46 protein-coding genes and 1 riboswitch (1 of these 47 running past the window's edge) are annotated in these 57,671 nt (G+C 50.5%); of the genes, 20 read left to right on the top strand and 26 right to left on the bottom strand.

The features are described from left to right. The 6 genes from ABD852_RS05695 to hisS all read right to left on the bottom strand — a co-directional run. A protein-coding gene (locus ABD852_RS05695; RefSeq protein ID WP_345027069.1) for a UvrD-helicase domain-containing protein crosses the window boundary here: on the bottom strand, positions 1 to 1,405 show its 5' portion. 1,928 nt of this gene lie to the left of the window's left edge; the window shows 1,405 of its 3,333 coding nt (coding positions 1–1,405); it begins with the start codon at positions 1,403 to 1,405; its stop codon lies beyond the left edge, outside the window. A gap of 777 nt (positions 1,406 to 2,182) precedes the next feature. Next, entirely contained in the window at positions 2,183 to 2,713 is a 531-nt protein-coding gene (locus ABD852_RS05690; protein ID WP_345027068.1) for a hypothetical protein, read from the bottom strand. A gap of 132 nt (positions 2,714 to 2,845) precedes the next feature. Continuing rightward, positions 2,846 to 3,907 carry a histidinol-phosphate transaminase gene (gene hisC / locus ABD852_RS05685; RefSeq protein ID WP_345027067.1) on the bottom strand — a complete coding sequence of 354 codons (1,062 nt, stop codon included), beginning with the start codon at positions 3,905 to 3,907 and terminating at the stop codon, positions 2,846 to 2,848. 84 nt (positions 3,908 to 3,991) lie between these two features. Continuing rightward, entirely contained in the window at positions 3,992 to 5,254 is a 1,263-nt protein-coding gene (hisD, locus tag ABD852_RS05680; protein ID WP_345027066.1) for a histidinol dehydrogenase, read from the bottom strand. A 16-nt stretch (positions 5,255 to 5,270) separates the two neighbouring features. After that, the gene (hisG, locus tag ABD852_RS05675) at positions 5,271 to 6,131 is read right to left on the bottom strand and encodes an ATP phosphoribosyltransferase (protein WP_345027065.1); all 861 of its coding nucleotides are present in this window, start codon (positions 6,129 to 6,131) and stop codon (positions 5,271 to 5,273) included. Positions 6,132 to 6,163: 32 nt separating this feature from the next. Continuing rightward, positions 6,164 to 7,531 carry a histidine--tRNA ligase gene (gene hisS, locus ABD852_RS05670; RefSeq protein ID WP_345027064.1) on the bottom strand — a complete coding sequence of 456 codons (1,368 nt, stop codon included), beginning with the start codon at positions 7,529 to 7,531 and terminating at the stop codon, positions 6,164 to 6,166. 186 nt (positions 7,532 to 7,717) lie between these two features. On the opposite strand from hisS, the gene ABD852_RS05665 reads away from it, so the two are divergent. Next, positions 7,718 to 7,873 (top strand): hypothetical protein, encoded by a 156-nt coding sequence (locus ABD852_RS05665; protein WP_345027063.1) that lies wholly within the window; start codon positions 7,718 to 7,720, stop codon positions 7,871 to 7,873. Positions 7,874 to 7,911: 38 nt separating this feature from the next. Here the strand turns inward: ABD852_RS05665 and ABD852_RS05660 are convergent, their stop codons facing one another. Next, a complete protein-coding gene (locus ABD852_RS05660) occupies positions 7,912 to 8,295 on the bottom strand; it encodes a hypothetical protein (RefSeq protein WP_345027062.1) in 384 nt (127 codons plus the stop codon). Between the two features lie 108 nt (positions 8,296 to 8,403). Between ABD852_RS05660 and ABD852_RS05655 the strand changes: the two genes are divergently transcribed. The 3 genes from ABD852_RS05655 (at position 8,404) to ABD852_RS05645 (ending at position 10,531) form a co-directional block, all read left to right on the top strand. Beyond that, positions 8,404 to 9,177 (top strand): class I SAM-dependent methyltransferase, encoded by a 774-nt coding sequence (locus tag ABD852_RS05655; RefSeq protein WP_345027061.1) that lies wholly within the window; start codon positions 8,404 to 8,406, stop codon positions 9,175 to 9,177. Positions 9,178 to 9,421: 244 nt separating this feature from the next. Beyond that, a complete protein-coding gene (locus tag ABD852_RS05650) occupies positions 9,422 to 9,547 on the top strand; it encodes a hypothetical protein (RefSeq protein ID WP_345027060.1) in 126 nt (41 codons plus the stop codon). Between the two features lie 201 nt (positions 9,548 to 9,748). Then, a complete protein-coding gene (locus ABD852_RS05645) occupies positions 9,749 to 10,531 on the top strand; it encodes a hypothetical protein (protein WP_345027059.1) in 783 nt (260 codons plus the stop codon). 119 nt (positions 10,532 to 10,650) lie between these two features. Here the strand turns inward: ABD852_RS05645 and ABD852_RS05640 are convergent, their stop codons facing one another. The 4 genes from ABD852_RS05640 to ABD852_RS05625 form a co-directional block, all read right to left on the bottom strand. Further along, a complete protein-coding gene (locus ABD852_RS05640) occupies positions 10,651 to 12,033 on the bottom strand; it encodes a peptidylprolyl isomerase (RefSeq protein WP_345027058.1) in 1,383 nt (460 codons plus the stop codon). 65 nt (positions 12,034 to 12,098) lie between these two features. Beyond that, on the bottom strand, positions 12,099 to 14,402 hold the full coding sequence (locus ABD852_RS05635) for a peptidylprolyl isomerase (protein ID WP_345027057.1): 2,304 nt from the start codon (positions 14,400 to 14,402) through the stop codon (positions 12,099 to 12,101). Between the two features lie 143 nt (positions 14,403 to 14,545). Next, positions 14,546 to 16,060 (bottom strand): DUF1501 domain-containing protein, encoded by a 1,515-nt coding sequence (locus ABD852_RS05630; RefSeq protein WP_345027056.1) that lies wholly within the window; start codon positions 16,058 to 16,060, stop codon positions 14,546 to 14,548. Position 16,061: 1 nt separating this feature from the next. Further along, on the bottom strand, positions 16,062 to 19,298 hold the full coding sequence (locus ABD852_RS05625; RefSeq protein WP_425568770.1) for a DUF1553 domain-containing protein: 3,237 nt from the start codon (positions 19,296 to 19,298) through the stop codon (positions 16,062 to 16,064). A 298-nt stretch (positions 19,299 to 19,596) separates the two neighbouring features. Here ABD852_RS05625 and ABD852_RS05620 point away from each other — a divergent pair, with 298 nt between their 5' ends. The 13 genes from ABD852_RS05620 to ABD852_RS05560 all read left to right on the top strand — a co-directional run bounded on the left by ABD852_RS05620 (position 19,597) and on the right by ABD852_RS05560 (position 31,839). Beyond that, positions 19,597 to 20,868, top strand: coding sequence for an NAD(P)/FAD-dependent oxidoreductase (locus ABD852_RS05620; protein WP_345027054.1), 1,272 nt, complete (start codon positions 19,597 to 19,599; stop codon positions 20,866 to 20,868). After that, on the top strand, positions 20,861 to 22,150 hold the full coding sequence (gene flxY, locus ABD852_RS05615) for a flexirubin biosynthesis putative acyl-CoA ligase FlxY (protein WP_345027053.1): 1,290 nt from the start codon (positions 20,861 to 20,863) through the stop codon (positions 22,148 to 22,150). Before ABD852_RS05620 ends, flxY begins: the two co-directional genes overlap by 8 nt. Positions 22,151 to 22,344: 194 nt before the next feature. After that, positions 22,345 to 22,980: a hypothetical protein gene (locus ABD852_RS05610; protein WP_345027051.1), complete on the top strand. Its 636-nt coding sequence runs from the start codon at positions 22,345 to 22,347 to the stop codon at positions 22,978 to 22,980. Positions 22,981 to 23,193: 213 nt separating this feature from the next. Continuing rightward, a complete protein-coding gene (locus ABD852_RS05605) occupies positions 23,194 to 24,252 on the top strand; it encodes a methyltransferase (protein ID WP_345027050.1) in 1,059 nt (352 codons plus the stop codon). Further along, the gene (locus tag ABD852_RS05600) at positions 24,252 to 24,743 is read left to right on the top strand and encodes a hypothetical protein (RefSeq protein ID WP_345027049.1); all 492 of its coding nucleotides are present in this window, start codon (positions 24,252 to 24,254) and stop codon (positions 24,741 to 24,743) included. Before ABD852_RS05605 ends, ABD852_RS05600 begins: the two co-directional genes overlap by 1 nt. A gap of 53 nt (positions 24,744 to 24,796) precedes the next feature. Then, positions 24,797 to 25,699 (top strand): hypothetical protein, encoded by a 903-nt coding sequence (locus ABD852_RS05595; protein WP_345027047.1) that lies wholly within the window; start codon positions 24,797 to 24,799, stop codon positions 25,697 to 25,699. 9 nt (positions 25,700 to 25,708) lie between these two features. Next, entirely contained in the window at positions 25,709 to 26,851 is a 1,143-nt protein-coding gene (darB, locus tag ABD852_RS05590) for a dialkylresorcinol biosynthesis protein DarB (protein ID WP_345027045.1), read from the top strand. 24 nt (positions 26,852 to 26,875) lie between these two features. Then, positions 26,876 to 27,274, top strand: a complete 399-nt coding sequence (gene DarG / locus ABD852_RS05585; RefSeq protein WP_345027044.1) for a flexirubin biosynthesis protein DarG — start codon at positions 26,876 to 26,878, stop codon at positions 27,272 to 27,274. A 2-nt stretch (positions 27,275 to 27,276) separates the two neighbouring features. Next, the gene (darH, locus tag ABD852_RS05580) at positions 27,277 to 28,293 is read left to right on the top strand and encodes a BtrH-related acyltransferase DarH (RefSeq protein ID WP_345027043.1); all 1,017 of its coding nucleotides are present in this window, start codon (positions 27,277 to 27,279) and stop codon (positions 28,291 to 28,293) included. Continuing rightward, positions 28,290 to 29,033 carry an ABC transporter ATP-binding protein gene (locus ABD852_RS05575; protein WP_345027042.1) on the top strand — a complete coding sequence of 248 codons (744 nt, stop codon included), beginning with the start codon at positions 28,290 to 28,292 and terminating at the stop codon, positions 29,031 to 29,033. The genes darH and ABD852_RS05575 overlap by 4 nt, the downstream gene beginning before the upstream one ends. Positions 29,034 to 29,053: 20 nt before the next feature. Then, on the top strand, positions 29,054 to 30,331 hold the full coding sequence (locus tag ABD852_RS05570) for an ABC transporter permease (protein ID WP_345027041.1): 1,278 nt from the start codon (positions 29,054 to 29,056) through the stop codon (positions 30,329 to 30,331). A 19-nt stretch (positions 30,332 to 30,350) separates the two neighbouring features. Beyond that, on the top strand, positions 30,351 to 30,623 hold the full coding sequence (locus ABD852_RS05565) for a phosphopantetheine-binding protein (protein WP_345027040.1): 273 nt from the start codon (positions 30,351 to 30,353) through the stop codon (positions 30,621 to 30,623). Positions 30,624 to 30,636: 13 nt separating this feature from the next. Continuing rightward, the gene (locus ABD852_RS05560; protein WP_345027039.1) at positions 30,637 to 31,839 is read left to right on the top strand and encodes a beta-ketoacyl-[acyl-carrier-protein] synthase family protein; all 1,203 of its coding nucleotides are present in this window, start codon (positions 30,637 to 30,639) and stop codon (positions 31,837 to 31,839) included. Here ABD852_RS05560 and ABD852_RS05555 read toward each other — a convergent pair. Together ABD852_RS05555 and ABD852_RS05550 are read right to left on the bottom strand one after the other, a co-directional pair. Next, a complete protein-coding gene (locus ABD852_RS05555) occupies positions 31,771 to 32,718 on the bottom strand; it encodes a S66 peptidase family protein (protein WP_345027038.1) in 948 nt (315 codons plus the stop codon). The genes ABD852_RS05560 and ABD852_RS05555 overlap by 69 nt on opposite strands. A gap of 2 nt (positions 32,719 to 32,720) precedes the next feature. After that, positions 32,721 to 33,044 (bottom strand): DciA family protein, encoded by a 324-nt coding sequence (locus ABD852_RS05550; protein WP_345027037.1) that lies wholly within the window; start codon positions 33,042 to 33,044, stop codon positions 32,721 to 32,723. Positions 33,045 to 33,203: 159 nt separating this feature from the next. After that, positions 33,204 to 33,306: riboswitch (SAM riboswitch) on the top strand. Positions 33,307 to 33,565: 259 nt separating this feature from the next. Here ABD852_RS05550 and ABD852_RS05545 point away from each other — a divergent pair. Next, positions 33,566 to 34,873, top strand: a complete 1,308-nt coding sequence (locus ABD852_RS05545) for an O-acetylhomoserine aminocarboxypropyltransferase/cysteine synthase family protein (RefSeq protein ID WP_345027036.1) — start codon at positions 33,566 to 33,568, stop codon at positions 34,871 to 34,873. Between the two features lie 97 nt (positions 34,874 to 34,970). Beyond that, entirely contained in the window at positions 34,971 to 36,002 is a 1,032-nt protein-coding gene (locus tag ABD852_RS05540) for a homoserine O-acetyltransferase family protein (protein WP_345027035.1), read from the top strand. Here ABD852_RS05540 and ABD852_RS05535 read toward each other — a convergent pair. From ABD852_RS05535 to ABD852_RS05505, 7 genes are all read right to left on the bottom strand, one after another. Continuing rightward, positions 35,997 to 37,286 carry a Gfo/Idh/MocA family protein gene (locus tag ABD852_RS05535; protein WP_345027034.1) on the bottom strand — a complete coding sequence of 430 codons (1,290 nt, stop codon included), beginning with the start codon at positions 37,284 to 37,286 and terminating at the stop codon, positions 35,997 to 35,999. The genes ABD852_RS05540 and ABD852_RS05535 overlap by 6 nt on opposite strands. A 60-nt stretch (positions 37,287 to 37,346) precedes the next feature. Continuing rightward, positions 37,347 to 38,030 (bottom strand): 3-keto-disaccharide hydrolase, encoded by a 684-nt coding sequence (locus ABD852_RS05530; protein WP_345027033.1) that lies wholly within the window; start codon positions 38,028 to 38,030, stop codon positions 37,347 to 37,349. 95 nt (positions 38,031 to 38,125) lie between these two features. Next, positions 38,126 to 39,013 carry a DUF1735 domain-containing protein gene (locus ABD852_RS05525; RefSeq protein ID WP_345027032.1) on the bottom strand — a complete coding sequence of 296 codons (888 nt, stop codon included), beginning with the start codon at positions 39,011 to 39,013 and terminating at the stop codon, positions 38,126 to 38,128. Between the two features lie 59 nt (positions 39,014 to 39,072). Then, complete coding sequence (locus ABD852_RS05520) at positions 39,073 to 40,923, bottom strand: RagB/SusD family nutrient uptake outer membrane protein (protein WP_345027031.1); 1,851 nt, start codon at positions 40,921 to 40,923, stop codon at positions 39,073 to 39,075. Positions 40,924 to 40,927: 4 nt separating this feature from the next. After that, entirely contained in the window at positions 40,928 to 44,344 is a 3,417-nt protein-coding gene (locus ABD852_RS05515) for a SusC/RagA family TonB-linked outer membrane protein (protein ID WP_345027030.1), read from the bottom strand. 222 nt (positions 44,345 to 44,566) lie between these two features. Further along, entirely contained in the window at positions 44,567 to 45,670 is a 1,104-nt protein-coding gene (locus ABD852_RS05510; protein ID WP_345027029.1) for a FecR family protein, read from the bottom strand. An 87-nt stretch (positions 45,671 to 45,757) separates the two neighbouring features. Continuing rightward, a complete protein-coding gene (locus ABD852_RS05505; RefSeq protein WP_345027028.1) occupies positions 45,758 to 46,318 on the bottom strand; it encodes an RNA polymerase sigma factor in 561 nt (186 codons plus the stop codon). 322 nt (positions 46,319 to 46,640) lie between these two features. Here ABD852_RS05505 and ABD852_RS05500 point away from each other — a divergent pair, with 322 nt between their 5' ends. Beyond that, a complete protein-coding gene (locus tag ABD852_RS05500; protein WP_345027027.1) occupies positions 46,641 to 46,964 on the top strand; it encodes a hypothetical protein in 324 nt (107 codons plus the stop codon). A gap of 62 nt (positions 46,965 to 47,026) precedes the next feature. Here ABD852_RS05500 and ABD852_RS05495 read toward each other — a convergent pair whose 3' ends face one another. From ABD852_RS05495 to ABD852_RS05470, 6 genes are all read right to left on the bottom strand, one after another. Further along, the gene (locus tag ABD852_RS05495) at positions 47,027 to 48,508 is read right to left on the bottom strand and encodes a RagB/SusD family nutrient uptake outer membrane protein (protein WP_345027026.1); all 1,482 of its coding nucleotides are present in this window, start codon (positions 48,506 to 48,508) and stop codon (positions 47,027 to 47,029) included. Between the two features lie 68 nt (positions 48,509 to 48,576). Beyond that, positions 48,577 to 51,984, bottom strand: a complete 3,408-nt coding sequence (locus ABD852_RS05490) for a SusC/RagA family TonB-linked outer membrane protein (protein WP_345027025.1) — start codon at positions 51,982 to 51,984, stop codon at positions 48,577 to 48,579. 27 nt (positions 51,985 to 52,011) lie between these two features. After that, positions 52,012 to 53,016, bottom strand: coding sequence for a FecR family protein (locus ABD852_RS05485; protein ID WP_345027024.1), 1,005 nt, complete (start codon positions 53,014 to 53,016; stop codon positions 52,012 to 52,014). Continuing rightward, entirely contained in the window at positions 53,013 to 53,708 is a 696-nt protein-coding gene (locus ABD852_RS05480) for a sigma-70 family RNA polymerase sigma factor (protein ID WP_345027023.1), read from the bottom strand. Before ABD852_RS05480 ends, ABD852_RS05485 begins: the two co-directional genes overlap by 4 nt. A gap of 221 nt (positions 53,709 to 53,929) precedes the next feature. Then, a complete protein-coding gene (locus ABD852_RS05475; RefSeq protein WP_345027022.1) occupies positions 53,930 to 56,449 on the bottom strand; it encodes a cation-translocating P-type ATPase in 2,520 nt (839 codons plus the stop codon). Positions 56,450 to 56,467: 18 nt separating this feature from the next. Further along, on the bottom strand, positions 56,468 to 57,592 hold the full coding sequence (locus ABD852_RS05470) for an efflux RND transporter periplasmic adaptor subunit (protein ID WP_345027021.1): 1,125 nt from the start codon (positions 57,590 to 57,592) through the stop codon (positions 56,468 to 56,470). Positions 57,593 to 57,671 lie beyond the last annotated feature (79 nt).

Raw genomic sequence — 57,671 nt, 5'->3', positions numbered from 1 at the left:
TGCCGTCAAACAGCTGTGTAATTTGTGCTGCCTGTCCGCCGGAAAGTTTCAGAAGAAGCTCCATATCACCGCCTCTGAACCTGTATATGGCTTGCTTTACGTCACCGACGATCAGGTTGAAATGTCCGTAAGACAATGCATTTTCAATGAGGGGCAGCAGGTTAGCAAACTGGAGCCTGGAAGTATCCTGGAACTCATCGATCAGGATGTGGTGGTACTTTTCACCCAGTCTTTCAAAAATGAAAGGTACAGGATCATTCGCCACGATTTCGATGATCTTCCGGTTGAATTCGGAAATGTGCACCTGGTTGTTCTGGCGGAGCAACCTGTCGAATTCGCGTTTGATTTCGTTAAGGAGCGAGAGGCTGAAGAGCTGGCCTGCAATTGCCTTGAAAAGCGCAGCGAGACCGCCGTACTCGTCCCGGATGGTTTCTATTTGCCGGTAGGCACCGGTAAGCGCTCCGCAAATGTTCTCAATAGCCAATGCAGCGTGGGTCGAAACCTTCCCGGCGCTCCATTTCTCCTCTTCGATGGTTTTTGTAACGTACGAATTCGGCGCTTCCCAGACCTTGGTATTGCCTGCCTGGGCGCGCGCGCTAAAATAACCGTAGATGCCGCGGGCTGACTGGAAAAAGTCGGAAGGCGATAACCCTGCGCTTTCGATGGATTGAAACGCATCGTTCGCCAATCCGGTGATGAGTGATTCTTTTTCCTTGAGAAACGTGAGCAATTGCTGCCTTATTTGCTGCCAGTCCGTTAAGGTCAAATCGCTTACCCGGGACATTGACAGGTAGCTCTGTTCATTGAGCAAATCGCCTGCTGCGTTCAGCATGTGCCGGGGCAGCGCTCCCCAGGCGCCTTCCGCCCGCGCATGCTCCAGGTAGTATTTTTCGACCACTTCCGACAGCGTTTCCTCACCTGTAAGGCCTATCCTGGCGAGTACACGGTCAATAGCTTCAGTCAGGAAATCGCTATCCAGTCGTGTTTCAAATCCGAAAGGCAGCCCCAGCTCGTCGGTGAAGGAGCCTACCAGCCTCGACGTAAAACTGTCAATGGTCATCACCGAAAAATCGGCATAGCCGTGGAGGATACGGGTAAAAATCCGCGCGGCTCTCCGGCCGATTTCGTCGGTTTTTTCCTGTAGCAAGACAGTATTTCCGGCAGACTCCGGATAGAGCTCCTTTGCGATATCCAGGAGCATCGGATGCTTCGGATTATCTGCAAACAGGCGCAGCATCAGGAGGATACGTTCTTTCATTTCCTGGGCCGCTGCATTCGTAAACGTGACGGCCAGGATATGGCGGTAGTAGGAGTCGTTGGTCTCGTTTAAAGCGAGCTTGATGTACTCTTTTGTGAGCGTATAGGTTTTGCCGGAGCCTGCCGAGGAACTGTAGATTTTGAACATTTTGATGAACGGTTCTCTCGTAACTCCGTCATTTCGACCGGAGTGAAACGGAGTGGATAAATCTCCTGTCAGGATTCACTAAAAGCCACGAATTCACGAATAAAACAGTCTATTCGTGAATTCTGTACAACAAACTTACAGATGCCTGATAATGGGACGCATGGCTTCTATTGAATGGGTATCCAAAGATAAGCCTTCGACAGGCTCAGGCGCCTGCCGGATGGTGCCTGCCGGATGGTGCCTGCCGGACGGTGCCTGAGCTCGTCGAAGGCTGCCTACCGGAGGCTGCCCGCCGGATGGCGCCTGAGCCCGTCGAACCCCTTTAACACAATCTGCCGGATGTCTGATCCTCAACCAGGTCAAAACCTAAGCGTTGTTTACTTAAATCAAAGCACCAAACGTGCTTCAATGGAATTCGTGGCAACAATCAAGTCGGGGCCCGCCAGGCAGGACCGGGAGATCCCTCCGCTTCGGTCGGGATGACTATCCCTGCCGTCATTTCGACCGGAGTGAAACGTAGCGGAGAAATCTCCTTGTTGAAACGGGAGATCCCTCCGCTTCGGTCGGGATGACTATCTCTGCCGTCATTTCGACCGGAGTGAAACGCAGCGGAGAAATCTCCTTGTTAAAACGGGAGATCCCTCCGCTCCGGTCGGGATGACTATCTCTGCCGTCATTTCGACCGGAGTGAAACGTAGCGGAGAAATCTCCTTGTTGAAACGGGAGATCCCTCCGCTTCGGTCGGGATGACGGGGTGCTCCGGTCGGGATGACGGTATTATAAGTTAATCCTCAACCCTGCCGAAACATTCGGGCTCAGGAAGAAAGGCCGCTGCAAAACTTCAATGTAGGTACCGCCTTCCGCGAAAATGGAAAGCCTGCCATCCGGGAGAAAATATTCAAAACCGCCCAGGAGTGAACCACCGATGGACAGGGACTTTTCATAATTGCCAGGGGAGGGGAGATGCGCCCGGTTATCGGCGTAGTATTTTCTGCTGTTAATCTGCCCGCCGAACCCGTAATACAAATGAAGGTTTTCGGAATTGAAAAGCGGTGTATGCCAGAGGTAGTGTACCTGAACCGCCAGGCCTACATTTTTGTACTTGCCGCTGCGATAATCCCGGTTGTTCCCGATAATCCCTCCGTAGGTTCCAACAGTCAGGTCAAGCGCGTTGATGTTGTTGAAATACTTCCGGATATTGATCCCGGTAGGTTCTCCCAGTTTAAATCCAACAGCAAAATTATCATACTGGGCATGTGCCAGCGAAATAGAGAGGAAACCAATCAGCGTAAAAATTAGCTTTTTCATATAGATCATTTCATATAATGTCCAATTCCCGGATTATTACATCCGCAATATTAAAAGTAACGTTGAGAGATCCACAATATTATTTGGAAATAAATAGGGCTTTCTCTGCTTGCGGCAAGTTTTAAGCGTCGCTCAGGCGCCGGCCAGTTCGCGGAGCGATTGCAGCAGCGACTCATTTTCCGCAGCCGTGCCTACCGTGATCCTAAGGCATCCCTCGCAAAGCGTTACTTTTGAGCGGTCTCTCACAATGATTTTTTCATCAACCAGGTAATTCATTGTTGCTTTCGCGTCGTTAAACCTTACCAGCAGGAAATTCGCGTCAGACGGATATACCTTTTGTACAATCGGGAGCGCTGTCAGGGATGAGGCCAGAGCTTCCCGCTGCGCGAGAATTTCGGCGATCATTGCCGGAACAACGTCTTTGTTCCGCAACGCCTCCAGAAGCAGCAGCTGCGACGGTCCCCCGATGTTATAGGGAGGTTTGATTTTGTTCAGAACCGCGATAAGCGCAACTGAGGCAAAGCCCATACCGGTCCGGAGCGAAGCCAGTCCCCAAGCCTTTGAAAAGGTTTGAATGACCACCAGGTTCGGGTAGTTAACCAGTTCATTTGTCCAGGAGGGTTGGGCGGTGAAATCAATATAAGCTTCGTCCACCACCACCAGGCCGTCGAATTCATCCAGCAGTTTCCGGATGGCGTCCCCGTCTATCGAGTTGCCGGTCGGGTTATTGGGAGAACACACCCAGATAATTTTGGTGTGCGCATCCGTTTGCGCGAGGATGGCTTCCGGCCTGATCTGGAAATCTTCGGTGAGGCTTACTTTCCGGACTTCCACATCATTGATATTCGCGCTTACTTCGTACATCCCGTAGGTGGGCGGCAAGATAATGAGGTTGTCGCTCCCCGGTCTACAGGTAGCCCTGATCAGCAGATCGATGGCTTCGTCGCTGCCGTTACCCAGAAAAATCTGTTCGGGCGCCACACCTTTGACGGGAGCGAGCAATTGTTTTATTTCCTGTTGATAGGGATCGGGATACCGGTTGAAAGGTGCATGGGTGGCCGATCCTATCGGGTTTTCGTTGGCATCCAGGAATACGCCCTCCTTGCCGGTATACTCGTCCCTGGCGGAGGAATATGGAGTCAGGTTCAGAATGTGAGGCCTGAGAACACGGGACAGATCGAAATTCTTATTCATGGTTGGAAAGATTTTAGCCTTGAGCTGTCAGGAATGAGCCGATTTGCTCGAGGTTTATTTTGTACGCCGCTCACAGCTAACGCCTCACGACTTGAGCCTGATGGCTACCGCATTTTTATGAGCGGTCAATGTTTCTGCTTCTGCTAGGGCTTCTACTACCGGTCCCAGCCCGCGGAGCCCTTCGGGCGTAATGTGCTGAAAGGTGATTTTTTTTGTGAAACTATCCAGTGATACGCCACTGTAGGCCTTGGCGTGCCCGTTTGTAGGTAGCGTATGGTTGGTGCCGGAAGCGTAATCGCCGCAGGACTCAGGCGTGTAATTGCCCAGGAAAACCGACCCGGCGTTGATGATTTTTTCCGAAACTGCCTCTGCATTTTCAATGCTCAGAATCAGGTGTTCGGGTGCATATTCGTTGAGGAGATCAAGCGCTTCCTCTTCATTTGCAAGCAAAATGGCCTTGCTGTTGGCGATAGCTGCTTCGGCAATTCCTTTCCGGGAGAGTTGTTCCATCTGCCCGGCCAGCGCTTTGTCAACCGCGTTGATCAAAGACGCACTGGTAGAAACCAGGATTACCTGGCTGTCGGGACCGTGTTCGGCCTGTGAAAGCAGGTCGGCCGCTACAAAATCAGGCACGGCAGTTTCGTCGGCCCATACGGCTACCTCCGAAGGTCCCGCAGGCATGTCAATGGCGACCCCCTCTTTGGAAACCATTAGCTTGGCATGCGTAACATACTGGTTGCCTGGTCCGAAAATCTTGAATACTTTCGGGATCGTTTCAGTTCCGTAAGCAAGTGCGGCTATGGCCTGGGCTCCCCCGATTCTCAACACGCGTGTAACGCCGGTCAATTGAGCGGCATACAGAATGGCCGGGTGGTTGGACGGCGTACAAAGAATAATTTCCCTGCAACCGGCCAGCTTCGCGGGAATAGCGAGCATCAGTACCGTACTGAAGAGGGGAGCAGACCCTCCGGGGATGTAGATGCCTACCTTCTCAATGCCTACACTTCGGCGCCAACAAGTAACTCCCGGAGCAGTCTCAATCTTTTCAACTGCCTGGCGTTGGGACTCGTGGAATTTAAGGATATTCTGATAGGCCTTCCCGATAGCTGCCTTAAGGGGGGCTTCGAGCAGTGCGGCCGATGCCGCAATCTCGGCCTGACTTATTTCGAGTGATTCGCCCGTGAAACCGTCAAATCTGGCTGCCAGTTCCAGCAGGGCCTGATCGCCTCCTTCTTTTACCGCGTCGATAATGCCCTGCACCCTCGACTCAATATCGCCTCTGGGTAATTCGGGCCTTTTCAGTAATTCCGGCCATTCTTCCCGGCCGGGATTGGTTACAATTTTCATATCGCTCAACGTTCTTCTACAGCACCATTCTCTCAATCGGGATCACCAGAATTCCCTGAGCGCCTGCTTGCTTGATTTTTTCAATGTTTTCCCAGAAGTCACTCTCACTGATAACCGAATGGAGGGAACACCAGCCTTCGATAGCCAGCGGCATTACCGACGGTGATTTCGCACCGGGAATCAGCTTCGTAATGGCATCTACCGATTCGGTCGGGCAGTTCAGGAGGATATATTTGTTGTTCTTCGCAGCCTGTACGGAATCTATCCTGAAAATCAGTTGGTTAAGAATGGCGCGCTGGCCTTCGGTCATTTGCTTGTAGGCGATCATGACCGCTTCGGAACGCATCACAACTTCCACTTCTTTCAGTCCGTTGCTCAGAAGCGTGCTGCCCGAGCTGACAATGTCACAAATGGCGTCTGCAAGACCGATACCCGGAGCAATTTCAACCGAACCGCTGATCTCGTGAATTTCAGCGTTGACACCGTTCGACTTGAGGTATTTGGAGAGAATCCGCGGGTAAGACGTCGCTATTTTCTTGTCCTGGAGGTCTTGTATACCCTGGTAGCCGGTAGCTCTTGGAATTCCGATGGACAGCCTGCATTTCGAAAATCCGAGGTTATAAATGGTATCTACGTCGCGGTCGGTTTCTTCGGAAACGTTTTGACCGACGATACCGAGGTGTGCGACACCGTCTTCTACATAGCCGGGGATATCGTCATCGCGGAGGAAAAGTATCTCGGCCGGGAAATTAGTTGCGGTAGTCTTGAGTTTCCCGGCGCCGTTATCGAACCTGATACCACATTCTTTCAGCAGGCGAAGGGAATCTTCGCTGAGTCGCCCTGACTTTTGTATTGCAATCCTGATTATATCTGACATTTTAGGGGGTCCGGCAAAAAGTTTCGGCCGGGTTACTGGTTCTTGATAAATAATTCAATTATCTCGTCGAGGGTGAGCTCGTTTTGCTGGCCCGACTTCATATGCTTGACCGTGAGCTTCCCGGTTTCCATTTCCTGGGAGCCGATCAATACCACGTAGGGAATATTTTTCCGGTCGGCGTAATCGAGCTGTTTTTTAAGCTTGCTGCTGTCCGGGTACATTTCGGCGTTGCAGCCGACCTGGCGGAGGCGTGCCAGCACGTTGAGACCATAGTAAGCAGCTTCAGCGTCAAAATTGGTTACCATTACCTTTGTACCTTCCTGTTGGAGGTCAGGGAACAGTCCCAGTTCCTCCATCACATCATATATCCTGTCGACACCGAAGGAGATACCCACGCCGGACATGTCCTTCACGCCGAAACTTTCCGTAAGATTGTCGTATCGGCCTCCGCCGCAGATCGATCCGATCCGGACGTTATGCGCCTTCACTTCGAAGATACAGCCGGTGTAGTAAGACAGTCCGCGTGCGAGGGTGATATCCAGCTCCAATGCCGGGTTTTCAAGTCCGAAGCCTTCCACCATTTTCCATACTTCCCGCAGGTCGGCAAGGCCTTCCATAGCCACCGGCGAACCGGCGAGGAGTGTTTCCAGGCGGGAGAATGAGCTGCCGTTGAACTGAAGGCCGAGGAAAGGTTCCAGGGCCGACAGGTGAGCTTCGTTAAAGCCGGTCTTTAATAATTCGGCGAAAACACCTTCCTGCCCGATTTTATCCAGCTTGTCGATGGCTACGCAAAGCGCAGCCTCCCGGCCGGGTGCGCCGATTACCTCGGCTATGCCGGTTAGTACTTTTCTGTGGTTGATCTTTACTGTGAACGCTTCAATGCCCAGATGTCGCAGGCCCTGATGGAGCATCATGACAATTTCGGCCTCGCAAAGCAGCGACCGGGTACCCACTACGTCAGCATCACATTGATAGAATTCGCGGTAGCGGCCTTTCTGAGGACGGTCTGCCCGCCAAACCGGCTGGATCTGGTATCTTTTGAAAGGGAAGGCAAGCGTGCCCCGGTTCATGGCTACAAATCGGGCAAAAGGAACGGTCAGGTCATACCGCAATCCTTTTTCGGAGATTCTGGTGATCAGCTTTTTTGGCCCGTTTTCCAGGTCTTCCTGCGTCAGACCGGCGGAAAAATCACCGGAATTCAGTATTTTGAAAAGCAATTGATCTCCTTCTTCGCCATATTTTCCCATCAATACCGACAGGTTTTCTATAGCCGGTGTTTCCAGCGGCTGAAATCCAAACCTCCTGAAAGTCTGTCGAATGGTCTCGAAAATGAACATTCGTTTGGCCATTTGTTCGGGACCGAAATCCCTGGTGCCTCTGGCTAATGCAGGCTTACTCATGCGACTGCGCTGTTTGATTGTCGAGCAACCGGCAATGTTGCTGCTCTTTTTATTTCCTGATTGCCCTGTACGGCATCATTTTACCGAAACCCCAAAGTTAGGGAAGCAATATAATTATTCCTCGTAGACTTCCTTTTTTAATTTGGAATCCGTACTTTTGCGGCAGGATAATAAATAGAAGGAAAAATGGCTGTTACAAAATTGAAACGTAAGGGGTTGAGAAATAAACTGAATGCGAAAGCAAGAGTTACCAGTATCAAGGACCTTTTGAGAAAACCCGATATCCGCAACGTTGACGTAGATGCAATCAAAGCGTCTTTCGGCGAGAAAGCAGAAGCTTAATCGGTTTAGCAAAATATTGAGAAAGAACCCTGTCAAATTTATTTGGTAGGGTTTTTCGTTTTAGCCTGAAGTTTCTGGAGGGTTTCGAGGTCTTTCATTCTTTTTACCTCCATTCTCTTTTTCAGCCGGTTGATTTCCCGCCGGGTCTCCCTGCGGAAGTCGATCAGCAAACGGAATCTGAAGGCCTGGCCCAGGATGAGGAAGCCTGCTGACAACATGGCGAAACTGTAAATCCCCAGTATGATCCATTTGGGAGAGGGGCTGCCTGCCAACCGAAGGGCATTGGCATTCACCAGGAAAGAAAGCCCGAACAGCGTAAGCACCAGCCCTGCAATGGCCAGCAACGTCCACTTGGTGCGCAGGGAAAGCCTCTTGATGAGTTTGCGTCCGGGAGGTTTTGCAGCTGACTTAGGAACATTCATGGCTGGTTAATGCGGTGTCTGGTAATATCAATGATACGCAAACTTATAAGGAAGCTCACTAATTCGCACGAGAATTCTGCTAATATTTGCGAACAATAGTCATTCGTAATGTTAAAATCTGTTTTTAGCTGGGTTTTGCGCTATGTGCCGCGCCCTTTTTTGCAAAGAGTGGGGCATTTTGCCGCCCGGTTCCTCGGTTGGTTCCATAGTGGGAATTCAGTTGAGTGCCCGGTGTGCCGACACAGCTATTCGAAGTTTCTTCCCTACGGCCGCGGCGTCTCCGCCAGGGAGAACGTGCTATGCCCGGGATGCCTCAGCCTGGAACGCCACCGCCTTATGTGGCTTTTTCTTAAAAAAAAGACGCCCTTTTTCACTGCTAAGCTGCGTGTTCTGCACGTAGCGCCTGAATATTGTTTTATTGACCGGTTTGAAGCCCTGCCGAATCTCGACTACGTAACGGCCGACCTTGAGTCGCCGCTGGCTAAAGTGAAGATGGACATTCATCGTATTCCTTTTCCCGACAACGAATTCGACGTAGTGTTTTGTAACCATGTGATGGAGCATGTCGAAGACCATGTAAAGGCACTTTCGGAGCTTCACAGGGTGTTAAAACCTGCCGGGTGGGGAATTATCCAGTCTCCCCAGGACCTGGCGCGGGCCGAAACCTACGAGGATAAATCGATAACAGATCCGCGCGAACGGGAAAGGCATTTTCTGCAGAGCGACCACTACCGTATTTTCGGACGAAACTATGGCGAAGAGTTGAGACGGGGCGGGTTCCGGGTAACCGAAGATCGCTTTGTAATGGAAGAACTGTCGGCGCAGGAGGTGAGGCGTTACGCGCTTCCCGGAGGAGAGATCGTTTATTTTTGTGAGAAGTAGCACTCTTGTTCCAATCCCACTACTATTAATTGTCAGCGCGCTTGCATTGCTAGTATTCCAGGTAACTTTCGTTCTATCAGCATCAACACAAAGACGTATCCCGTAGCAAGCTGACCAAACAGCTGGAACAGCACAGTAGCGAAAATGTTGATTTTCTAAGAGCGCGTTCACTTAGGGCGTTAGCGGAGTCTTACTGGAAAATAGAGAAAAATTACGAGCTGGCTTTTGAACAGTACCTGTTGCTGTGAAAGAAATGGCTGCCATGCTTGGGGTTTCGGTCAATTCCGTTCAGGTCATCCGGCACCGCGTTCGTAAAAAGCTCCAATTCTCCGAAAGTACCTCGCTGGAGGAAGTGGTGAAAAGCATTTGACCCACGGCGCAGTCAGGGGGATTAAGATTGGGGAAAAATGGCGTCGCTTCCAACTAAATTGGCTTGTATGAGGTCTGTAAAAAAGATCGCATAAGATTAATATCGATTGTGAAGGTTCGGGGAAAATGGCATGATTGTGGGGTTATTAGTATATTGCTTACAGGCGGCAGGTATATTAGTGGTTATTAAATTCTGTTGGATATGAAAACAAAATTGTTGTTTGTCGTGCTGTGTTGCGCGGATTTTGTTGCATGCAAGAATAATTTCGACGCCATTTTTAGTATTGAGGGAGAAAAGCTGGGGGAAGTTTATTACGGTAATACGAAGACGCAGGAATTTAAATATGATAACCACGGACGGTTGATCACCGACGAAAGTAAATACAGCTATTATTCCTACACCTACCTGTCGGGCAAAAGACGTATTGTAAAGAAGATATATACGGACCCGGGCTTTCTTAGCAGCTCCAGTACTATTGTGAACCAAACATTGAATCGAAAGGAATGGGTAAACCCTCTGAATACTCCTCAATACGCTGAGCTGCGTTATGAATTCGACAGCGGCAACCGTTTGGTAAGGAGTGAGGAAGTAACGGGTTATTCGGAGTATGAATACGGTGCAGATGGACGGATTGCGGTTAGGAAACTCTATCACAACGGCGCGGTGACAGGTATGCACAAGTATTCGTACGATGTAAGAGGTAACCTGATCAGGAGAGAACAATATTCAGGAGGAAGCGTATCAAGCGTGACGGAGTACCAATACGATGAGATGAAAAGCCCATACTTCGGCCTGATACCCGACCGGCTACCCGGTTACAACACAAGCCCCAATAATATCATCCATGAGAAATACACGGTCTACAACTATCCAAAAGCCGGAGATGAGTCCGTGTTAACGAACATAGCCCTGTCCTATCAATACAACAGCCTCGGTTATCCCACCGAAAGAAACGACGGCGTGAGATTTACTTACTTGAAATAGCCCCGCCCCGTATATGGCCGTGACGTCTTGTTTTGCGGGTTGTCAAATATCAGACAAAAAAAGAGGCTGACTCAGTTCTTTATTCTGAGACAGCCTCTTTTCGTTTGAATTGATCGCGGCTACTGCTCCGTATTCGCTACCTGCGACAGGATTTTACAGTTTCCGAATTCCGGTTCCACGCGTATAAATACGTCGCCCTGGGCTTTGGTAAACCATTTTTCCAGCGCGGTGTTTTTCTTATTGGATAGTACAATGTTGGAAATTTTCTCGTAGTCGTCGTTCAGGTTGGCTACGTGAGGCTCCTTTTTACTCTTGTACCAGATGATACGCGTGGCGGACTGGCCGTCGTCGGTACGATACAGCAATGGTTTACTGATGTCTCCGACCTTCATGGAATCCAATGCGAAATAAAGTACCGGGTCCATGGATGCATCGAGTGCCAGGTAGGAGGTCTGGGTTTGCATGTCCTGTAAAAGACCGCCCATTTCAGCCGTAGCCGGGTCCTGCGAGTGTTCTTTCGCAGCCCTTGCGAAGGACAGGGTGTCGATCTGTATCAGGTTGCGGAGGCTGTCCAGGAAATGGGTTGCGCCCGTAATGTCAGTACCCTGGTTGTAATCGGGGCGAAGCAGGATGTGCCGGGCGCGGTATTCGGCGCCGCGCGTCTGAAGCAATTGGATCAGGTGAAAGCCGAATTTACTTTCGATAGGCTCCGAGATTTCGTTGGGTTTCAATGCGAGCGCTGCGCCTTCAAATTCAGGCACCATATCTCCGCGCCGGGCAAAACCGAGGTCGCCGCCAGCTTTTGCCGAAACTACGTCGTCTGAGTGAATCTGGGCCAGAATGGCAAAGTCTTCGCCCTGCAACACCCTTTTTTTGTAGTCAAGCAACTGGTTACGGAGTTTTTGTTTCTGTTCATCCGTGACCGACCCCAGCCTCACAATATGCCCAACCTCTACTTCGGCAGGGATAAAGGGCAGGCTGTCTTTCGGGATCCCGTTGAAAAACTTGCGGACTTCCCGGGGAGTGATTTTGACGTCTCCGGCTATTTTCTGCTGCATGGTCTCCACGGTAAGCTGCTCTTTTAGCTGTTGGCGGAGCTCGGCCTTCAGGGCATCAACACTCTTTCCATAGGCTTCAACGAGGTTTTTTTCTGATCCGAATCGCTGGATCATCATGTTCATACGGCCGTTTAATTGTCCGTCTATGTCTTTTTCCTCAACCGTTACCGAGTCAATTTCAGCTTTTGCGAGCAGCATTTTGTTAATGATCAGCGATTCCAGCAGATCGCATTTCTGCACGTTGGGCTGATTTTGCTGCAGGTAATTCTGGTACATTTCCTCTATTTCGGAGTTGAGGATATAGTAATTGTCAACCCGCGCTACGATTTTATCGAGGCTTGTTGCTGTCTGGGAGACCGCTTGCTGCGCGCAGGCGAATGTCAGCAGCAAAGCCGGTAACAGGAATTTCTTCTGAAAAAGACGGTGAAGAAAGTGAAATAACATTCGTGGTATTGAGTTAGAGATACTTTTGGAAACCGCGGTTTTTACACAAGACAGCGGCGGTTGTTTTACTTTACTTTATTAAGTTCGTTTTTGTTGACCGTGGCGGGGTACTGACCTTTTAATTTTTCAAGCCACTGGCGTTCCAAAATTTGCTGGTAGTCGTTGATTACCGCGCCGCGCGCTTCTTCAAAGCTTTTCAGACGGGGTTTTTCAATTGTTTTAATCATGATCCATTTTCTGCCTCCTGAGGTTGCATGCTCCTGCTCGCCTGTTTTCCAGTCAAAGCCATTCAGGAGCGGGTCGTCTTTGGTCATGTAACCGTCTTTAATGGTTACCTCTTCCTGTTCGCTACCCCGGTTCAGCATTCGTGCCACATCGGCTGCAGACGTGGTAAAGTACAGAAAAGATACGCGGCGGTTGCCGGCGGCGTCCGACGTGTTCCTGAGCGCATCGTGATTTTTTTCAACGACACGCGTTAGCGGAATTTCGTGGGCTTCCAGGAAGCTTACCACCTGGCTGAGCCGCAGCTCGCTGGCTTCTTTGGGCTCGCCCCTGTCACGATGACTGCTGACCTCAACTATATATTGCGGATTGGCGGACATGGCGGTGACCACTTTTCCCAACCGGCGTGTGAGTTCCGGCGTCAGGTTAGATTCTTTATCGCCGAATATAAGATCTTCGCCTTTCAGCTCCAGGCTATAAGGGTAACCGGAGAGCAACCTTTTGGCCCGGTTCAGCACCGCCGTATCTTTCGCAACCGCCAGGGTAGCCCTTATTCTTTCCGGATATTGGTATTTGCCTTTGTTTTGCTCAAAAACTCTTCTCTGGCCGAGGGAATCGGTTAGCGATTTTCCCCAGACATTTTTTTCCATCATATTCGATAGCATCACCCCGTCGGAGATTTCCTCCATCAACTGCCTGAACTCCGGCTGATCTTTTTCGAGCTGCTCTTTGGCATGTGCCATCGCCTTTTCATTGACAAAGTCCTGGTAATACCGTTTCACCACCAAAGGTACAGAAGAATTGGCCGGCAATGGTTTTTGTTTTACCCTGAGATACTCAAGGAAATCACCGCCGGTATAGGTTTTCCCGCTGACGGCAAACAGGTGGGCTTGCCTGATTTCGTCGGGTACAGGGGCTGGAATGGTCCAGCGGCCGCGCAGAAGGGTGCTGTCGGTAAGGGTCTCCACGCGGTTTAATACGTCAAGATTCTCGGTGACCGGATATTTCGTCCGGACCTTCTGCTGGTTGATTTTTTCAACCAGCTTTCCGCGGGAATCCTGGGTCACTTTTTGGCGAATGGCAGGCGCCGCTTCTTCATAACTTTCGATCGGTAATTTTTTGATCAGCCTGATGATATGCCATCCGTAAGCTGTTTTGACGGGTTGCGTAATATCGCCGGGTGTTGAAAGCGCGAAGGCGGCATGTTCGAAAGGCCTGATCATGGTGCCTATTCCGAAAGGCGGCAATGTACCTCCGTTTTGAGCCGATTTCTTGTCATCGGAATAGGATTTTACGACATCAGCCCATGCCTCGCCGGCTTTTAGCCGATTGTAGGCTTCGTTTATTTTTTCCTGCGCGGCGGTTTGTTTTTCCCGGGAATCCAGCTGGTTTGAGGAGATCATGCAATGTGCCACCTGAATTTTCCCCGGATTGTCGTTCCTTTCCAGCACTTTGATGATATGGTAGCCGTGCACGCTCCGAACGGGAGGGGAAAATTTTCCGACAGGGGTTTTGTAAGCAGCGTTTTCGAATGGGTAGACCATTTGAAATACCGTAAAGCTACCCAGGTCCCCATGATTTTCTTTGGCACTCGGGTCTTGCGAATATTTAGCTACGGTTTCTTCAAAGTCTGCCCCGTTGACCAGTTCCGACCAGGCCTTCTGCGCGGTTTCAAAGGCTTTCAGCGTGTCTGCAGGCGCTGCAAATTCGGGTACGCGAACCAGGATGTGCGCGGCATGCACCTGCATCTTCGAGCGCTCATAGGCCTCCATCGCATACTTTTCTATAAGATCTTTGTCGTTCAGGAAATTCTGGGAAAGAATTTCGCGGTAAGACGAAATTTCATCTTTGAAATTCTGGGTCGTATCATTCCCTTCCTGTTGCGCAGCCAGGACCTTCAGCTTCATATTGGTGAACAGGTCCAGGTACTCTTCAGCCGTCAGCGGCTTGTCGGACCCGGTCGTGTACTTGTTCTTTTCATAGGAGGCGGCAAAGTCCCGGGTGGTGTATTGCTTGTCACCGAGTTGGACGAGAACGGGTTCTTCAGCAGGTACAGGTGTGGAATTCGTGACAGCGGGAGGCGTTGTTTTACACGATTCAAGTAAAATGGCGATGACCCCAATTACAATGAAACGAGAATTGAACATAAGTAGGTCTTTAATGGTAGCGCCCTTCTTTTGGAATGACTTTTAAATTCAGCTGTTTAATAACGGCAAAATTAGTAAAAAGGTTTGACTCGCTGCGGTTTTCCGGAAGTTAGTACGCCTCTGCCTGGTTCGAGGGGATTGCTTCAGGCCAGCAGCGGGTGCACCACTTGCCCGTGCACGTCTGTCAGGCGGAAGCGTCTTCCCTGGAATTTGTAAACGAGTTTTTCGTGATCGACACCCAAAAGGTGGAGCAGGGTAGCATGAAAATCATGTACGTGCACAGGATCTTTTACGATATTATATGAAAAATCGTCTGTTTCCCCGAATGAAAGCCCGGCTTTTACGCCAGCCCCGGCCATCCACATGGTGAAGCATCGCGGATGGTGATCCCGCCCGTAATCCTGAGGCGAAAGCTGTCCCTGTGAGTATACCGTCCGGCCGAACTCGCCTCCCCAGATGACCAGGGTGTCTTCGAGCAGGCCGCGGCGCTTCAAATCCACGATAAGCGCGGCAGTCGCCTGATCAGTATCCTTGCACTGCCGGACAATGCCCTTGGGCAGCTGACCATGGTTGTCCCAGCCCTGGTGGTACAGCTGAACAAACTTGACATCTTTTTCCAACAGTTTTCTTGCCAGGATGCAATTGGCCGCGTATGTCCCCGAATCGCGACTGTCCGGACCGTATAAATCAAAGATTTCGTCGGGTTCTGCTTCTATGTCCAGTACATCCGGTACCGAAGTTTGCATCCGGTAGGCCATTTCATACTGTGCTATGCGTGCTTCCACCTCTGGATCCCCGTATACCTCGTTCTGTACCCGGTTGATTTTAGCAAGATAGTCAAGCATTTCGGCCCGGTCTTCTCCGTCGTATCCTTCAGGGTTGCTTAAAAAAAGTACGGGATCTTTGCCTGAACGGAACTGCACCCCCTGGTAGCGGGAGGGCAAAAAGCCGTTTCCCCAAAGCCTGGCGTAGAGAGGCTGGTCTTTGGGGGCATTTTTTGAAACAAGCACGATGAATGCCGGAAGATTTTCATTCATCGATCCCAGGCCGTAGTTGACCCAGGATCCGATAGAGGGGCGCCCCGGGAGCTGGTTCCCGGTTTGCAAAAAGGTGATGGCGGGGTCATGGTTAATGGCTTCCGAATAGAGTGATTTCACAATACAAAGGTCGTCAACCACTTTTGCGGTATGCGGAAGCAATTCGCTGACCCAGGTTCCGTTTGTGCCGTATTGGTTAAATCTGAACGCGGACGGCGCTATGGGCAGCGCGCTCTGATTGGCGCTCATGCCCGTGAGCCTTTGCCCTTTTCTCACCGAATCCGGAAGCTCTTTCCCGAAAAGATCAACCAACTTCGGTTTGTAGTCAAACGTTTCGAATTGGGACGGGCCGCCGCTCATAAACAAATAGACCACGCGCTTGGCTTTTGGCGCGAGGTGTGGTAAGGCTTTCAGAATTTCGGTCTCGAAGTTGCCCGCTTTTTCGGCCATGTCAGGCCGGGGAGCGCTGCGATCACGTTTTGTACACCCCAGTAAAGACCCCAGTGACAGCGCACCCAAACCCAGAGAAGTCTGTACCAGGAAATTACGACGGTCCAGTTGCCGGTGGAGCACATCAAACTCGGGTGAATGAATCCTGAATGGTTCGTCGTGATGATCCATGTTATCTTTTGGTGAGTGTTGCGTCCGAATTAAGAATGGTGCTCGCGACCACTGCAAAGGCGGCAAGACGGGCCGGGTCGCCGTTTTTTCCGGCTGCCGACTGCCCGGCATTGAGCCAGCCTTTGGCTTTTGCGGGTTTTGCGGTCATTTTTTGGTAGGTCGAATGGTACAGCGCAGCCAGCAGCGGAAGCTCCTTTGAGGTGGGTGTTCTGCCTGTAGATTTCCTGTATGCCCATTGGATGGCTTCTTTCTCATCGCTTATTTGCGACATTCCAACAGCGATTTTTTGGGCAGCTTCCACGAAAGTCGGATCATTGAGTGTCACCAACGCCTGCAGCGGGGTGTTGGTTTGCTGCCGTCTGACTACACAGTAGCTCCGGTCGGTTGCATCAAATGATTGCAGGGTGGGGTTGGGAACGGAGCGTTTGACCAATATATAGAGACTCCTCCTGTAGACGGCTGACCCGGAGTCCCGCTTGTACTTGGCGCTGTTAATTTCCCACAGCCCTTCCGGCTGATAAGGTTTAATGCTGGGGCCGCCGATCTGCCGGTTGAGAAGTCCACTTGCAGTAAGCGCGTTGTCGCGCATCATTTCGGCGGTAAGCCTCCTGGACGGCCCGCGGGCCAGGAACCGGTTTTCGGGGTCAATTTCCCGTTGCTGTTCTGTTGCCCTTGAATCCTGGCGGTAAGTAGCCGACATCACCATCAGCTTGTGAAGCTTTTTAATATTCCATCCTGATGAACGGAATTCCGAAGCCAGCCAGTCGAGCAGTTCCGGATGCGTCGGCAGTTCCCCCTGGTTGCCAAAATCTTCGGCGGTTTTGACCAGGCCTACCCCGAATATGCCCTGCCAGTACCGGTTGACTGCCACGCGTGCCGTAAGTGGATTTTTCTCCAATGTGAGCCATCTGGCCAGTCCCAGCCGGTTTTTGGGAAGGTTTTCCGGGAACGGCAGAATGGACGCAGGAGTATTGGGAAATACTTTCTCACCCTTGTTGGCATATTCACCGCGTAGAAGAACGTAAGCCTGCTTCGGGCGCGGGTATTCCTGCATCACCATCAATTCTTTAAGTGTTTGCACGGAATCAGCCAACGTAGACCGCCATTGCGTGAGCAGTTGGGCTTTGCGCCTGATTTCCGGAGAGACCGCACTGGCATAAAATTCTTCAAGGCTGGCGCGCTGCGTGGCTGAAAGTGCGTCGGCCGCGAGGGGTGCAACGGACTGCCACGAATCCCGCCCGCTGAGCACCGAAACTTCAAACGGGGTAAGTTCCCGGCTGTAAACGGCGATATCGTCAACCCGGCCGTTTTTCAGGCCGAGCCCACGGCCCCAGCCGCCGATCTGCAGCCCGGGCTGAACTTTTCTTGTAAACAGGATATCCTTGGTTAGCTGGTCTATTTCGGTTGACATTTTGATTTCTGCGCCATTGAGATAGACACGCAGGCCACTTGCGCGGGACGAACCGTCGTAGGTCATCGTAAGGTGTATCCATTGCTCTGCCGGGACCTGATGTTCCGACAGTTTCATAATAGCGTTTGAAGGCGCTACATAGGCCAGGCTGGCTTCAAGCTTTCCGTCTTTCAGATAAAGATGGTAGCCTCTGAAATTGTAAAGGCGCTCAAAATCGCTTTTATGAAAAATAACGCCTTCGCGAAGGTCTTTCGGAATCCAAACCCTGATGCCGATGCTGAACGGCTCTGTTTTTCTGAATACGCCTGCCTGGCCCAGATCGAGATAGATGTCGCCGTCCATTTGGAGGGCGCCGCCCTTTTCCCTTTCTACATAGACAGGCGCCGTTTTTACTTCGCCACCGTTGTATTTCAGGGTACCGGTCTGTCCGGGCAGCAACTCGCTTTGAAGTCTGCGGTGATTGAAATCAAAATAGGCCTGGAGGCCCGCCTGCGGAATTTTTTCATTGCCAAGCTTTTGGTACTGCCGGGTAGCAAGCCAGGCGGAAAATGATGGAGACAGGTTTTTTTTGTCGGCTGCCAGCTCATTTTCGAGTGCCGCAATGGTTTTTTGAATTTCACCAAGCCACTTTTCCTGTTGTCGTGTCGGAAGCAGCAGGGTAGGCGAGGGCAGGGCATCGTCCCAAGAAATCTGCCCGGCTTCGCGCACATTGTTGAAGAAACCGAACAATTCATAGTAATTCTTTTGAGTAACGGGGTCGTATTTGTGATCGTGGCATTTGGCGCAGCTCAGCGAGATACCCAGCATGGCATCGCCGAAAGTATTGACCCTGTCTACCACGTATTCCGTCTGAAACTCCTCTTCTATGATGCCGCCCTCCATGTTTTGCTGGTGGTTGCGATTAAAGGCGGTAGCTATAACCTGGTCCCGCGTGGGGCGCGGCATCAGGTCGCCGGCAAGCTGCTCCGTTATAAACCGGTCGTAGGGCATGTTCCGGTTAAATGCGCGGATCACCCAATCGCGATAAGGAGACATATCGCGCAACCGGTCGACGGTATAACCGTGGGAATCAGCGAAACGTGCCAGGTCCAGCCAGTCGGTTGCGAGCTTTTCTCCGAAATGCGGTGAAGCCAGCAGCCGGTCGACCTGTTTTTCATATGCATTTTCGGAGGGGTCGGAAAGAAAGGCATCCATCTCGTCTGTGGTTGGCGGGAGACCGGTCAGATCAAGAGAAAGCCTGCGGAGCAAGATTTCTTTGGGGGCGCCCGGAGACTGGCTGAGCCCTTTTGTTTCCAGTCCTGACCGGATAAACCAATCAATGGCATTGGCAATCCCCGAGTCGTTCCGGACCTCAGGCAAACCGGGTTTGCGGATCGGGGTAAAGGCCCAGTGCGGGCGGTATTCGGCTCCTTCTTCAATCCATTTGATCAAAAGGGCCTTTTCCGATGCCGTAAGAGACAGATGTGACTCGGGGGTCGGCATCAGGTATTCGGGATCTTCAGAAATAATGCGGTGAAAAAACTCGCTTTTCGCAAGCTTTCCCGGAACAATGGCAAATTTTCCAGGGTTTTCCGGGAGCTCGGCCAGCGCATCGTCTGCCCGGTCGAGCCGCAGACCTGCTTTCTGCTTGGCTTTGTCCGGTCCGTGGCAGGCAAAACATTTATCCGATAAAATGGGCTTGATGTCCCGGTTGTAATCGACGGAAGCCGGAAGCCGGTTATAGGCAGCCTCTATGTCTTCAGGCAGCTTGGGGCGACAGCTTTTCAAAGTGACAATAGCCGCCAGGCTCAATAATAACGGAAAGTAAACTAACAGGCGCCGGATCATACTTTTCTGGGAAACATTCAAAAATATTCAAATATTCTGACAATTTTTCATCCGGGTTTCAAATCATCTCCCGGATTCAAAGTCCTGCGGTAGCGGCAGTATCGAAATGTATTTGATCGTCGTGTATTTTCATTTTCCCGGCATTCAACTAATTGCTTTTCCCGGAATTGTTCCCGGAGTTTTGTTGTTCTCCTGTTTAAAGCTCGCTGGTGGTGGCACAAGTTTTGTTAATTTTCAAAGGAGAGCGGAGAGTGAGCAGGTTGGATATTTTCTATATTTCCTTACGTAAGCTTTATCTATGAAACCTCATAAAATTGTCATTATTGGAGGAGGGTTTGCCGGCGTCAATCTTGTAAATGGTCTGAAAAACGACAACCGTTTCCACATCACGCTGGTAGACAGGAATAACTACAATTTTTTTGCGCCCCTGCTGTACCAGGTGGCAACGGGATTTCTTGAAGTATCAAATATCAGCTACCCCTTTCGCAAGCTTTTCCGCGGCCTGAAAAATTTTGATTTCCGGATGGCCGAATTCATTAAGGTATTGCCGGAACAAAACCAGGTGCAGCTTTCCAACGGAACGCTGGCGTACGACAGCCTCGTTTTTGCCAAGGGAACGGAGACCAATTATTTCGGGATGGAAAACGTGAAGAAGTACGCCATTCCGATGAAAACCATCAATGATGCGGTTTCGATGCGCAATATCCTGCTTCAACGTATGGAGAAGGCGACCATTACCCATGACCGCGAGCAGAGAAGACGTTTGCTTACGATTGTTGTTGCGGGTGGTGGACCGACCGGTGTTGAGCTTTCGGGGATGTTTGCCGAAATGCGCAAAAACGTGATATTGAAAGAGTATCCGGAATTTGCAGGTTCCGGTGCAAAAATTTACCTCGTCGATGGCGGCAATAAGGTGCTGGCAGCCATGAGCGAAAAGTCACAGGACGACACGTACGAGGACCTCGTCAGGATCGGCGTTGAAGTGAAGCTGAACAAGCGCGTTACCGATTTTGACGGTGCCCGGGTAACTTTTGACGACGGCGATTTTATCGAAACCAATACGCTGATCTGGGCAGCGGGGGTAACGGTTGGCCGGGTGGAAGGCGTTTCGGAAACGGCTTTTACAAGGGGTAACCGGTTGCTGGTCGACAGCTACAACAAGCTCCTGGCCTATGACAACATTTATGCGGTTGGTGACACGAGCTTTTCGGCAGAAGACCCGAAATTTCCCGGCGGGCACCCGCAAGTCGCCCAGGTCGCTATTCAGCAGGCTCAAAACCTGGCGGTAAACTTTAAAGCAGCCAAGTCTGACCGCGCGCTTGTGCCTTTCTCTTATTTCGACAAAGGTTCCATGGCGATCATCAGCCGCAACAGGGCGGTTGCCGATATTTTCAAATTTCATTTCAGTGGATTTATTGCCTGGTTCATGTGGTTGTTCGTACATTTGATGAGTTTAATTAACTACAGAAACCGATTAGCCACCTTATATAATTGGGCCTGGGCCTATTTTACGAAGGATCAATCCTTGCGGTTTATTATCCGGCCCGACCGAAAGCCAGAAAATGAGTGATTTGTCGCAGGCCTCCCGGGAGGAAATACGCAACCGGCAGAATTTCATGCTCCGTGAGCTCGTGGGTTATGTGCTGGAGCGCTCGGTTTTTTATCAACGTGTTTTTGAAAAAGAAGGTTTGAAAGCCGGTGACGTCCAGTCAGTGGAAGACCTGCCGCGTGTGCCTTTTACCACTAAAGACGATCTCGCCCGTTACAACGAAGACTTTTTATGTGTACCCCGGCAACGGGTTGCAGACTACGTAACTACTTCCGGTACGCTGAGCGACCCGGTAGCTTTTTACCTGACGGACGCCGATATTGACCGGCTGGCGAAAAACGAGGCGGATTCCTTTCGCCTGGCGGGAGGAAGTGATGCTGATGTTTACCAGTTAATGACCACTATCGATCGCCGGTTCATGGCCGGGTTGGCCTATTGGATGGGCGCCCGCAGGCTTGGAGCCGGGATGGTACGTGTAGGGCCGGGAGCTCCCTTTCTGCAATGGGAGTCTATTCAAAGGTTCGGATCAACGGTTTTGATTGCGATCCCTTCCTTTATCCCGAAGTTGCTCGAATATGCGGTTCAAAATGGCATTGACTATAAAGCCAGCTCTGTAAAATCAATTCTGTGCATAGGCGAGCCCATCCGGAATCCCGATTTTAGTTGGAATGAATTGGGGCGAAGGATTACCCGTGACTGGGACGTGAAATTGTTTTCTACATACGCCTCCACCGAAATGGGCGCCGCATTTACCGAGTGCGCAGCCGGTAAAGGCGGGCATCTGAATCCCGAACTCCTGGTTCTGGAGGTGGTAGACGAAGATGGGAACGAAGTGGGGGATGGTGAATTGGGTGAAGTAGTCGTCACTACGCTTGGCGTGGAGGGAATGCCGTTGCTTCGCTATAAAACCGGGGATCTCTGTCATATTCATTACGAACGCTGCTCGGGCAGAAATACCCCGCGTCTCGGCCCGGTGGTAGGGCGCAAGCAGCAAATGATCAAATTTAAAGGCACCACCTTATTCCCGCCGGCTATTTACGATGTGCTGGATATGCTGCCGGAAATAGAATTGTACCAGGTAGAAGTACGTGGCAACGAGTTTGGCAACGACGAGGTGACTATTTTCCTTTCGGATGCCATAAACAACCAGGTGTTCGTTGAGAAATTGTTATCGCTTTTCCGGTCCCGGCTCCGTGTAACACCTGCGTTGGAGTTCATACCGGCCGCCGCTCTCCGCGACAGGGTCTTCCTGGCGGAGAAGAGAAAACCTGAAAAACTGGTTTACAGGACGAAGGTCTTCTAAGCGCCCCGGCAACTCCGGGCGAAACATGTGGAGCCCGCTCACCCCTCACATCTCACACCTCGCATCTCACCCGCCCGTTCACTAAATTCATCAAACAATAACGAGTGCTATTACACCGGATTCCCAAAAAGTGATAATTTCGCCGGATAAGTGTTTGCTCCCGTTTCTTTAGTCATAACCATCTTTCACTAACCATGAAAAACTTACGTCTGCTTTTACTGTTGTTTGTCTTTGGCACTTCGGTCACCTATGCGCAGAATACCATGCAGGGGCTTTTTGCAGGAAATACCAAGCTTACCTTCCTGGGAACCGACTTTACAAAGGCGAAATTTGTGGGCGCCGCCGGATTTACGGACCCCAACGCTATTAAAAACCAGCACATCAAGAGCTGGAATTCGCTGCTGGTCCTGGAGCCCAAAAAGTTCTCGCTGCAAGGGGCTTTTCGTATTTCCGATCCGGCCCGTTACGAGACTAATATTGACGACCTAACGCGGATTAACCAGAGCGTGGAGGTGGATGCGAATATTGCAGAGAAACAGCACCAGATTCCGGAAGCCGAAGTTGATAGGATTGTCTCCGCTTATAAACTTGCTCCGAACGAGGGCGTCGGAATCGTATATATCGCCGAGAACCTGGATAAAAATGCGGAAGAGTTCACAGTCTGGGTCACATTTATCGACCTGGCCACCCGAAAGGTACTGTTGAAAGAGCATGTTATTGCCAAGCCCGGCGGATTTGGTTTCAGAAATTACTGGGCCGGGGCAATTTACAAGGTCAACAAGGCGATCGAGACCAAGTATTACAAGATCTGGGCTCAGAAATTCAAATAACCAGCCCCGGAAATCTGCGTTTCCCACGGAAGGCGGCTTAAAAATGCTGCTGCTCCTTTTTGTTTGTTAGAAACAACCTATTTAAGTTTGTCCGCTCACTTCTCTGGTTGAAAGGTTTGCGCCGTCGACGGCCCGGTATTTTCCCCTTGGCGCCTCAAACCTCATTCCTTGAAGCTAATAATGCCTGTTCCAATTTTTTATCAATTTAATCCGTTGAAAAAAGAACTTTCTGCGCTTGATGCCAAGTATGAGGCACAAAAAATAGCTTTCGGCCCTCTCTATTTTCAGGCGGTAATGGCGATGTTGGAACTGGGTGTTCTGGAATTGATCGGGAAACATCGCAATGGTATTAGTCTCAGTGATTTGAAGGAGAAAAGCGATGTGTCCGAGTACGGGGTCGAGGTACTGGTCGAAGCTGCCGAAACCATAGATGTAGTCCGGAAAAACGAGTCAGGCCTCTACCAGATTACCAAGATCGGGTTTTACCTGTTGAAAGACGAAATGACCCGTGTGAATCTCAACTACATGAAATATGTCTGCTACAAAGGCGCTGATTTTATGAAGGAGAGCATCACGACCGGTCGGCCGATGGGCCTTAAAACGCTTGGCAACTGGCCGACCCTGTATGAAGGGTTGTCGCAATTCCCGGATGACGTCAAGAAAGCCTGGTTTGATTTTGACCACTATTATTCGGACGATGCATTTCCCCACGCATTGGAAATTGTGTTCAGGGAAAATCCGGCGCGGATATTTGATGTCGGCGGGAACACCGGGAAGTGGGCCATAGCCTGCTGTAAGTACAGTCCGGAGGTGAAAGTGACGATACTGGACCTTCCGGGGCAGTTGAATGTAGCCCGGGAAAATGCCCGGCAAAACGACTTGTCGGACCGGATCGCATTTCACCAGATCAACCTGCTGGACGACGCCCAAAAAATTCCTGCGGGCGCCGACGCCATCTGGATGAGCCAGTTCCTGGATTGTTTTTCGAAATCGGAAATTCTTCAGATTCTGAAAAATGCGCATCAGGCAGCCGGCGAAAATACGTTTCTCTATATAATGGAGCCGTTTTTTGATAACCAGCGGTATGAAGCGGCCAAGTATAGCCTTGTGGCAACTTCTTTATATTTTACGATAATGGCCAACGGGAACAGCAAGATGTACAGTGTTGACCTGATGAAGTCGCTGGTAGCAGAGGCGGGGTTTGAATTGGCGGAGGAATTTTCGCTTATTGGAGATAGTTATCACACCATACTAAAGTGTAAGAAAAAGTAATGAGGCTTGAGCGGAGCAGGTTTGTGTTGGTATTTTTGTTGGTTGCGGTGGTTTCGATAGCCGGGAAAAGCAGGGTTCAGCAAAGAGAACTTTTTTATGAAGCGTTTTCTTCCGGGAGCGCAGAGCAGATAGACCAGGCGCTGGCTGCTATAAAGCGCGCCAACGGAAAGCTCGCAATTGCCTATGAGGGGGCTTTGCTGATGAGAAAAGCGGGGCTGATCAAAGGCGCCGGCGAAAAGCTGAAAATGTTTAAAAAGGGCCACGAGCTCTTCGAAAGCGAAATTGCAAAAGATCCCGGAAATGTAGAATTGAAATTTATCCGGCTGTGCATCCAGGAGAAAGCGCCCAAAATTTTGAAGTACAGAAAGGAGCTGGATGAAGATAAGGCTGCTGTGATCAAGCATTTTTCCATGCTTCCCCAGGAGGTTCAGAAACAGGTATTGGACTATGCGGCTTCGTCGGAAATACTGACGGAGCAGGATTTAAAATAGATTGTTAACCCACTCTTCTTTTTCAAAATGAGGAGAACGATAATGTTTTGGCCTTGAGAGTATTAGTTGCCAGCTATTCACAGACGGGGCAAACCGGGGAAATTGTACGCCGGTTTCTGAAACCTTTTGGCCGCTACGAATTAGACTGGGTCAGGATAGAGGCTGCGGAACCCTTCCCGTTCCCGTGGCCTTCGGCCGACTTCTTCGATGCTATGCCCGAAACGGTTCTTGAAATACCGGTTCCCCTGCAACCTGTAGCGTACCGGTACGAAAAATACGATCTGGTGGTGATCGGTTACCAGCCGTGGTTTCTTTCACCGTCACTGCCTGTCTCCGCACTTCTCCGCGATCCCGGTTTCAGGAGCCGTATGGTCGGAACGCCCGTTATTACCCTGTCGGGCGGCCGTAATATGTGGCTGAATGCCCAGGAAAGTGTGAAAAGGCACATACGTGATGCGGGTGGGAGGCTGGTCGCGAATATTCCGCTGGTAGACCGGAATCTCAACCATGTGAGCGTCATTACGATTATCCACTGGCTTATCGGCGGGAAAAAAGACAGGATGTGGGGGATCTTCCCATTGCCCGGCGTCAGCGATGAAGATATCAATTTTGTGAGCCGCTATGGCGAGGTTGCCGTGGATGCTTTGGAAAACGGCTCACTGGATCAGCTGCAGAACCGTGTGCTGGCGTTCGGGAAAATATCGGTTCCTACCGATATACTTTTTATTGAAGAAAGGGCCAAGCGCCTGTTTCATATCTGGGCCAACCTGATTCGCAAAAAAGGTACTACACCAGGGAAAAGAAGGCGACTGGTTTCGCTTTTTAAATATTACCTGTTGATTGCCCTTTTTCTGGTTGCCCCATTGCTTTTGGGAGTGTATTATCTCACGGTCTGGCCTTTTACCAGAAAGCAACTACTGCGGAAAAAACAATACTTTTGTGGAGTAGAAGTGTAATTAGTGAAAATGTCGGAAGTTTATATCACGAAGATTGCGAAGTTCCTCCCCAACGAGGCGATTGACAACGATGATCTGGAGGTCTATCTGGGAACAGTGAATGGAAAGCCGTCGAAATCGAAGGCTATAGTATTGCGTAATAACGGCATCAAAAACCGCTATTATGCGCTTACCCGCGAAGGGGTACCCACTCACACCAATGCTGAAATGGCCGCTTTGTCGGTCAGGGCTTTGTTCGGTGATAATCCCGAAGAGCTGAAAAAGGTCGACCTGCTGGCCTGCGCGACGTCCAGTCCCGATCAATTAATGCCGTCGCATGCGGTGATGGTTCACGGAGAGCTGCCGGAAACGGGGGCAATTGAAGTGGTTTCGCCGTCCGGTGTCTGTTGCGCCGGTATGCATGCCTTCCGCTACGCCTGGATGAGTGTGAAACTGGGCGAGAAAAAGCACGCGGTTTGTGCTGCATCGGAGCGCCTTACCCCGGTTTTGAAATCGGATAATTTTGAAGACGAAGTAACACGGCTGGCCAGCCTGGAGAAAAACCCCGTATTGGCGTTTGAGAAAGACTTCTTAAGGTGGATGCTTTCTGACGGTGCAGGCGCTTTCTACGTCGAGGATAAACCGAACGCCGAGGGGATCTCGCTGAGAGTCGAGTGGCTGGAGGCCGTTTCATTTGCCAACCAGCTTGAACCCTGCATGTATATGGGAAGCGATAAGCGGTCGGATGGGTCTCTGAAGTCTTATAAAGACTATTCAGCCCAGGAACTGATCGATGGATCGGTGATGAGCATCAAACAGGATGTAAAACTGTTGGGAAGCAATATTGTAAACCTGGGAGTAGATCGCATGATAGCGGTGCTGCAGGAAAAGGGCGTTGGAACTTCTGACATCGATTATTTTCTGCCGCACCTGTCCAGCTACTTTTTCGAGAGCAAAATAGCAGACTACCTGAAGCTCAGGGATTTTGAGCTGACGCCCGAAAAATGGTTCACCAATCTCCGGACGAAGGGAAATGTCGGTGCAGCCTCTATCTACCTGATGCTGGAGGAACTGTTCCACTCCGGCCGTTTGAAAAAAGGTGACCGGATACTTATTTCTGTGCCCGAGAGCTCAAGATTTTCTTACGTTTACGGATATTTGACTGTAGTTTGAGTTGGTAACCAACCGATTGCACCTATGAAGAAAGACGAAGTTCCGCAAGACCAAAGTGCGCTGGCAAATTTCACTCGGGAGGTATGCTACGTAAAGAATGCCGACGGGAAATATGAAACGGCGCTCAGCACCGGCTGGGAAGTGAAGAAGGTTGCGTTGGACAATGCCTGGGACGAAGTCAAAGTGCGTATCGAGGAAGCGCGGGAAGCAGTCGGAAAGGGTGAAAAAAGCCCGATTTATTACTTTATGGCTTTACAGGTAATGGATATGCCGGTAATAGCGGATTATACCGGGTTCTGGCCTTTTTTTATCAGGCGGCACCTTCGCCCGTCCGTTTTTAAACGGTTGAGCGACAGGAAGCTGGAAAAATATGCAAAGGCTTTCGGTATCAGTGTGGAAGAACTAAAAAATTTTAAGGGATAGGGTTGGAGAAGCGTTTCGAACATGTTCAGTCTGCCCATTGCGAAAATGGGGTTACAACTGCGCTTTTAAGGCACAGGGGAGTGGAATTTATTACAGAGCCCCTGGCTTTTGGAATGGGCGCCGGCCTTTTTTATATACAAATCCCATTTCTGACGGTAAACAACGGGCCTGCCATTTCGTTCAGGACCATGCCCGGTGCGATTTTCAGCAGGACGTGCTCAGCCCTGGGAGTCGACGTTGTGCGGAAAAAATTCGTTAGTGAAGGCAGCGCCGGGTCTTATGTTGACGACCTCGTATCCAAAGGCATACCGGTAGGATGCCAGGTGGGCGTGTTCCATCTGCCTTACTTTCCGCAGGAATACCGCTTTCATTTTAATGCGCACAACCTGATCGTTTTCGGCAGGGAAGAAGACCGTTACCTGGTGAGCGACCCGGTAATGGAAGTCACCACCTCGCTGAGCCCGCCCGAACTGAGCAAAGTAAGGTTTGCAAAAGGCCCGCTTTCCCCGAGAGGACAGGCCTATTATCCGATTGTAAGCGGGGAAATCGACCGGGCTACGATTCAGAAAGCGATTGCAAAGGGGATTAAAAGAAATGTGCGGGACATGCTGCATATCCCCGGGGGATTTGCCGGTGTGAAAGGAATACGCTATACCGCTAACCGGGTCCGGAAATGGCGCGAAAAGCTGGGCGTCCGGAAGGGCGGGCTTTTTCTCGGGCAGATCGTGAGAATGCAGGAGGAGATAGGTACCGGCGGCGGCGGATTCCGTTTTTTGTATGCGGCATTTCTGCAGGAAGCGTACGACTACATTCCTGACGATACGCTTCTCAGCATTTCGGAAGACTTCACCCGGGCGGGGGACTTGTGGCGGTCCAACGCCGTCAAAATGGCCGGGATCTACAAGGGCAGAACGACGGAACAGTCGGATTTCGATGAAGTCGCCGACCGGATGATGGAAATAATGGAAGTTGAGAAAAAAGCATTTGCCCGCCTTTCTTCGGTCAGGCTTCAAAAATGAGTATCGGCATTGGCATAGACAGCATCAGGTACCGCTATCCGGGTGAAGACTTCGAGGCGCTCAGGTCTGTGCGGTTTTCGGTTGAGCCGGGCGACATTTTCGGTCTTCTGGGACCCAATGGCGCCGGAAAAACTACCCTGATGTCTATTATGGTAGGGATTCTCAAAGCAGACAGCGGGACCGTGTCGTACCATGACGGCGGGAGCCGGCTGGACGAGCGGCGGATACGCAGGGTAATCGGGTATGTACCCCAGGACTATGCTTTCTACCAGGAACTCACACCCGTTCAGAACCTTGCCTATTTCGGCGCCATGTATGATCTGCCGCGAAAGGTGATTCGCAGCAGGACCGAGGAGCTGCTTCACGTGCTGGGGTTGTCGAACGTCGCGGATAAGAAAGTAGGTTTTTTTTCAGGAGGCATGAAGCGGAGGATCAACCTGGCGATCGGGATCATTCACGAGCCGGGGGTCATATTCCTGGACGAGCCAACCGTGGGCGTGGATGTGCAAAGCAAACAGGCAATTGTGGACTTTCTGAAGCGTCTGAACGCACATAATACGACCATCGTATATACTTCGCATCACCTGGCGGAAGCGGAGGAGCTTTGTAACCGCATTGCCTTGATTGACAATGGGGCCGTCATTGCCTACGACCATTTGTCCGCCCTCTTGAAAGCGAATAATTCGAAAGACCTCCAATCGCTTTTTCTTAACCTTACCGGGGCCGGCTATAGGGATTAACAGCTTCAGCAACAGGATTTATGAACAAGCTTTTGGCATCGGTTAAAAAGGAGTGTTTGTTGTTGTGGAATGACAAAATAGGTCTTCTCCTGATGTTTGTAATGCCGCTGTTGCTGGTTTTTGTGATTACCATTATCCAGGACAGCGCAACCCGTATCGCCGCAGAAAATAAAATCAGCATGTTGGCGGTTAACCACGATCGCGGCGGTTCCGGTGCCCAGTTGCTTGACAAGCTCTCTGGATCAGGCATGTTCGAGTTTACCCTTCAAAACGAGCTTTCGCCTGATTTGCTGAACCAGGAGCTGTTAAACAAAGGACTTTTGATGGCGCTTTATATTCCGCCGGATTTCACAGCCAGGCTCAGCAGCGGGGCCAAGGAAATAAGTTCGCTCATGCAGCGCGATCTTGGTATGAATGAAAGTGACTCCGCCGTGGTTACGCAGCCCAAGCCCAGGGTTTCTTTTTTCTTCGACCCGGTTTTACAGGAAAATTTTACCTTTTCGATTCAGAATATTATCGGTGCTTATGTAACCAATGTAGAGACGGCGCTTGTAATTGACCAGTTGTACCATGATGCGGAAATAGAAACCCAACCTGATGATCTGAAGGAACGTATGCTCTCTAACCGTGTCGCCATCGAGACTTTTGCGGTAGGGCGGGGGAGTGCAGGCCTGCGCCCGAACAGCACCCAGCACAACGTACCCGCCTGGACCATTTTCGCGATGTTTTTTATGGTAGTGTCACTCGGTGCAAACGTCGTGAAGGAACGGAACAACGGTAGTTTTTTACGCCTGAAAACTATGCCTGCGAGTTTCTTCCTCGTAATAATAAGCAAGATGCTGGTTTACATGATGCTCGCTGTCTTGCAGGTAGTGCTTATCTTTTCGGTGGGTGTTCTCGTTTTTGAGAAAATCGGGCTTTACAAGCTGACCATCCCCGCGAATTTCACGGCATTTGCCACGGTGGTACTGTTAAGCAGTCTTGCCGCGGTTTGCTATGCCCTGCTGGTAGGGACTTTCGCCAGGAGCCAGGAGCAGGCCAACGGGTTTGGAGCCATCTCGATCGTTCTGTTTGCGGCGTTGGGGGGAATTTGGGTCCCCACTTTTATTATGCCCGATTTTATGCAGGTGATCAGCAAATTTTCACCGCTGCAATGGTGTCTTCAGGGGTTTTATATTCTTTTTTTGAAAGAAGGAAGCTGGACCGACTTAAAGTGGGTAATTTTGTCCGTTTCAGGATTTATTATGGCTTGTATCGCGGGGATCTACCTGCGTTTGCGCGCTGAAAAACTAGTATAGACTTATCTCATAATATTGTATGTCCGAACAAAACGCAGATGCTTTGAAAGAGACGCTTAAGAAGCAAATTGTACAATACCTCAACCTCCTGGACGTTAAACCGGAAGACATCAGGAACGACGAGCCACTCTTTGGCGGTGACCTCGGGCTTGATTCTATTGATTCCCTCGAACTTGTCGTTTTGCTTGAGCGCGAGTACGGGATCAAAATCAATAACCCTGCCGAGGGACGAAAAATTCTCATAGACGTGAACCACATGGCAGGATACATCCAGGCGCATCAGAATGCCTGAGAAGCGATTTTAAATGATCCAGGTTTTAATTACCGGTTTGGGAATTGTATCTCCGTTGGGAATGGGGACGTCGCAAAACCGGGCAGCGCTTTCCCGGGGGCAACATGGTCTCTCAAGGGCAGATTTTTTTGAATCGCGCTATACGGGAGATTTCTACTTCGGGGAAGTAAAGCAGTCGGATGGCGCTTTGCGTGCGCATTTAGGGCCTGGTTCATTTGAAAATTTTACACGTACCTGTATGCTTGCTTACCTGGCTTTTTCGGAGGCCGTTGCAGATGCAGGCATAAGCCGGGAGCTGCTGAGCCGGCCCGATACCGGGCTGATAAGCGCTTCTACAGTAGGCGGTATGTGTTACACGGATCAGCTTTACCAGGATGCCAATGACCTTGGGGAAGCCTCGCCCTACCTGCAATCTTACGCCGCCTCCGCGCATACCCGGCACCTGGCTGCGCACTTCGGGATACACGGATTTTCGGATACGATCAATACCGCTTGCTCTTCATCTGCCAACGCCATTGCGCTTGGTTACCGGCTGATCCGTTCGGGCAGGATGAAGCGGGTGATCGTGGGGGGCGCCGACAGCCTCGCCAAGTATACGGTAAACGGGTTCAATTCGTTGCGAATCCTGAGTGAGTCTCTTTGCGTTCCCTTTGACGAGCGGCGTGATGGTTTGAACCTGGGTGAAGGAGCTGCGTATCTTGTTCTCGAGGCCGGGCCGGAGGTGCAGGGAAAAAGCCATTACGGACAAGTGCTCGGCTATGGGAACAGCAATGATGCGTACCATGCTTCGGCTATTTCTCCCGAAGCTACGGGCGTAGTCTCTTCGATCGGGCGTGCACTGAAATCCGCCGGGATTGCCCCGGGTGAAATTGACTACGTCAATATGCATGGGACGGGGACAATCAACAACGACGAAATGGAATTGCTGGGGATGCAGAAAGTGTTCGGGCGCCTGCCTTACTTTAGCTCTACCAAAAGTTATACGGGCCATACCCTCGGGGCTGCGGGCGCTATTGAAGCGGTTTACAGCCTTTTATCACTCAACTACAACGAGATCTACCCTAATTTGCGGTTTGAGCAGCCGGTCGAACGGTTTGGGCTCGTTCCGGTAAAAGATTTCATGCAGACCGGCGGAATGCGCAATATCCTATCCAACTCTTTCGGCTTCAGCGGTAATTGCACGAGCCTCGTGTTCGGGTTGCGGAATGGTAATTGAGACCTGTTCCGGGCTGACCGACAACCTGGCAGCTGCCCCGACCACGAGCGGCCGGTTGTCATCGACATGTCCGAAGGGGAATTCAAACGCCACCGGGTAGGAAAAGGCACTTACGTGATCGGCAATAATCTGAACCGCATCACTGCCAAAACTTTCAGGCGTACCCTTGCAGTCGGTAAACCTGCCGGCAACGAGACCGGCCAGGTGGCGGAGCTTTCCCGCCCGCCGGAGCTGCCACATCATGCGGTCGAGGTTGTAGAGCGGTTCGCCTACATCTTCAATAAAGAGAATCCTGGCGCGCGTGTCAATTTCCGACGCCGAACCGATGCCGTGCGCCAGCAGGCAGAGGTTACCCCCGATCAACCCGCCGGTAACTTTCCCCGGACGGTTTTGCGGGTGCGGATTCACCGAGTAAGCAACCGGGCGGCCTTTCAGGAGGTCGAACAGCGATTCTGTGGCAGCGGGATTTGCATCAAGATGTTTCACCATAGGGCCGTGTATCGCCGCGTGGCCCAGCTTTTCAAGATGTGACAGGAGCAGTGTAATATCGCTGAACCCGACCAGCCATTTGGGATAGCGCTTGAAACCCGTAAAATCCAGCCGGTCAATAATCCGGGAGCAGCCATAGCCACCCCGAACCGCGATAATGGCCCGGATCCCGGGATGATCAAGCATGAACTGCAGGTCCATGAGCCGCTCTTCGTCGGTGCCCGCGTATTGGAAGTAGCGAAGAGAAGGGGAAATTCCTTCCACTACCGCCCAGCCCTGGCTGGTCAGCAGCTGATAGCCGTGGAGAATATCGTCAGGATAGCGGATGGCGCCCGACGGGGCAACGATACCGATTTTATCACCTGGTTGAAGAGGAGCGGGAAAAATCATGATCAAAAATAGACAATATCACGCACAAGGTCTTTCCCCATTTCGGCATTGACCAGCTTCAGAATTTTATTTCTTGCCCGCACAAGTTCTTCGCGGAGCGGAGCCGAATCGAGTTGGACATACAATACGTTTCCTTTCACGAAAACAGAGACCGTCCGGGAAGCTATGGGCTTTCCCATAATCTTTTCCCAGTGGGCTGTTACGTAAGTTTCGTCAAAGCGCTCTTTCAACCGGTATACCTCCAGGTATTTATCAAACACTTCCTTTAGCGGCGTAGTAGACTGGGACCGGGAGCTTTCCGTAAACCGGGGTTTCCTTTTGTTCATGTCGCGTGCTGTGAGACCGCAAATTTAACAGTTCCGGGCGGCATCTCCGGTAACATGTAGAAAAAGTTCTTGTGCCCGGGTTGCGTCATGCAATTTGGTTTTGCCGGAATTTGAATTTATTATTGTAGAATCAATCAATTCTCCGGGATCCTGGTAGTTGATTTATAAAGAAGAGGGGAGAGACTGGGCTCTATGATCCTCTGGCAACCTGTCAAAGCGACAAGGTGCTAACTCCCACCTAAGTAATTAGGAAATATAAAACAGCGTATGAACCTATTCTGCCACACTCCTTCCCAACAGAGGGATTTCGTTTTCTTGCCTCCGGCTCTGCGGCCCGATAAAATTGCAAGCTGCCCGACAGTCGTTCCGGGAAACTTCTGTATGTCCCTTTCAGATCGATGTCCCTTGCGTTTGTAAGGGACTACTACTCATCGGAAGAGGTGTGTGCCGGTCCCCGCGGGCTTTCCCGGCATTTACGGTTATTCAACTATTTTCGTATTCATATTCAAATCGATTGCATTATGTCAGATCAAACCCTAAAGTTCGAAACACTTCAGCTTCATGCCGGCCAACAGCCCGACCCGGTAACCAATTCCAGGGCCGTACCTTTGTATCAGACTACTTCCTATACCTTCAATAGCTCCGAGCACGGAGCAAATTTGTTTGCGCTGAAAGAGTTTGGGAACATCTATACGCGTATCATGAATCCGACGACCGACGTATTCGAGAAGCGGATTGCGGCGTTGGAAGGTGGTATTGCGGCGCTCGCTACTGCGTCGGGGCACTCCGCACAGTTTCTTGCCCTTAACAATATTACAACGGTTGGCGACAACTTCGTGACTACCTCTTTCCTGTACGGCGGAACGTATAACCAGTTCAAGAACTCCTTTAAAAATATTGGTGTAGAGGCGCGTTTTGCGGATGGGGACGACATCAGCAGCTTTGAAAAACTGATAGACGAACGGACCAAAGCGATTTTCCTCGAGAGTTCCGCGAATCCGAGCTACAGCATTCCTGATTTTGAGAAATTCTCTGCGCTTGCCGCGAAATATGACCTGCCGCTAATTGTAGACAATACTTTCGGCGCCGGCGGCGCGCTGATACGGCCGATCAAATGGGGCGCTCACATCGTGGTGGAGTCCGCTACCAAGTGGATCGGCGGGCACGGTACAAGCATGGGCGGTGTGATCGTCGATGCCGGTACCTACGACTGGGGGAATGGAAAGTACCCGCAGTTTACCGAGCCTTCGGCCAGCTACCACGGCCTGGTATTGAATGATGTGTTCGGTAAAAAAGGACCTTTCGGTAATATCCAGTTCGTACTTCGGGCGCGCGTGGAAGGGCTTCGCGACTGGGGTCCGGCTCAAAGCCCTTTCAATTCTTTCCTGTTGCTCCAGGGGGTTGAGACGCTGAGCCTGCGCGTGGAGCGTTCGGGGGAAAACGCATTGAAACTGGCGGAATGGCTCCAGGCTCACCCGGACGTTGAGTACGTGGACTACCTGGGTTTGAAAGAGAACAAGTACCATGGCCTGGCCCGGAAATATTTTGAGCGCGGGTTGTTCGGTTCAGTGCTGTCGTTCAAACTGAAAGCAGGCAAAGAAGCCGCGGATAAATTTGTCAACTCGCTTAAGTGGGTGAGTCATTTGGCCAACCTGGGGGATGCAAAAACGCTGATCATCCACCCGTCCAGCACCACGCACTCGCAGCTGTCAGAAGCGGAGCAGCTGTCGGCGGGTGTTGTTCCCGGCGTTCTGCGCGTGTCGGTAGGGATTGAGCATGCCGATGACATTAAAGCTGATTTTGAAGGAGCATTTGCCGCAGTGCGGTAAGTGGCAGGTTTTTGGGGGGCGCATCGGCAGATGCGCCCCTGATACCGCTCAGATGCCTTTCTGCAGGCTATAGTAACGTATTTTATTTTGACATTGAATGCAGCCGGTAACCAAAGTTTTCAAGTATCCTTTCCAGTTCAACCTGGAGCAGGGCAGGTATCTCCCGGGATTTGAACTCGCTTACACCACCTATGGGAAACTCAACGAACAAAAATCGAATGTAATCTGGGTTTGCCATGCGCTGACCGGGAATGCCAACCCGAACGACTGGTGGCACGGGCTCGTTGGAGAAGGAAAACTTTATAATCCCGGGGAGCACTTCATCGTATGTGCCAATGTTATCGGCTCCTGCTACGGCAGCACCAGCCCGCTTTCGGTTGATCCGGAAAACGGACAGCCTTTCTTCCACCGGTTTCCGCTCATTACCGTAAGGGATGTAGTGGCGGCTATGGAGCTCTTGCGGGAGCACCTTGAGATTGACAGCATCCAGGTCTGCATAGGCGGGTCACTGGGCGGTCAACAGGCGTTGGAATGGGTGATTGAATATCCGAAAGCCATCCGAAAGCTCATCCTGATCGCTGCCAATGCCAGCCATTCGCCCTGGGGAATTGCCTTCAATGAATCGCAACGTATGGCTATCGCTGCCGACCATACCTGGAAAAATGACAGCCTGGACGCGGGTCTTGAGGGACTGAAGGCTGCCAGGTCGATTGCGATGCTGACCTACCGTCATTACGATACTTACAATTTTTCACAGGCCCGCGATAATTCTGATCAGATTGATGATTTCAGGGCCGCTACTTATCAGCAGTACCAGGGAGAAAAATTTATCCGTCGTTTTAACGCATTTTCCTATTGGACCCTCACCAAAATGATGGATACCCACAATGTCGGCAGAAACCGGAACGGTCTTGTGAGTGCTTTGCAGGGTATAGCGCTGCCTACACTTATTATCGGAATTGCTTCTGATTTGTTGTTCCCCGTCCGGGAGCAGTATTTCCTTCAGACTCACATCCCAGATTCCACTTACCAGGAAATTGACTCGCTGTACGGCCACGACGGTTTCCTGGTCGATTATGGTCCTCTAACCAGGATTATCCAGGGCTGGCAGGGGGAGATACCCTCATAGTAAATCCCATTTTTTTCGCGGTTTTCTTCTGAGCAGGCGGTTGGCCGCCCTGTCATTTACAAACTTTTCATTTGCTGCATCCCATTCCAGACCGCGTTCAAGGCGGTATGAAATAAGTCCCAAATGCATGGGTAATGTCATTTGACGGGCATATTCGAGGTTTGATTCGGGCTGTATCCTGGATTTGACGGCATTGACAAAGTTTTGCTGGTGGCCCGGCGAACGGGGCAGCGTTTGGGCTACTGATGCCAGGTCTTCGAGCTTTTCGCCATTTATGACGATTTCCCGCTTGTCGTAATCGCACAGGAGAATACCGTTGCTTCCTTCAAAAACTGCACCAATACCCATTTTTTCGGTGCCTGCATAATTCTTCGGCGGTGCGGGCCGCCAGGATATATCGAGGTCTTCATATTCATAGTCTACCTCTATCCACTCGGGGGCATCTGCTATCCCGTCAGGCGCTTTACCGCGTGCGCTGATTTTTTTTAGTCCCTGCGGGTTGAGCGCCCAGAAAGCGATGTCGGCAATGTGACACCAGAAATCGGCGAATACTCCGCCGGAGTAATCCAGGAAATAACGGTAGGTTCCGTGGCATTTTTCGGGAATGTAAGCGGTATAGGGAGCTGGTCCGAGCCACATGTCCCAGTCAAGGGCTGCGGGCACTGGAAGGGGCGGTGGATTACCAAGATTGGGTGCGCCGCCTGTTTTCCATAAGTGGACTTTATTGACAGTCCCGATGCTGCCCGATCGAATGAGCTCCACTACCCGGTGAAAGTTTTCGCCGGCATGAATCTGATTGCCCATCTGGAATATGCGGTTGTACTTCCGGCAATATTCCAGCATTTTCCGGCCTTCGTAGACATCGTACGAAAGCGGCTTTTCGCCGTAGACGTCTTTTCCCGCTTCGAAGGCCAGGCAGGCTATTTGAGCGTGCCAGTGATCCGGCGTAGCACAGGTAATGGCATCAATATCTTTACGTTCGAGGATATGTCTGAAGTCCGAATAGGTATCAACTTTCGTATTAGGGTGTATTTTTTGAAGACGTTGGTATGTCTCTGCCAACCGATTCCGGTCTACGTCACAAAGTGCGACAATTTCTACTTCGGGCAAATTAGCAAACCATCGAATATGCGCGTTTCCCATGCCGCCCAGACCGATGTGGGCGATGCGAAGCCGGTCACTGGCCCGGACTTTACCACGTAGCGACGGCAGAATGCTGAAACTGAAAGCGCCTATCGCAGATTGGCGTAAAAAGGTTCTTCTGGAGCTTTTTAAAAGGGACATACTTGTTTGAAGGGATAGATCGATGGTATACCGTTTGAGGTGACATCTCCTGAATTGACACTACTTAAGAACTTTTATTCTGATATTTCTGAATTTGACGAGCGAACCGTGACCGAGAAAGGCAATATGCCCACTGGGGTTGAGCACGGCTTGCTGGAACGAACCGGGGCTGAGCTTGGCGGTCGCTTCTTTCAGGTGTCCATCGAGAATTTTCTCACCATTGAGAAACACACGGATGTGGTCGCCCTCTGCAATTACCTCCTGGTAGTTCCACGTGCCCGCCGGTTTCAGGAAGCCGCGTTTTGCAGGTATTATTTTATACACGGAGCCGTGGTATTGGCCAGGCTCCAGGCTTTCGTAATCCGGGTGCTCATTGTCGAGGATCTGCAGCTCCATCCCGCTGTAACCTTTCGTGACATAATCGTGCCGAAGACCGAGGCCATTATTGCCGGCCGGGCTCAGCAGGAATTCAAATCGCAGTATGAAATCAGAAAATTCGTCTTTGGTGTACAAATTCCCGCCTTCTCCCTGTGTAGGGCGCATGGTGATAGTACCCTCCTCAAGCACATATTCGGCGGTGTTGCCTTTCCAGGCCTCCATTGAAGTGCCGTCGAACAATACATGAAAGCCTTCTTTTTTTTCGGATTTCAGAAGTTTAAATGGCTTTACTTTTTGAGAAAATGCCGCCGAAGCATTTAACAGAATGCTAAAAAGACAGCCGATCAGGTAAATTCGATTTGTCATTGATTTGTCGTTGCGGGTTTGGGAGGTAGTGGCGCTGTCGTAAAAGAATACAAAGTGTTGTTCCTTTTAGCAACAGCGCCTTAGTTAAGCATGTGTTACTCGATCGTGACAGGGATCAGCATCAGCGACCGGTCGGGGTCAATGCCGTGTTTGGAAACGGAGCTGATCCGCAAAGGGAGCATATAGGTACCTGCTGCAGCTTTGTCTTTGAGGAGATAATAAGTAAATGAATTTTCGTTTTGCAGTTTGGGAACGGACAACGCTTCTGTGTCGAGCCGGTAGGCTTCGGCGGGCAGAAGTTTGTATGTTGTTTTGTTGGCTTGGTTATAAGCCTCCAGGGCAGCCGCGTCAACGACGATGTCATAGGAAAGGTCCCATTGGTTGTGGTAGTTGGTAGAAACGAACAGGTTAAATTTCGTTTCGGAGGGCGAACCGCTATTGATGGAAGAAGCAATACCTTGCAGGCCTGGAACTTTAAACCCGATCCACGGATCGAGTACCAGTGGAACGACTATCGAAACACTTTGTCCGGGCGCCGGCGCGGGCTTCAGGCCTCCCTCAACGGTGGTGAGCTCAAATGGGATAGCATAAGTGAGCCCGGTCGATGCTTTCAATGCCCGTATTCCGGCTGCATCAAACGTTACGTCGAAGGCCAGCTGGTAGTCGGCTTTTCCAAAGTTAATCTGATTTTGCCCGAGGGAATAATAGTTGTCCGGAAGCAGCGTGTATTCGCTTCCGTATTCCGGCAAAAGGCTTTCGTTAACGGTCAGTCCCACGGTTCCGCTTTGCCGGCCGGTACCGGCTTTGATTGCCGTTACGGCGTAGGAGAAGCCCTCGCCGGTAAAAATTTTCTGCTCATTGATCCCCGTATTGACCAGGTAGACGGAATCGTCTATCATTTTGTCCATACGGTGGTCTTTGCAGGCAGCCAGCAACAAAAGACCGGCTACCGGAATTGCTATTTTTGAAAAAACAGATTTCATCCGAATAGGTAAATATTTAGTGATTAAACCATGACAAAGAATCCGATTGCCTGTCTTGCTTACCACCCATAGTTTTGGGTGAAGTTCTTCATCTCGTTCAATTGCGTCTGATGGATTGGGAAGAAGTAGTGTTTTTTTTCAAAAACACGCACTCCAGGGAAGAGCGTGGCGGTACGCTGCCAGGAGTCTTCGTAGTTGGTCGCTTGTAAATTGCGGGTGTAATTGGGGCCAACAAACTCCTTTTCCGCGATCAGCCAGGTACGGGCATCGTGGTAGCGGTGCGATTCGAAGGCCATTTCTACCATCCGCTCCTTTTGGATGAGCGTTCTGAGCAATGCCTGGTTGCCGACCACTTCGGGATAGGCTTCTTCCATTTTGTTAAGTCCTGCACGCGCTCTTATCTTATTGATGTAATTGAGCGCTTCTGTTTCGTCGCGCTGCGGTTTTTCATTGCAGGCTTCGGCATAGTTCAGAAAGATCTCCCCAAGCCTGAAATAGGGCCAGGTAAATTGCCCCCATCTTCCTTCTTCCGTATTGTTGTTGGGATCATTCTGTCGCCTCCATAGGTAGCCGGCTTTCACGCAGTCTCCGGAAGCCTGGTAAGAAGAAGTTCCGCCGTTGTAAAATGTAATGACCTTATCGCCTTTGGCACGGTTGTACCAATTGAAGCCGTTGGGCAGCACGGAAGCATAAAAACGGGCGTCGCGGCCGACCGTACTGTTATGGGCTTTTACCGGCGCCCAGTTGTCGATCGGGTGCAGGAAGCCGTTGGTAAAACCATCTTCTTTATAGCCCGATTTTGCGTCGATTTTCGGTTGCCCGTCTGCCTCGTAGCCGGTTACCGGGAAGCGCCCGGAAGCTGCCATCGGGTAGGTGTCGACCAGTTTAAGTGAAGGGGCATAGCCACCGTAACCCTCGCGTACCGCACGCGGTGGATTAGCGCGAACGACCCAGGCGGATGCGTTGTTAATCCACCGGCCCCAAATGATCTCCTGGTTCCAGAATTTGAAATAGATGCCCATGTAGGACCTGACTGCCTTTCGCATCGGATCGGTCTCGGTATTGTCAGTATAGAGTTGGTACTGGTTGAGATCGATCAGGTCCTTCGCGGCTTTCGCAGCTGCTTCCCAATGTGCAGGGTTCGTTGACTGCGGGAAAATACTCTTACCATCCAGGTTGGTCATTCCTTTCAGAAAATCGGCACCGTTGAACAGCGGCCTCGCCCGGTAGAGGGTCGCTCTTGATTTGGCGGCTAGTACTGCGCCTTTGGTCGCTCTGCCGGTCCAGGCTTCGTCGGTCCAGGAGGCGGGGAGAAGCGGGATGCATTTGTCAAATTCCGACAGGATGAAATCAAAATTTTCATCGGCAGTATGGCGGTCGACCGTTTCGGGGCGTATGGTGATATCGGTGTCTTTGTCACCCCAGATATATACAGGACCGTATTTACGCAGAAGCTCGAAGTAGAGAAAAGCCCTGATAAACCTTGCCTCCGCTTTCATGACTTCTTTGGCCTGGTCATCTATTTCGACGTTTTTGTGCACATTGTCCATGAAGATGGTTGCCTGTTTGATCCCCTGGTAGTTCAGAGCCCAGGTTTGGTAGGCACCGGTTGTAGGCCCCCAGGAGCCGTTGTTCATATTGAGCCATGAAACCCCCGATAGCCAGGAAAACATACCTTCGTCAGATCGCGGAATGACTGAACCTTCGCCCGATACGGCATCCATTTCATTAGGCAGGAAACCATATACCTGTGCCAGATACTGTTCGGTAGTATTGCGCTTGTTAAAAACTTCGTCCATTGAGATGGCGTTCTGAAGTTCGACGGACAAGTAGTTATCGCAGGAGGTCAAAGTAGTAAGCAGGAAGGATATCGACAAGACCCCGCAGTATTTTATTAGTTGCTTCTTCATCGGGTTAGAAGTTTAGGTTCAGGCCAAAATTGACGACTTTCATTTGCGGGTAGATGTTACCAAAGGAGGTGTCTAGTTCCGGGTCCCACATTTTGAATTTACTGAATGTTAGTAAGTTGACCGCCTGCGCATATACCCTTACCGTGCTCAGGCCGAGGCGTTGGATCATTTTCTTCGGAAGGGTATAACCCGCTTCAGCATTTTTCAGGCGGACAAAACTCATGTCGCGCTGATAATAGGTGGAGCTCTGGCGGTTATTTTCGTTAAAAGCCAGGCTCAGTCGGGGAAACTCCGCGTCTGGGTTGGGGTTTCTGGGCGTCCACCGCTTCTCGGCTACCTCCGAGAAAATCTGGCCGTTGACCAGTATACTGCCGGAAGGGCCCATTAAGGGTTCGCCGCTAATGATGCGGGTTACATTGCCCACGCCTTGGAAAAAGCCGGAAAGATCGAAGTTTTTATACTTGGCGCTTATGCCGAAGCCCCATGAGATTTCGGGAACGGTCGTACGCCCGATTGCAATCCGGTCATAGCTGTCTACCATACCGTCGCCATTTATGTCTTTGTACTTAATATCGCCCGGCTGAACGCTTCCAAACTTCTGGTCGGGGCTGTTTTCAATATCCTGGTACGATTCAAACAACCCGAGCGAAACCAGGCCGAATTGCTGGAGATGAGATTTACCTGCTTCTTCCTGGTATGCCCAGATTGGCGTAGGCCTGTCGTCGTACAGTTTTTTATTACGGTTATAGGTGAAATTTCCCCTGCCTGATACCAGCCAATCTCCCTTGGTGTAGGTATATTCCAATGAGGCATCTACCCCTTTGTTCTCCATTTTCCCGAGATTGACATATTGTGCCACATTGACGCCAACGATCGACGGAACACTCTGTTGTAGTATGTAAATGCCTTCTCGTTTCTCATTGAAATAGTCCATCTGGAGTTTCAGTTGGTCCCACACGCCTAGTTCCACTCCGATATTGGTTTTGATTGCGTTTTCCCACGCTACGTTCGGGTTTCCGGGGTGGCCGGTAGCAATGCCGCCCACGTAGCGCTGACCTGTGCTGCCGAAGTGATATCCTCCGGTGAACTGCATTTCCGAATTATAGGCAAAACGACGGTCACCACCGATTTTATCGCTTCCGATGTAGCCGTGAGATCCTCTGAATTTCAACAGGTTTACCTGTGGCAGCAGTTCTTTGAAGAACGTTTCATTGCTGATCGTATAACCCAGTGCTACTGAAGGGAAGAAGCCGAAACGCCTGTCGGGAGCAAAGTTCTCCGAGCCATTGTAGCCGAAGTTGGCCTCGAAAAAGAGCTTATTCCGAAAGCCGTAGGTGGTCCTGCCGGCAATACCAATGTTCCGGTAGGGAAAGGCGGCGATATAGTTTCCGGGGAAGTTGTCGGTATGCTCTCTTCTGGCAAAAAGGAACATGGCGCCAACACGATGGTCTGTCCCGAAGAGATTGTCATAAATAAGCGACGATTCGAGGTTAGTGGTTTTGGTGCCGCGGTTGGATCTGGCGAGCGACAGATAGTCGCTTCCGTCGGCGTTTTTATGGAAGATCAGGCTTCCGTCTTCGTTACGACCGGTAGCATAGTAGGTGGCCGGGTTTTTCCGTTTATCGAGCGTCGACTCATTGGTGGCGTCCCAGGAGAATTTGACATTGAACTTGAGTCCCTTGATCACGAAAGGGCTCAGGTCCTGCGTCAGGTTGATAAGAGACTGGGAGGTATTCCAGAAGTCCTGGGAAAAACCGGTACTATTGAGGGCATAGTAGGGGTTACTGCCTACCAGCGGCTGGGCGTGTGTTCCGTCAGAATAGTAAGGCGGAATAGAGATGGGCGGTGTGATCATGACGATGTCGTACATGGTTCCCATGTTTACCCCCAGGCGGTTTTTATTTTCGTAGGTGTTGGCCAGGTTGAGCGAAAGTTCGGTCGTTTTGGTAATGTCAATGTCGAGGTTCGACCGGAAACTGAATTTGTTGTAGTTGACCGATGGGTTATAAGTTTTGGTTACCACCGGGTTAAAAATTCCGTTTTCGTTGTAGAAAGAGCCGGCAACGTAGTAACGTGCGATTTTTCCGCCGCCCGATACGTTCATGTTGAGCCGATTGCTGCTGGTTGCGTCCTTGAAAATGGTTTTCATCCAGTCGACGTTCGGGTAAAGATCGGGGTCTTCACCGGAGAGATATTTTTGACGGATATGATCAGGGAAAGGAATAGAGCCGTTGGCGTCGTAGCTGATGTCGTTATAGTAATCGATCCATTGCGCGGCATCGGCCAGCTTGGGAATACGCGTCGGGGAGAGATGACCTCTTTCAAAGCGGGCGTTGATGGTAGGTTTGTCGGAATACTTCCCTTTTTTTGTGGTGATTAACACAATGCCATTCGCTCCTCTGACGCCATATACGGCCGTGGCGGTAGCATCTTTCAGGATAGAAAATGATTCAACGTCTTCCGGATCAACCAGGTCAAGCGGGCGTTCAATTCCGTCAACCAGTATAAGTGGCCTGTTATTGGCTCCGAAAGAACTGATTCCCCTGATCCAGAAACTTGATCCTGCACCGGGTTCGCCGGTACCCTGCACCGAAACGATCCCTGCTACCTGGCCCGCCAGCGCATTGCTGAGCTTACTCACAGGTACCTTGAGGTCTTTGGCCGAAACGGTTGAAATTGCGCCTACGACGCTTTCTTTTCGTTGCGTACCGAAGGCCACTACAACTACTTCGTCAAGGTTTTGATTGTCGGGAACCATGTCTACTTCCAGAACCTTCCTGTTTCCCAGCGTGAGCTCCTGAGTCACGTAGCCCACGAATGAAAAAACAAGCGTCGCATTGGTTTCATCGCGGATCTCGAGCGTATAGTTGCCTTCGATATCGGTGGTAGTGCCATTACTGGTGCCTTTTACCAAAATACTCACACCCGGGAGACCTTCGCCCGTTTCGCTCCGGACGGTACCGGTAATTTCGGTCGCATCCGGGACGCTTTCATCAGTCAGGCTGCCGGTGTGACTTTCGCCAACGGGGAGCCCGAGACTTTCATCCTCTTCTCCTTTGCTTTCCCGGCTGATAACAATTACTTTATTGGATGAGATCCTGTACTTCAGGTTCAAAGGCTGAAGCAGTTGATCCAACACGAAGACCAGCGGTTGGTTTTTTGCAACGAAGTTGACGTAACGGTCCGACCGGATCAACTTCGGGCTGAAAACAAATCTCGCCGGGACCTGCTGCTCGATGTCCCGAAAAACCTGATCAATCTTTTTGTTCTCTGCCTGAATGGTTACTTTGTAGCTTAGCAAACCTTGCGCATTGCTTTCATTGGCATGAACATTACTTAGCAGAGTCAGGAGCAGAATTAGCTGAAGTACAGATATACGCATAAGCAATACCCATTTTTGGGAGATAGTCTTTTTTTGCATAAGTTTGGTCTGTTTTATTAAATTCCTGATAAAACAAAAATCCCGGCTCACCTTTTTGGGGTGAAGTAAATCGTGGTAGCGAAGAAGGGATTTTGAATAATGGCCGGTTATGTTGGTAGCATAATCGGCCGTTTACTTTTTTTGAAGGTTAGGTACTTTTCAGATTCATCATTTTTTGATAGTTACGAGATTAGATTGAAAATTTAGGTTAGTGTTGTAAGCTCAGGAACACCCTTTGGCGTAGATCATTATCTGCCCGTCTATGAGTTCATATTTGGCTTCAATTGCTTCGCAGACAATCGATAATTTTTCCAATAGCGTCTGATCAGAAAGGGTCGCAGTAAGCGGGCAGTCCTTTAACAATTCTTCGTCGAAAATGATGTCTACGTGGTAGGCCGCCATTAGTTCGAGTAAGACCTGGCTGACCGGTGCGTTTACATAGTTGAAGGTGACTGTCGGTGGTGGTGTAACAATAATCTCAGGGGTGTCTGAGAGTTCTTTCAATAACCGGTCTTCAAGTTTGTTGAGTACAATTTTTTGATTGGAAGTTAGAATCAGTCCCATTTTCTCTTTTTCAGGTTTGCTGAAATCGGAAGATTTGAAAACGGACACTTTCCCTTCCCTGACCTCCACCACCGCCTGACCATTACTCGGAGCCCGCACAATAAACCTGGTTCCAAGAACCTGTGTAACCAACTTGTCAGAATAGACAGTAAAGGGTCTTTCCGCGTCTTTTTGAACATTGAAAGCTGCAGTACCGGTCAGAAATACCTCGCGCGAAGCTTCCGGGAAATTGACAGGCAGATTTAGTGTAGCGCCGGGTTCAAGAACTACGCTGCTTCCGTCGTCAAGTATATACATTTGCTTTTTATCCAAAGTGTTGGTATATACCTTTAATGACTTTCCTTTTGTAAATAGCTGATAGCTGGTGTTGCGTTGGACATGAGGCCGAGTATAATGATAGCCTATGCCAACCGCGCAAACCACCATCGCGGCGACTGCCAGTTTTTTGAAAAGCGGCGATATGCTTCTGTTGCGCCCTTTTTCCTGAGCCGGGGTTTCGTCTGCGTTTTTTTCGCGGCGAATCCGGAGAACAAGTTTATTTATTTCAGAATCTATTTCCTCGTCGCTGATAGCGGTAGTATAACGACGGTATAATGAGTCAAGCAGCGCATACGCCCGATCCACGTCGTCGGTTTGCATCGGATACGAGGCTTTAAATGATGTCCAGAATTTTTCATCTTCCCTGCCGTTGAAACGCACCCATTTCTGAAATGCCGAGTCCAACACAAAATCTTCCAGGAGGTAGTTGTTGTATTTTTTCATAGATATTGCCCTACGACTATAGATAGGCGCCCTAACTTCGGAAATAACCAAAAAAGCAGGAAAAAATTTAAAAAAAGATGGGGTTAGCTAAATGCGAGACTTTAAGTCTTTGATTGTCCGGTAGATAAGATTGGATACGGCTTGTTTGGAAATCGACATGACTTCGGCAATCGATTCATTATCCAAATTTTCGAAGAATTTCAGGAAAATTACTTCCTGCTGTCTTTTTGGAAGCGATTTGAGCTGTGTTTCGAGCTGTTGAATGCGGTCTGCGTAGTGTTCTGTCTCAATGAGTTCCTGCTCGACTGAGGAAACCTCCGGGGAGCTGGCGTCGAAATCGAATTCCGCACGCTCAATTATTAACTGATTTTTAAGACTTTCCCGGTGTATTTTCCGCCGAAGTGATTTGAAAAGGTAGAATTTTACAAAAGCAGTGTCGCCCAGTGATTCGCGCTTCGCCCAAAGTTCCATAAAAAGGTCCTGGATACAGTCTTTTACAAATTCTCTGTTGGGTGAGAATTTTATTCCGTATCCAAAAAGGCTTCTGTAGTGCTTTCTTGCAATTTCGCCGAAAGCATTCTCATTGCCCTGGCGAAAAGCATTCCACAAGTCTATTTCATGTTCGTCTGTCCCGTTGATGTTGGGCATTATCGGATGGTTACCGCTTTTGACAAGAATATATCAGGGTAATAATAATATATAGTATCCCTAATAAACAAGTCCGGATGGCTGTTCTTCTAGAATGTTATGAGTTAAAGTTCGTAAAGTTACCGTTTTTAAACGACGATCATCACTTCAATTGACGATTCATAGCTGCACCGCATGGACGATTAACTTCTGCGTGACCAGGGGAGTGCAGGAGGAGGGGTCGTTTTGCTTAAGAACGACAACGCCCCTGCGTTTAAGGAACTCTATGTAAGGTATTGGTACTATACCTATCGTCTTGCCATCAAAAAGATAGGAAGGACGGATGTTGCGCAGGAGATGGCGCAGCAGCTTTTTAAAACGCTTTGGTACAAACGAGACAGGCTGTGTAACCGACGGCACCATTCCGAGGAGAGCGGTATATTCGGGAAGTGAGCGCTTCCGTAATCCCGACGAATACAACGCTGCTGCGGGAAGAATGTCAAACGGCGATACTTACCTGAGCAGGGTCTGGATAAGAAGTAAGTTCTTTCCGGAACGGCGGCGGCCCGGCCCTGTTCGGCCCCGCCGCCAAGCCGTAGCAAAGAGTACCTTCCGGGCCGGGCGGAAGGTATTTACCCAAAAGAGAACCGGAAATGTTGATCCGTAGCCGGGCCGGCAGGTTATTCCCAAAAGACTTTTGTCTCATAGGAAGGGTCTGGCTTTTGTGGCTCAGTTCAGGTTGGGATTGATCGACGTGTCGGCAAACGGCATCGGCAGCCAGTAGCTTTCCCGGGTGATCGGCTTGATCGGCTTGAGGTCGTCTGCGTGCTTTTTGGCGTTGGCCTCTTCTACCTTCTCAAGGCGGACCAGGTCGAACCAGCGGGTCCTTTCGCAGGCGAATTCCCAGGCGCGCTCTTGTACCACCTCATCGGCAAACTGCGCTGCCGTAAGCCCGTCGGCGGGAGACAGCGCTTTTGTACCTGCTGCCCGTCCTCTTAAACGGACCTGGTTCAGGGCGTCGTAAGCTGCCTGGTCCGGCCCCCCGGTGCCGCGCGCCTTCGCTTCCGCATAGATAGTAAGCACGTGGGCATAGCGCATCATGACGCTAGGCAAAGAAATACTTGAAGTCACCAGGTTACCCTTGATATACCATTTCTTGTAGTAGGGATGTTTGGTCAGGCTTTGCTGCCAGGGGATTTTGGTGGCGCCCAGGCCGAATTCGGTACGGAAGGTAGCGTCTTTGCGCGGCCCTTCGGGGAATTCGTAGAAGAAACCGAGCTCGGCAAACATGTCGTCCCAGCCTCCTTCCTCACCGGGCATCGTGGTGCTGCCATAGGTAGCATTGGCAGTACCGCTGCCACCCAGGAAGCCGCTGATCTGGAATACAGCCTCCGCCGTACCCGGTGAAGCCGGGTCGTTTTCAAAAACAGCGGCAAACGTCGGGAGTAATTGGAAACCGTAAGCGTCTTTGCTGTTAATAACTTCCTTCGCTTTGGCAGCGGCCAGGTCGTACTTATCGGTTTGCTTCAGGGGCCAGCCGGCCATGGTCAGGTATACGTCGGCCAGGAAAGCCTTTGCCGACCCTTTGTTAGGCCTTCCCGGGGCACGCTTTGCGTCCGGGAGGTTGTTTTCGGCAACCTTCAGGTCAGCGACGATCAGTTCATATATTTGGGCCGGAGACGATTTTCCGATCGTAAGAAGCTCCTCTGAGTACAGCTCTGTGGTAATCAGCGGGATATTTCCCCAGAAGCGTGTGAGCCAATAATAGGAGAATGCGCGTATAAAGTGAGCTTCCCCTACGATGGTCGTGATCGCAGCCTGGTCGCCGGTAGTGAGGTGGTAGTTATTAATCACGTTATTTGCTCCCTGGATTGCTTTGTAGCAACCATTATATACTGCGTTAGACCGCTGGTTGGTGGTCGAGACGGCAAACTGGTCAAACTCCCGCCAGTCGGCTTTGTTGCTGGCCGGGTGCGTGGTTACATCATCCGCGCCGATCACAGCGGCATTTGCCGAAGGGTGTATGAACCCGTAGCCCCATTGATTGGCTAATCCTCTGTATGCTCCGGTCAGGGCCGATTCCAGGCCATTCTGAGTCGACAATACATTGTTCCCGTACAAGAGGCCGGTAGTGTCTTCTTCGAGATAGTTATCGCATGAGGTTGCGCACAAAAGCAGGACGGATAATATAATCAGGTGATTCCTTTTCATGATAATCGTGATTTAATGTTTTACCTGTTCCCTCCCGGGATAGGAATGTTTTTGAAGTTTTCTCTTGCTCAAAAGCTCAGGTTGATACCTAGCGTATAGGTCTTGGAATTGGGGTAAGAGGCGTAGTCGATCCCGATTGCCGTATCCGTGCCCGACCCTACATTGCTCGATTCCGGATCGGGCCCCTTGTATTTAGTCATCGTCCAGAGGTTCACGCCGCTGACAAAGATTTTTCCGTTTACCTTATTGCCGAGGAAAGCGGTGGGGATGTTGTAAAGCAGGCTGATGTTTTTCAGGCGGACGAAGCTGCCGTTTTCAAGAAACCGGCTGGATTGCGTGAACGGCTGGTAAGTCTTGGTAAAGGCCGGCACATTTGAAGTTTCGTTTCCGGGCCGGTAGTAGTCCCTGATTTCCGCGAGGATAAACTGGCGCGCGTCGCCTGATCCTGACAGTGCGGCCGCGCGGGTATAGTTGAGCTTGTCGACACCGAATACTCCCTGGAAGAACAGGTTGGCGGTAAAACCTTTATAGGTAAAGGTGTTGTTCCAGCCACCTGTCATTTTCGGAAAAGCTCTTCCGATGATCTGGAAATCATCGGTGTTGATGTTGTTGTCGCCGTTGAGGTCCTGGTAGCGCGGATCTCCGGGTACCCGGCCCTGCAAGGCGGCTTTATCTGCGTCGGCTTGTTTAAAGGTACCCAGGTAGTTCAGGCCCCAGTAAGAACCCAGCGGCTCTCCCGGCATGAGCATAAATTCGTTGGTAGTCGACATCCCGGCGCCCACTCCGGTCCCGGTACCCAGCCTGGAAAGGCCACCCAGGCTGATTACCCGGTTTTGCAATGTAGAGAGGTTCAGGTTGGATTCCCAGGTGAACCGGTTGCCCGCTACCGGGCTGCCGCCGATGGAGAACTCAAATCCTTTGTTTTCTATCTCACCCACGTTTTTCGCCTGGGTGCCTCCACCGGCGTAGTTGGGGATGGCGACATTCAGCAGCAGATCGGTCGTATTTTTCTTAAAGTAATCGGCTTCGATGCGGATCCGCCCGTTCAGAAATTCCATTTCTATACCCACATCGGTTTGTGATGTGGTTTCCCATTTCAGGTTAGGGTTTCCCTGGTTGCCCTGGATCACGCCTGCAACGGGGGTGGTGTTGCTGAAAGCCACCTGGGTGGCGCCATACGGCGATAGCGTTGCATAAGGGTTGATGGCCTGGCTGCCCGTTTTACCCCAGCTCCCCCGCAGCTTCAGGTTGCTGAAAAGATTCAGGTCCCTGATAAAAGACTCCTCCGACAGGCGCCAGCCCAGCGCGATGGACGGAAATATGCTAAACCGGTTGTCGGGGCTGAATTTCGATGAGCCGTCTCTCCTCATAGCGGCCGAGATCAGGTATTTGTCCTGGAAGGCATAACTGACACGTCCGAGCAGGGAAAGGAGCGTCCATTTCTGGAACCCTGACGATACGTTAGCAGCCGAGTTGCCGCCGATGTTGTTATAGCCAAGTTGCGGGAAACGCAGGCCCTGCGCATTGGCATTGAAATTACGGTCTGTAAATTGCTGTGTTTCAAGAACCGCTACAGCGTTGAACGAATGCTTTCCGAAAACCCGGTTGTAATTAAGTGAGTTGGTATTCTGAAGGGTAACCTGTTCTGACGAATACCGGGTTGCATTCGGGTTATTGTTCGATATCCTCGGTCCCGCAAAATTGAGGTTCTGCAGGTTGAGGTAATTAATGGCATACTGGAGGTCGAGTGTAAGACCTTCAACCGGAAGTGTGTAGCTGAGCCCCCCAATCGCGTTGACTGTAGTCCGCTCCTGGTCTGCCTGCTGATCATATAGATTGTCGAGCGGGTTGCGGAATACCGACCCGATCGGGTCATTGAACGTAGGCAGCCCGTCGGCTCCGCGGGCCGGCGTAGAAGGCGCCCATGCAAGCGCTTGCCTCAGCGCACTTACACTGCCGCCGTCATGATTGTTGGTCCTTGTTCCGAACAGGTTTAGCCGGAGCGACAGGTTTTTGTTTACTTCCGTCGCCAGGTTGGTCCTGAGGATATATCGTTTGAAATTGCTGTTTTCTACAATCCCTTTCTGGCTGACATAGTTCCCGGAAATCAGGAATGTGGTTTTATCGCCGCCGCCGGAAACGGAAATCTGCTGCTGCTGCCCGCTTCCAGTCCGGAAGACCAGGTCCTGCCAGTCGGTTCCGCCGCTCCGTTTGAGTTCCTGTATCTGACTATCGGAAAAAGGAGACGCTGCGCCGATGGCCTCCGACCGTGCATTGACGAGCTCGGCGAATTCCCCGGCAGGAAGTACATCATACCGCTTGATGACGTTGGAAATGCTGGCCTGGCCTTCGTAGGTAACCTTTATACCCCTTGCTCCTTTTTTGGTGGTAATGATCACGACCCCGTTTGCGCCCCTGCTCCCGTATATTGAGGTCGCAGAAGCGTCTTTCAGGATCTGGATAGTTGCAATATCACTGGGGTTCAGGAAATTAAAATCAGCGCCTACAAAGCCGTCAATTACGTAGAGCGGGTTGTTGTTGCCCAGCACCGAGTTGGCTCCCCTTACGCGGATCCTCGCGTCTCCGCCCGGTGCGCCGTTGGCCTGAGTCACTTGAACACCAGCTGCACGGCCTTGCAGTACCTGGTCGAGGCGCGTTACGGGCTGCTGTGTAAATTCCTTGGTTGAGATAACCGAAAGCGCACCCGTTACATCGGTTTTTCGCTGGGTACCATACCCCACTACCACTACTTCTTCCAGCGCTTTTTGATCCACTTTCATCGAAAGATCGACAGAGGTCCGGTTGCCCACCGTAATTTCTTCCGAAATATATCCAACAAAAGAAAAGATCAGAACGGCATCGGGGCCGGGGACGGCCAGCTGGTATTTGCCCGATATATCGGTAACTGTTCCGTGCGTGCTTCCTTTAATAATAATACTTACCCCGGGGAGTCCGGCTCCGTTTTCATCGGTTACAGTCCCTGTTATGCTTTTGTCTGTCGCAGGAAGGATATCCCGAATACCGGCTTCCCGTTGAATTGTATACGCAGAACCGGTTTCAGATTTATTTCTTGAAAGCGACAGGTTATTTTCACGGGCCTGAAAAAAAGACTCCTGCCCTCTTTCTCCGGGTTTGGTAATGATGTAACCTCCATGCTTCGCCTTTTTATATTTGAGCCCCAGCGGCTTTAACAATTCGGTCAGGCTTTTTTCTATGTTATTGCCCAGTACAACTTTTTCGGGAGACAGAAAATGGCCGTCAACGACGTAGTCGAAATAGATAATGTCCACCTGGTAGTGTTTTTTCAATTCCAGCAAGACTTCTTTTAATGTTTTGGAAACCGGCAGAGGCGTTTTTTCCTGCTGCGTAAAAGTACTGGCGATGAGTTGTGAGAAACCCGGGCCATGACTACCGACGAGTATCATAACCAGCAGGAAGGCCCTTACAGGTCTTTTTGCAAGGTAATTGTGTTTCATGTTAAACTTGATTTAAGGATATAGTTGTTATCGGGTTGTTAAAATGATCTTATTTTTGCCTGCCTTTGAATAAACGAGGTCTTCAGAAGCATCGCAGAGCAGCTCTACCAGCTCCACCGCATTGAGTGCGGTAAAAGCACCGGAAATGGTGAGCGTTGTAAGTTTCGGATTTCCTATCACGAGCGTGACGCCGAAGTTTTCTTTTATTTTTTCCCCGATTTCCCGGAGAGAGGTATTCTCGAATACAAAACGGTGGAATTTCCAGGCCGAATAGTTCGACGGCTGCGCGGTTTTCCGAACATTTACTTCTCCTTTTTCATCCACGGAGGCGAGGTCGCCCGGATGTAGGGTAACCTGCTTTTCGCGGTTCCCGTGCTGGTAGTGAAGCTTTACCTTCCCTTTGTTGAGGACGACTTTTGCACCTCCCGGCCTTGCGTAGACATTGAAGATCGTTCCGAGCACGACTACGTCCAGCTTGCGGTCGGTTTTGACGATAAACCGTTTCTTGTCGGGCCTGGACGTTACCTCGAAGCCGGCTTCGCCGGCCAGGTGAACAACCCGGGCACTCTTCCCGAAGCCGAACCTGGGGACCTTCAGGGTAGAGTTGGCATTGAGTACTACCTTTGAGCTGTCGGGAAGCAGTATGCCCCGGATCTCTCCATAGCCGGTGGAATAGGCCCGGAAGAAGATTTTATCTCTGAAGATCCAGCCGGTCAAACCAATAATGAACACCAATGAGGCCGCGGTGAAGGTTTTCTTCAGCCAGTCAGGATAGGCCGGCCCTTCTTTCGGAAGAGAAATGCCCGACTTCCTGATATCGCCGTTCTCCATCCGCTCCAGGTGACGACCCAGCCCGGCGACCGGATCGGCCTGGTACTGGCTGTTGTTTCTTTCCCACTCCCAAAGCCAGAGAAAGAACAATTCCCGGTTTTCAGGAACAGTCGCCCACTCTTCGATCTGCCGCTTCTGAAAGGCGGTGGCGGTTCCGGAAAGGTAATCGAAGATTATTTCTTTTTTGATTTCTGGTATCATCTCGGGTAGGTTTCTGTAAGGATTAGTAAAATAACCAGCCACCGGTCGGTCAGGAATTTACGGACCTGGTGAATGGCCTGGTACATGTGCGTTTCCACGGTTCTGAGGGACAAACTCATTTCTCTGGCAATCTCCTGGTACTTTTTCCCCTCGAACCGGTGCTTGATGTATACCTCCCTCCGTTTGACCGGCAGGTCATGGATAGCACGCAAAACGTCGTGGTAGAGGTCTTCGAATTGCGTAAGGCTGTCGGGTTGCTGATCTTCTCCGATGGCCATATATTCAGCTTGCTGAAGGGAAGTGCTTCTGCTCATTTCGGCACGTACATAATCGAACGCACGGTAGCGGACCGAGGTGAAAAGGTAGGCCCTGTACGAGGTCTTAACCTTGCGGAAGATTTCTTCGGAATGAAACTGGTAGAAGGCATCGGAAACGATATCTTCGGCGATCTCTCTAGAAGACACATACCGCACGGCATGGCTGCAGAGAGGACCATAATACCACCTGAAGAGCAGCTCAATCCCTTTGGCCGTGTCGCTCTCCAGGGCTTTGCGGATAATCAGCTCGGATTCGAGCTCGGTTAATTTTTCGCTGTCGGCCGTATGCGGGGGACGTCCAGGAAACGGACCTTCCGGTGAATGCCCGTCCGGTTTTTTTTCTGTGACATGGTTAATATATGTTGGTTTTTTCATATTATAGCTAAGTAAACCTATATAAATATACCCCCTTTTAACGAAGACTCTTTACTGGTTTAAAAACACGTAGCCTATAATATTTTTTTTAATAAATAGGAATTTAAATATCTGCCGGAAGCAGGCGGGAGAATTATTGATTGCCCGGGAGAATACTATACTTCCCCCTGCCGGGGAAGTGTATGCGTGAAGTTTTCTTGCGATTCCGCCGAAAGAATTCCCTACTTTACCAATCCCTTTTTTCTCGTTCTTTTGAAGAATTTGTACAGCTCAAACCACAGTACGGATACGCCGCCTACCAACAAAGAAATGCCTAATTCACGCGGGCTAAGCCCGGTCACGTGGAAAAAGCGGGCAAACGGGCCGACATACAGGATGGCAAAGAGCAATACCAGCGTGAGACCTATAATGAGCGGGAAAAGCCTGTTCCTGTTTTTGAAGCTGTCGAACACGCTGTAGAAGAAAGAACGATTTACAAGGCTCAGGAAGATATTGGCGGTGATCAGTGTGGTAAAGACCATAGCTCTTGTTTTTTCCTCGTTGCCGCCGTTCTGAACCGACCATTGATAGGTAAACAAAACTCCCGCCGTGATCATCACTCCCTGTATGATGCTGACAGTCAGTTCACGCAGGTTCAGAAAGGTGTCTGTCATGACCCGTGGCGGCTGTTGCATGGTGTTCTTTTCCATGGGTTCGTTTTCATATACAATGGAACAGGTCGGGCCCATTACCAGCTCCAGGAAAATCACATGCACCGGTGTAAATATCTGCGGGAATACCCAACCCAAAAATAAGGGCAGCGATACCGTTAAGATAATCGGGATATGTATGGAAATAATGTACTGTATGGCCTTCTTGATATTGGTATAGATTCTTCTCCCGGCCGCAATCCCAATCACCAGTTTGCCCAGATCGTCATTGGTAATCACCAGGGAAGCGGCTGCTTTTGCTATTTCGGTTCCCTTGCTGCCCATGGCGACACCTATGTGGGCTGCTTTAAGCGCAGGGCCGTCATTTACCCCGTCGCCCAGCATTGCCACTACCTCACCTTTCTTTTTGAGCGCGTTTACTACACTGAGTTTGGCCTGCGGGAACATCCGGGTAAATAAAACGGTCTCTTCCGAGACTGTCATCAGTTCCTTTTCGGTATAGCGTGCCACATCGTTCCCGGTCAGGACTTTCGTCGTATTGACAATACCTGCCTGGGCGGCGATGCTGCCTGTGGTGTCGGCATTGTCGCCGGTGATTACTTTTACCTTAATGCCGGCGTCATAAATACGGCGGAATACTTCCTGTATTCCCGCTTTGGGCGGGTCGTAAAAAGCCACCAGACCCAGGAATTCAAACTCAAACTCTTGTTGTTTTTCCGGGAAAACATGTCCGCTGAAGCCCGACTTTGCAACTCCAAGTACGCGGTATCCCTTCCGGCCGAAGTCGCCGACAAGGTCCCGGATCCTGGTCTTTTCGGTGTCCGAAAGTGTAGTCACAGCAAGAATTGCTTCGGGAGCTCCTTTTGCCGCGACAATTCTTTCAGACCCCAGGTTTTCAAACAAATGGGTCATCATAGGCGGCTTACCTTCCAGCGGATATTCATGGAAGAGCCGGTAGTCCTTTCTTACGTCTTTTTCCCGCGTTTGTTCGTATACCTTGTGAAGCGTTTTTTCCATGGGGTCAAACGGCACAGGTTCGCTGCTCCACATCGCGTAATCAATCAGCATTTCGAGTTCGGGAGCGCCAAATTCTTTTTCTCCAAAAGTTCTGTCGGACCGGTAATCGTACAGCAATTTAAGTTGCATGGAGTTCTCGGTAATGGTCCCGGTTTTGTCGGTACAAATCACCGTAGTACTTCCCAATGTTTCGACAATGCTGCTTCGCTTGATGATAATCCCCTCCCGCATCAGCTTCCATGCACCTAAAGCCATAAACGTTGTAAAGGCCACCGGGATTTCCTCCGGGAGCACGGACATCGCCAGGGTCAGGCCATTCAGCAGGCTGTCTACCGCGTTCCCGGATTGTAGAAAACTGAACCCCCAAACCATGAGGAAGATAATAATGCCTGCAATCGCCATGGATTTTACAAAGTTCCGGATCTGAATCTGGAGGGGCGAGCTTTCCTCCTTAATGGTCAGGATAGAGTCGCCGATTTCTCCTATTTTTGTTTGTTTTCCGATTTGTTCCACTTCAAAAACGGCAAGGCCGGAAACCGCAATCGTACCACTGTAGACGCGGTTATTTTCCGCGGCGGAATTCTTGAAAACCGAAAAACTCTCGCCGGTCAGAGAGGCTTCGTTGACCGAAAAATCATTGCTATGAAGAACACGGCCGTCAGCGTTTATGAGCTTGCCTTCTTCGGCAATGCACAAATCACCCACTACAATGTCATGGGTCGGAATTTTGATTACTTCAGAATTCCTGATCACGGTGCTTAGCGGTTCATTCAGCTTTTCCAGTGCCTGCAGTGCTTTTTTGCTGCGGTTGTTCTGATAGATGGAAATTGCCGACACGGCAATAATAGCCAGGAACATGAAGACCGCTTCGCCGTAATCTCCCACGATCAGGTAAATTATTGAGATCGCGAAGAGCAGGATCAGCATCGGTTCTTTTATGAGATCGGCCAGCATATCCAGGAAAGAGTTTTTTTCAATCTCTTCCATTCGGTTATAGCCGTGCCGGGCACGGGAGGCCGTCACTTCATCATCCGTAAGGCCCTTCAGGTGGTCGGGTATATTGTAAGTTGACATACGTTGGTTCCGTTGCGGTTATTCCGCTTTATTTTTTAGGGCCATCAATAAAGTATAGGCTCCTTTCCGGACAATTTTTTCGCCCCTCAGGTGATCCGGCCCGGCGATTTCCACCCAGCCGTTCCCGGAACTGCCTGTCTGCACGGGCGTCATTTCGAACCGGTTGTTGCTCAAGGCTTTGAATATATAACTTTTCCCCTCAAAAGTCACTATACTTTCCTCGGGCAAGACCAGCGTATTGTTATCCGGAACTTCTATTTCGGCATTCATGTAGAGGCCGGGAATCAGATGTGTGTCTGCCTTGTCAAAATGAGCATGTATTTCGACAGCTCGGCCCTCTGATATCTTTTTCCCGATCAAAATGATTTTGCCACTATATTTTCTGCCCGGATTGTTGTTCGAATACGCTGAAAACGACTGCCCGATATTTACTTTATCAAGGTCTTTTTCAAATACTTTCAGGTTCAAATGCAGGTCCTTCGGGTCAACCAGTTCGAAAAGCACATCCGAAGGCGAAACGTACTTGCCGGTATTGACAAAAACCTGGGAAACATAGCCGTCGAATGGTGCAAAGAGCGGGGCGGTCCTCCCAATATTGTTTACGTTCAGCCTGGCCGGGTCAATGTTAATCAGCCGGAGTTTTTCTTCCAGTGATTGCCTGGAAATAAGCAGCGTTTCGTAGTCGGCTTTTGCCTGTTGGTACACTTTGTCGCTGCTCGCTTTGCTCAGGTTCAATTCCTTTTGCCGGTTAAATTCAGCGAGTGCTTTCTGCAGTTGTGTATTGGCCGTCAGGTAATCCTGTTGCAACTGTATGTATTGATTGTCTTCCAGTATCGCAATTACCTCTCCTTTTTTAAAATGCATGCCGGGCAGCAGGCGGGTCGATTTAACATAGCCGCCCAATGCGCTGCTTACTGAAACAAGGTTTTGTGGTGGTACATCGATCACCCCATTTATTTTCAGCGTGTTATAAATAGTCTGTTCCTGCAGTTCAGTAAAGGAAAGAGGGAACGAATTCAATTGCTCTTCAGAAAACTGCAAGACATTCCCGGCTTCTCCGGGAGCGGGTTCCTGCGCGGTATTCTCTTTACCACCGCAGCCGGACAAGACAAAAAGAATAAAAAAGATTTTGATATTTTTCATGTGAATAAGAGTTTTGAGCCTTGAGTAATGAGGATCCGACCGATTTCCGATTTCCGATTTCCGAACTCCGATTTCCGAT

This window comes from Ravibacter arvi (assembly GCF_039540405.1).
Classification (GTDB): Bacteria; Bacteroidota; Bacteroidia; order Cytophagales; family Spirosomataceae; genus Ravibacter; species Ravibacter arvi.
The sequence above is the reverse complement of the archived record's forward strand: the minus strand, read 5'-3'. Positions and strand labels throughout refer to the sequence as shown.

Bases quoted from the DNA above. Each gene is read 5' to 3' on its own strand.
- ABD852_RS05690 (WP_345027068.1), bottom strand. From the start codon at position 2,713: ATGAAAAAGCTAATTTTTACGCTGATTGGTTTCCTCTCTATTTCGCTG.
- hisC (WP_345027067.1), bottom strand. From the start codon at position 3,907: ATGAATAAGAATTTCGATCTGTCCCGTGTTCTCAGGCCTCACATTCTG.
- hisD (WP_345027066.1), bottom strand. From the start codon at position 5,254: ATGAAAATTGTAACCAATCCCGGCCGGGAAGAATGGCCGGAATTACTG.
- hisG (WP_345027065.1), bottom strand. From the start codon at position 6,131: ATGTCAGATATAATCAGGATTGCAATACAAAAGTCAGGGCGACTCAGC.
- hisS (WP_345027064.1), bottom strand. From the start codon at position 7,531: ATGAGTAAGCCTGCATTAGCCAGAGGCACCAGGGATTTCGGTCCCGAA.
- ABD852_RS05665 (WP_345027063.1), top strand. From the start codon at position 7,718: ATGGCTGTTACAAAATTGAAACGTAAGGGGTTGAGAAATAAACTGAAT.
- ABD852_RS05660 (WP_345027062.1), bottom strand. From the start codon at position 8,295: ATGAATGTTCCTAAGTCAGCTGCAAAACCTCCCGGACGCAAACTCATC.
- ABD852_RS05655 (WP_345027061.1), top strand. From the start codon at position 8,404: ATGTTAAAATCTGTTTTTAGCTGGGTTTTGCGCTATGTGCCGCGCCCT.
- ABD852_RS05645 (WP_345027059.1), top strand. From the start codon at position 9,749: ATGAAAACAAAATTGTTGTTTGTCGTGCTGTGTTGCGCGGATTTTGTT.
- ABD852_RS05640 (WP_345027058.1), bottom strand. From the start codon at position 12,033: ATGTTATTTCACTTTCTTCACCGTCTTTTTCAGAAGAAATTCCTGTTA.
- ABD852_RS05635 (WP_345027057.1), bottom strand. From the start codon at position 14,402: ATGTTCAATTCTCGTTTCATTGTAATTGGGGTCATCGCCATTTTACTT.
- ABD852_RS05630 (WP_345027056.1), bottom strand. From the start codon at position 16,060: ATGGATCATCACGACGAACCATTCAGGATTCATTCACCCGAGTTTGAT.
- ABD852_RS05625 (WP_425568770.1), bottom strand. From the start codon at position 19,298: ATGATCCGGCGCCTGTTAGTTTACTTTCCGTTATTATTGAGCCTGGCG.
- ABD852_RS05620 (WP_345027054.1), top strand. From the start codon at position 19,597: ATGAAACCTCATAAAATTGTCATTATTGGAGGAGGGTTTGCCGGCGTC.
- flxY (WP_345027053.1), top strand. From the start codon at position 20,861: ATGAGTGATTTGTCGCAGGCCTCCCGGGAGGAAATACGCAACCGGCAG.
- ABD852_RS05610 (WP_345027051.1), top strand. From the start codon at position 22,345: ATGAAAAACTTACGTCTGCTTTTACTGTTGTTTGTCTTTGGCACTTCG.
- ABD852_RS05600 (WP_345027049.1), top strand. From the start codon at position 24,252: ATGAGGCTTGAGCGGAGCAGGTTTGTGTTGGTATTTTTGTTGGTTGCG.
- darB (WP_345027045.1), top strand. From the start codon at position 25,709: ATGTCGGAAGTTTATATCACGAAGATTGCGAAGTTCCTCCCCAACGAG.
- DarG (WP_345027044.1), top strand. From the start codon at position 26,876: ATGAAGAAAGACGAAGTTCCGCAAGACCAAAGTGCGCTGGCAAATTTC.
- ABD852_RS05575 (WP_345027042.1), top strand. From the start codon at position 28,290: ATGAGTATCGGCATTGGCATAGACAGCATCAGGTACCGCTATCCGGGT.
- ABD852_RS05570 (WP_345027041.1), top strand. From the start codon at position 29,054: ATGAACAAGCTTTTGGCATCGGTTAAAAAGGAGTGTTTGTTGTTGTGG.
- ABD852_RS05565 (WP_345027040.1), top strand. From the start codon at position 30,351: ATGTCCGAACAAAACGCAGATGCTTTGAAAGAGACGCTTAAGAAGCAA.
- ABD852_RS05560 (WP_345027039.1), top strand. From the start codon at position 30,637: ATGATCCAGGTTTTAATTACCGGTTTGGGAATTGTATCTCCGTTGGGA.
- ABD852_RS05555 (WP_345027038.1), bottom strand. From the start codon at position 32,718: ATGATTTTTCCCGCTCCTCTTCAACCAGGTGATAAAATCGGTATCGTT.
- ABD852_RS05550 (WP_345027037.1), bottom strand. From the start codon at position 33,044: ATGAACAAAAGGAAACCCCGGTTTACGGAAAGCTCCCGGTCCCAGTCT.
- ABD852_RS05545 (WP_345027036.1), top strand. From the start codon at position 33,566: ATGTCAGATCAAACCCTAAAGTTCGAAACACTTCAGCTTCATGCCGGC.
- ABD852_RS05540 (WP_345027035.1), top strand. From the start codon at position 34,971: ATGCAGCCGGTAACCAAAGTTTTCAAGTATCCTTTCCAGTTCAACCTG.
- ABD852_RS05535 (WP_345027034.1), bottom strand. From the start codon at position 37,286: ATGTCCCTTTTAAAAAGCTCCAGAAGAACCTTTTTACGCCAATCTGCG.
- ABD852_RS05530 (WP_345027033.1), bottom strand. From the start codon at position 38,030: ATGACAAATCGAATTTACCTGATCGGCTGTCTTTTTAGCATTCTGTTA.
- ABD852_RS05525 (WP_345027032.1), bottom strand. From the start codon at position 39,013: ATGAAATCTGTTTTTTCAAAAATAGCAATTCCGGTAGCCGGTCTTTTG.
- ABD852_RS05520 (WP_345027031.1), bottom strand. From the start codon at position 40,923: ATGAAGAAGCAACTAATAAAATACTGCGGGGTCTTGTCGATATCCTTC.
- ABD852_RS05515 (WP_345027030.1), bottom strand. From the start codon at position 44,344: ATGCAAAAAAAGACTATCTCCCAAAAATGGGTATTGCTTATGCGTATA.
- ABD852_RS05510 (WP_345027029.1), bottom strand. From the start codon at position 45,670: ATGAAAAAATACAACAACTACCTCCTGGAAGATTTTGTGTTGGACTCG.
- ABD852_RS05505 (WP_345027028.1), bottom strand. From the start codon at position 46,318: ATGCCCAACATCAACGGGACAGACGAACATGAAATAGACTTGTGGAAT.
- ABD852_RS05500 (WP_345027027.1), top strand. From the start codon at position 46,641: ATGTTGCGCAGGAGATGGCGCAGCAGCTTTTTAAAACGCTTTGGTACA.
- ABD852_RS05495 (WP_345027026.1), bottom strand. From the start codon at position 48,508: ATGAAAAGGAATCACCTGATTATATTATCCGTCCTGCTTTTGTGCGCA.
- ABD852_RS05490 (WP_345027025.1), bottom strand. From the start codon at position 51,984: ATGAAACACAATTACCTTGCAAAAAGACCTGTAAGGGCCTTCCTGCTG.
- ABD852_RS05485 (WP_345027024.1), bottom strand. From the start codon at position 53,016: ATGATACCAGAAATCAAAAAAGAAATAATCTTCGATTACCTTTCCGGA.
- ABD852_RS05480 (WP_345027023.1), bottom strand. From the start codon at position 53,708: ATGAAAAAACCAACATATATTAACCATGTCACAGAAAAAAAACCGGAC.
- ABD852_RS05475 (WP_345027022.1), bottom strand. From the start codon at position 56,449: ATGTCAACTTACAATATACCCGACCACCTGAAGGGCCTTACGGATGAT.
- ABD852_RS05470 (WP_345027021.1), bottom strand. From the start codon at position 57,592: ATGAAAAATATCAAAATCTTTTTTATTCTTTTTGTCTTGTCCGGCTGC.